At 35.9% G+C, this 57,671-nt stretch carries 54 protein-coding genes and 2 tRNA genes (2 of these 56 cut by a window edge); 28 read left to right on the top strand and 28 right to left on the bottom strand.

Features of this window, described 5'->3' with window-relative positions:
- Positions 1 to 432: the 5' portion of a thioredoxin family protein gene (locus ACP7AV_RS03355; protein ID WP_426090751.1), read on the bottom strand. Its footprint begins 168 nt before the window's first position; only the first 432 of its 600 coding nucleotides appear in the window; its start codon is at positions 430 to 432; its stop codon lies off the left edge, out of view.
- 105 nt (positions 433 to 537) lie between these two features.
- On the opposite strand from ACP7AV_RS03355, the gene ACP7AV_RS03350 reads away from it, so the two are divergent.
- From ACP7AV_RS03350 to frr, 3 genes are all read left to right on the top strand, one after another.
- On the top strand, positions 538 to 1,317 hold the full coding sequence (locus ACP7AV_RS03350; protein WP_426090750.1) for a patatin-like phospholipase family protein: 780 nt from the start codon (positions 538 to 540) through the stop codon (positions 1,315 to 1,317).
- Positions 1,318 to 1,385: 68 nt separating this feature from the next.
- Positions 1,386 to 2,093: a UMP kinase gene (gene pyrH, locus ACP7AV_RS03345; protein ID WP_426062834.1), complete on the top strand. Its 708-nt coding sequence runs from the start codon at positions 1,386 to 1,388 to the stop codon at positions 2,091 to 2,093.
- Between the two features lie 74 nt (positions 2,094 to 2,167).
- Positions 2,168 to 2,731 (top strand): ribosome recycling factor, encoded by a 564-nt coding sequence (gene frr / locus ACP7AV_RS03340; RefSeq protein ID WP_426090749.1) that lies wholly within the window; start codon positions 2,168 to 2,170, stop codon positions 2,729 to 2,731.
- A gap of 84 nt (positions 2,732 to 2,815) precedes the next feature.
- On the opposite strand, the gene ACP7AV_RS03335 is transcribed toward frr, so the two are convergent.
- Together ACP7AV_RS03335 and ACP7AV_RS03330 are read right to left on the bottom strand one after the other, a co-directional pair.
- The gene (locus ACP7AV_RS03335) at positions 2,816 to 3,145 is read right to left on the bottom strand and encodes a DMT family transporter (RefSeq protein ID WP_091207029.1); all 330 of its coding nucleotides are present in this window, start codon (positions 3,143 to 3,145) and stop codon (positions 2,816 to 2,818) included.
- 1 nt (position 3,146) lies between these two features.
- Positions 3,147 to 5,417, bottom strand: coding sequence for a cation:proton antiporter (locus ACP7AV_RS03330; protein ID WP_426062832.1), 2,271 nt, complete (start codon positions 5,415 to 5,417; stop codon positions 3,147 to 3,149).
- 197 nt (positions 5,418 to 5,614) lie between these two features.
- Between ACP7AV_RS03330 and ACP7AV_RS03325 the strand changes: the two genes are divergently transcribed.
- From ACP7AV_RS03325 to ACP7AV_RS03305, 5 genes are all read left to right on the top strand, one after another.
- The gene (locus tag ACP7AV_RS03325; RefSeq protein WP_426090748.1) at positions 5,615 to 8,032 is read left to right on the top strand and encodes an efflux RND transporter permease subunit; all 2,418 of its coding nucleotides are present in this window, start codon (positions 5,615 to 5,617) and stop codon (positions 8,030 to 8,032) included.
- A 463-nt stretch (positions 8,033 to 8,495) separates the two neighbouring features.
- Positions 8,496 to 9,932, top strand: coding sequence for an asparagine--tRNA ligase (asnS, locus tag ACP7AV_RS03320; protein ID WP_426062829.1), 1,437 nt, complete (start codon positions 8,496 to 8,498; stop codon positions 9,930 to 9,932).
- A gap of 373 nt (positions 9,933 to 10,305) precedes the next feature.
- Complete coding sequence (locus ACP7AV_RS03315) at positions 10,306 to 10,701, top strand: GxxExxY protein (RefSeq protein ID WP_426062828.1); 396 nt, start codon at positions 10,306 to 10,308, stop codon at positions 10,699 to 10,701.
- Positions 10,702 to 10,831: 130 nt separating this feature from the next.
- Complete coding sequence (gene rpoN / locus ACP7AV_RS03310; protein ID WP_426090747.1) at positions 10,832 to 12,298, top strand: RNA polymerase factor sigma-54; 1,467 nt, start codon at positions 10,832 to 10,834, stop codon at positions 12,296 to 12,298.
- A 396-nt stretch (positions 12,299 to 12,694) separates the two neighbouring features.
- Positions 12,695 to 13,282: a Uma2 family endonuclease gene (locus tag ACP7AV_RS03305; RefSeq protein ID WP_426062826.1), complete on the top strand. Its 588-nt coding sequence runs from the start codon at positions 12,695 to 12,697 to the stop codon at positions 13,280 to 13,282.
- Between the two features lie 114 nt (positions 13,283 to 13,396).
- On the opposite strand, the gene ACP7AV_RS03300 is transcribed toward ACP7AV_RS03305, so the two are convergent.
- The gene (locus ACP7AV_RS03300; RefSeq protein WP_426090746.1) at positions 13,397 to 13,987 is read right to left on the bottom strand and encodes a thymidine kinase; all 591 of its coding nucleotides are present in this window, start codon (positions 13,985 to 13,987) and stop codon (positions 13,397 to 13,399) included.
- A gap of 248 nt (positions 13,988 to 14,235) precedes the next feature.
- Here ACP7AV_RS03300 and ACP7AV_RS03295 point away from each other — a divergent pair, with 248 nt between their 5' ends.
- The 7 genes from ACP7AV_RS03295 to ACP7AV_RS03265 all read left to right on the top strand — a co-directional run bounded on the left by ACP7AV_RS03295 (position 14,236) and on the right by ACP7AV_RS03265 (position 21,105).
- Positions 14,236 to 15,315, top strand: a complete 1,080-nt coding sequence (locus tag ACP7AV_RS03295) for a hypothetical protein (protein ID WP_426090745.1) — start codon at positions 14,236 to 14,238, stop codon at positions 15,313 to 15,315.
- A 76-nt stretch (positions 15,316 to 15,391) separates the two neighbouring features.
- Positions 15,392 to 16,105 carry a 16S rRNA (cytidine(1402)-2'-O)-methyltransferase gene (gene rsmI / locus ACP7AV_RS03290; protein ID WP_426062823.1) on the top strand — a complete coding sequence of 238 codons (714 nt, stop codon included), beginning with the start codon at positions 15,392 to 15,394 and terminating at the stop codon, positions 16,103 to 16,105.
- A 2-nt stretch (positions 16,106 to 16,107) separates the two neighbouring features.
- The gene (locus ACP7AV_RS03285; RefSeq protein WP_426090744.1) at positions 16,108 to 17,160 is read left to right on the top strand and encodes a flavin monoamine oxidase family protein; all 1,053 of its coding nucleotides are present in this window, start codon (positions 16,108 to 16,110) and stop codon (positions 17,158 to 17,160) included.
- Positions 17,161 to 17,173: 13 nt separating this feature from the next.
- Positions 17,174 to 17,518, top strand: coding sequence for a HopJ type III effector protein (locus ACP7AV_RS03280; protein ID WP_426090743.1), 345 nt, complete (start codon positions 17,174 to 17,176; stop codon positions 17,516 to 17,518).
- A gap of 116 nt (positions 17,519 to 17,634) precedes the next feature.
- The gene (gene recJ, locus ACP7AV_RS03275) at positions 17,635 to 19,326 is read left to right on the top strand and encodes a single-stranded-DNA-specific exonuclease RecJ (protein WP_426090742.1); all 1,692 of its coding nucleotides are present in this window, start codon (positions 17,635 to 17,637) and stop codon (positions 19,324 to 19,326) included.
- Between the two features lie 9 nt (positions 19,327 to 19,335).
- Positions 19,336 to 20,604, top strand: a complete 1,269-nt coding sequence (locus ACP7AV_RS03270; protein WP_091207058.1) for an MFS transporter — start codon at positions 19,336 to 19,338, stop codon at positions 20,602 to 20,604.
- Positions 20,605 to 20,748: 144 nt separating this feature from the next.
- Entirely contained in the window at positions 20,749 to 21,105 is a 357-nt protein-coding gene (locus ACP7AV_RS03265) for a DUF6686 family protein (RefSeq protein ID WP_426090741.1), read from the top strand.
- Positions 21,106 to 21,161: 56 nt separating this feature from the next.
- On the opposite strand, the gene ACP7AV_RS03260 is transcribed toward ACP7AV_RS03265, so the two are convergent.
- The 5 genes from ACP7AV_RS03260 to ACP7AV_RS03240 all read right to left on the bottom strand — a co-directional run bounded on the left by ACP7AV_RS03260 (position 21,162) and on the right by ACP7AV_RS03240 (position 24,258).
- Entirely contained in the window at positions 21,162 to 21,893 is a 732-nt protein-coding gene (locus ACP7AV_RS03260; RefSeq protein WP_426062817.1) for a hypothetical protein, read from the bottom strand.
- Positions 21,894 to 22,055: 162 nt separating this feature from the next.
- Positions 22,056 to 22,808, bottom strand: a complete 753-nt coding sequence (locus ACP7AV_RS03255; RefSeq protein ID WP_426090740.1) for a UDP-2,3-diacylglucosamine diphosphatase — start codon at positions 22,806 to 22,808, stop codon at positions 22,056 to 22,058.
- Positions 22,809 to 22,812: 4 nt separating this feature from the next.
- Entirely contained in the window at positions 22,813 to 23,277 is a 465-nt protein-coding gene (locus ACP7AV_RS03250) for a 6-pyruvoyl trahydropterin synthase family protein (RefSeq protein WP_426090739.1), read from the bottom strand.
- A 33-nt stretch (positions 23,278 to 23,310) separates the two neighbouring features.
- Complete coding sequence (locus tag ACP7AV_RS03245; RefSeq protein ID WP_426062814.1) at positions 23,311 to 23,484, bottom strand: hypothetical protein; 174 nt, start codon at positions 23,482 to 23,484, stop codon at positions 23,311 to 23,313.
- 6 nt (positions 23,485 to 23,490) lie between these two features.
- Complete coding sequence (locus tag ACP7AV_RS03240; protein WP_426090738.1) at positions 23,491 to 24,258, bottom strand: enoyl-CoA hydratase/isomerase family protein; 768 nt, start codon at positions 24,256 to 24,258, stop codon at positions 23,491 to 23,493.
- Between the two features lie 125 nt (positions 24,259 to 24,383).
- On the opposite strand from ACP7AV_RS03240, the gene ACP7AV_RS03235 reads away from it, so the two are divergent.
- The 4 genes from ACP7AV_RS03235 to ACP7AV_RS03220 all read left to right on the top strand — a co-directional run bounded on the left by ACP7AV_RS03235 (position 24,384) and on the right by ACP7AV_RS03220 (position 25,482).
- Positions 24,384 to 24,460 (top strand) — tRNA-Ala (locus ACP7AV_RS03235).
- 49 nt (positions 24,461 to 24,509) lie between these two features.
- Complete coding sequence (locus ACP7AV_RS03230) at positions 24,510 to 24,764, top strand: GIY-YIG nuclease family protein (RefSeq protein ID WP_426062812.1); 255 nt, start codon at positions 24,510 to 24,512, stop codon at positions 24,762 to 24,764.
- 104 nt (positions 24,765 to 24,868) lie between these two features.
- The gene (locus ACP7AV_RS03225; protein WP_426090737.1) at positions 24,869 to 25,123 is read left to right on the top strand and encodes a GIY-YIG nuclease family protein; all 255 of its coding nucleotides are present in this window, start codon (positions 24,869 to 24,871) and stop codon (positions 25,121 to 25,123) included.
- A 104-nt stretch (positions 25,124 to 25,227) separates the two neighbouring features.
- Positions 25,228 to 25,482 (top strand): GIY-YIG nuclease family protein, encoded by a 255-nt coding sequence (locus ACP7AV_RS03220; RefSeq protein WP_426090736.1) that lies wholly within the window; start codon positions 25,228 to 25,230, stop codon positions 25,480 to 25,482.
- Between the two features lie 133 nt (positions 25,483 to 25,615).
- On the opposite strand, the gene mtgA is transcribed toward ACP7AV_RS03220, so the two are convergent.
- Both mtgA and ACP7AV_RS03210 read right to left on the bottom strand, forming a co-directional pair.
- Positions 25,616 to 26,362 (bottom strand): monofunctional biosynthetic peptidoglycan transglycosylase, encoded by a 747-nt coding sequence (gene mtgA / locus ACP7AV_RS03215; protein ID WP_426090735.1) that lies wholly within the window; start codon positions 26,360 to 26,362, stop codon positions 25,616 to 25,618.
- The gene (locus ACP7AV_RS03210) at positions 26,362 to 27,474 is read right to left on the bottom strand and encodes an NAD(P)/FAD-dependent oxidoreductase (protein WP_426090734.1); all 1,113 of its coding nucleotides are present in this window, start codon (positions 27,472 to 27,474) and stop codon (positions 26,362 to 26,364) included. Before ACP7AV_RS03210 ends, mtgA begins: the two co-directional genes overlap by 1 nt.
- Positions 27,475 to 27,709: 235 nt before the next feature.
- On the opposite strand from ACP7AV_RS03210, the gene ACP7AV_RS03205 reads away from it, so the two are divergent.
- A complete protein-coding gene (locus ACP7AV_RS03205) occupies positions 27,710 to 29,611 on the top strand; it encodes an alpha/beta fold hydrolase (RefSeq protein ID WP_426090733.1) in 1,902 nt (633 codons plus the stop codon).
- Positions 29,612 to 29,673: 62 nt separating this feature from the next.
- On the opposite strand, the gene accC is transcribed toward ACP7AV_RS03205, so the two are convergent.
- From accC to pdxA, 6 genes are all read right to left on the bottom strand, one after another.
- Positions 29,674 to 31,020, bottom strand: coding sequence for an acetyl-CoA carboxylase biotin carboxylase subunit (accC, locus tag ACP7AV_RS03200; RefSeq protein WP_426062805.1), 1,347 nt, complete (start codon positions 31,018 to 31,020; stop codon positions 29,674 to 29,676).
- An 84-nt stretch (positions 31,021 to 31,104) separates the two neighbouring features.
- Entirely contained in the window at positions 31,105 to 31,584 is a 480-nt protein-coding gene (accB, locus tag ACP7AV_RS03195; RefSeq protein ID WP_426090732.1) for an acetyl-CoA carboxylase biotin carboxyl carrier protein, read from the bottom strand.
- Between the two features lie 23 nt (positions 31,585 to 31,607).
- On the bottom strand, positions 31,608 to 32,606 hold the full coding sequence (locus ACP7AV_RS03190) for a beta-ketoacyl-ACP synthase III (protein ID WP_426090731.1): 999 nt from the start codon (positions 32,604 to 32,606) through the stop codon (positions 31,608 to 31,610).
- 170 nt (positions 32,607 to 32,776) lie between these two features.
- Positions 32,777 to 32,971, bottom strand: coding sequence for a 50S ribosomal protein L32 (gene rpmF / locus ACP7AV_RS03185; RefSeq protein WP_007137315.1), 195 nt, complete (start codon positions 32,969 to 32,971; stop codon positions 32,777 to 32,779).
- Positions 32,972 to 32,980: 9 nt separating this feature from the next.
- On the bottom strand, positions 32,981 to 33,523 hold the full coding sequence (locus ACP7AV_RS03180) for a YceD family protein (RefSeq protein WP_426090730.1): 543 nt from the start codon (positions 33,521 to 33,523) through the stop codon (positions 32,981 to 32,983).
- A gap of 85 nt (positions 33,524 to 33,608) precedes the next feature.
- Complete coding sequence (gene pdxA / locus ACP7AV_RS03175) at positions 33,609 to 34,658, bottom strand: 4-hydroxythreonine-4-phosphate dehydrogenase PdxA (RefSeq protein ID WP_426090729.1); 1,050 nt, start codon at positions 34,656 to 34,658, stop codon at positions 33,609 to 33,611.
- A gap of 58 nt (positions 34,659 to 34,716) precedes the next feature.
- Between pdxA and ACP7AV_RS03170 the strand changes: the two genes are divergently transcribed.
- Positions 34,717 to 35,304 (top strand): riboflavin synthase, encoded by a 588-nt coding sequence (locus tag ACP7AV_RS03170; protein WP_426090728.1) that lies wholly within the window; start codon positions 34,717 to 34,719, stop codon positions 35,302 to 35,304.
- A gap of 32 nt (positions 35,305 to 35,336) precedes the next feature.
- Here the strand turns inward: ACP7AV_RS03170 and ACP7AV_RS03165 are convergent, their stop codons facing one another.
- From ACP7AV_RS03165 to mce, 3 genes are all read right to left on the bottom strand, one after another.
- Entirely contained in the window at positions 35,337 to 35,564 is a 228-nt protein-coding gene (locus ACP7AV_RS03165) for a hypothetical protein (RefSeq protein WP_426062799.1), read from the bottom strand.
- A gap of 195 nt (positions 35,565 to 35,759) precedes the next feature.
- Positions 35,760 to 35,833: transfer RNA gene (locus tag ACP7AV_RS03160), tRNA-Ile, on the bottom strand.
- A 142-nt stretch (positions 35,834 to 35,975) separates the two neighbouring features.
- Positions 35,976 to 36,377 carry a methylmalonyl-CoA epimerase gene (mce, locus tag ACP7AV_RS03155; RefSeq protein ID WP_426063062.1) on the bottom strand — a complete coding sequence of 134 codons (402 nt, stop codon included), beginning with the start codon at positions 36,375 to 36,377 and terminating at the stop codon, positions 35,976 to 35,978.
- 210 nt (positions 36,378 to 36,587) lie between these two features.
- On the opposite strand from mce, the gene ACP7AV_RS03150 reads away from it, so the two are divergent.
- Entirely contained in the window at positions 36,588 to 38,240 is a 1,653-nt protein-coding gene (locus ACP7AV_RS03150; RefSeq protein WP_426090727.1) for an Ig-like domain-containing protein, read from the top strand.
- 3 nt (positions 38,241 to 38,243) lie between these two features.
- Here the strand turns inward: ACP7AV_RS03150 and ACP7AV_RS03145 are convergent, their stop codons facing one another.
- Positions 38,244 to 39,014 carry a nitrilase family protein gene (locus tag ACP7AV_RS03145; RefSeq protein WP_426090726.1) on the bottom strand — a complete coding sequence of 257 codons (771 nt, stop codon included), beginning with the start codon at positions 39,012 to 39,014 and terminating at the stop codon, positions 38,244 to 38,246.
- Between the two features lie 72 nt (positions 39,015 to 39,086).
- On the opposite strand from ACP7AV_RS03145, the gene ACP7AV_RS03140 reads away from it, so the two are divergent.
- Entirely contained in the window at positions 39,087 to 39,650 is a 564-nt protein-coding gene (locus ACP7AV_RS03140) for a hypothetical protein (protein WP_426090725.1), read from the top strand.
- Between the two features lie 117 nt (positions 39,651 to 39,767).
- Here the strand turns inward: ACP7AV_RS03140 and ACP7AV_RS03135 are convergent, their stop codons facing one another.
- The 4 genes from ACP7AV_RS03135 to ACP7AV_RS03120 form a co-directional block, all read right to left on the bottom strand.
- Positions 39,768 to 40,514 carry a succinate dehydrogenase/fumarate reductase iron-sulfur subunit gene (locus ACP7AV_RS03135; RefSeq protein ID WP_426062795.1) on the bottom strand — a complete coding sequence of 249 codons (747 nt, stop codon included), beginning with the start codon at positions 40,512 to 40,514 and terminating at the stop codon, positions 39,768 to 39,770.
- An 88-nt stretch (positions 40,515 to 40,602) separates the two neighbouring features.
- Positions 40,603 to 42,603, bottom strand: coding sequence for a fumarate reductase/succinate dehydrogenase flavoprotein subunit (locus tag ACP7AV_RS03130; RefSeq protein ID WP_426062794.1), 2,001 nt, complete (start codon positions 42,601 to 42,603; stop codon positions 40,603 to 40,605).
- 13 nt (positions 42,604 to 42,616) lie between these two features.
- Positions 42,617 to 43,282, bottom strand: coding sequence for a succinate dehydrogenase cytochrome b subunit (locus ACP7AV_RS03125; RefSeq protein WP_426090724.1), 666 nt, complete (start codon positions 43,280 to 43,282; stop codon positions 42,617 to 42,619).
- Positions 43,283 to 43,746: 464 nt separating this feature from the next.
- Positions 43,747 to 45,228: a helix-turn-helix domain-containing protein gene (locus tag ACP7AV_RS03120; protein ID WP_426090723.1), complete on the bottom strand. Its 1,482-nt coding sequence runs from the start codon at positions 45,226 to 45,228 to the stop codon at positions 43,747 to 43,749.
- A 161-nt stretch (positions 45,229 to 45,389) separates the two neighbouring features.
- Here ACP7AV_RS03120 and aceB point away from each other — a divergent pair, with 161 nt between their 5' ends.
- Positions 45,390 to 46,991, top strand: a complete 1,602-nt coding sequence (gene aceB, locus ACP7AV_RS03115; RefSeq protein ID WP_426090722.1) for a malate synthase A — start codon at positions 45,390 to 45,392, stop codon at positions 46,989 to 46,991.
- Between the two features lie 68 nt (positions 46,992 to 47,059).
- Entirely contained in the window at positions 47,060 to 48,340 is a 1,281-nt protein-coding gene (gene aceA, locus ACP7AV_RS03110) for an isocitrate lyase (RefSeq protein WP_426062790.1), read from the top strand.
- Positions 48,341 to 48,413: 73 nt separating this feature from the next.
- Here the strand turns inward: aceA and ACP7AV_RS03105 are convergent, their stop codons facing one another.
- Positions 48,414 to 51,251: a WD40/YVTN/BNR-like repeat-containing protein gene (locus tag ACP7AV_RS03105; protein WP_426090721.1), complete on the bottom strand. Its 2,838-nt coding sequence runs from the start codon at positions 51,249 to 51,251 to the stop codon at positions 48,414 to 48,416.
- A 215-nt stretch (positions 51,252 to 51,466) separates the two neighbouring features.
- Between ACP7AV_RS03105 and ACP7AV_RS03100 the strand changes: the two genes are divergently transcribed.
- From ACP7AV_RS03100 to ACP7AV_RS03090, 3 genes are all read left to right on the top strand, one after another.
- Positions 51,467 to 52,759: an aminopeptidase P family protein gene (locus ACP7AV_RS03100; RefSeq protein WP_426090720.1), complete on the top strand. Its 1,293-nt coding sequence runs from the start codon at positions 51,467 to 51,469 to the stop codon at positions 52,757 to 52,759.
- A gap of 396 nt (positions 52,760 to 53,155) precedes the next feature.
- Positions 53,156 to 53,956 (top strand): TIGR00266 family protein, encoded by an 801-nt coding sequence (locus ACP7AV_RS03095; protein WP_426090719.1) that lies wholly within the window; start codon positions 53,156 to 53,158, stop codon positions 53,954 to 53,956.
- 462 nt (positions 53,957 to 54,418) lie between these two features.
- Positions 54,419 to 55,201 carry an alpha/beta fold hydrolase gene (locus tag ACP7AV_RS03090; protein WP_426090718.1) on the top strand — a complete coding sequence of 261 codons (783 nt, stop codon included), beginning with the start codon at positions 54,419 to 54,421 and terminating at the stop codon, positions 55,199 to 55,201.
- Here ACP7AV_RS03090 and ACP7AV_RS03085 read toward each other — a convergent pair.
- Both ACP7AV_RS03085 and ACP7AV_RS03080 read right to left on the bottom strand, forming a co-directional pair.
- Complete coding sequence (locus ACP7AV_RS03085; protein ID WP_426090717.1) at positions 55,198 to 55,869, bottom strand: ATP-binding cassette domain-containing protein; 672 nt, start codon at positions 55,867 to 55,869, stop codon at positions 55,198 to 55,200. The two genes, ACP7AV_RS03090 and ACP7AV_RS03085, sit on opposite strands and share 4 nt — an antisense overlap.
- 302 nt (positions 55,870 to 56,171) lie before the next feature.
- A protein-coding gene (locus ACP7AV_RS03080) for a PD-(D/E)XK nuclease family protein (RefSeq protein ID WP_426090716.1) crosses the window boundary here: on the bottom strand, positions 56,172 to 57,671 show its 3' portion. Its footprint extends 1,266 nt past the window's final position; the window shows 1,500 of its 2,766 coding nt (coding positions 1,267–2,766); its start codon lies beyond the right edge, outside the window; it ends in the stop codon at positions 56,172 to 56,174.

Here is a 57,671-nt window from a genome sequence, read left to right as displayed (position 1 = left end):
AAGCACACTTCCAGTTTCTTTATCGACCAGAATCAAAATAGGAATCGCTTTCTTTTTATTGGTTAAAAACAACTTCATCAATTCTTCATTTTCATCACGCAATACAATTCTCAAGTCAATTTTACCCGATTCAATTGCCATTTTATTGATAATTGGCAACAATTGCGCGGCATCACCGCACCAACCTTCAGAAATTACTAACCAAATGTATTCACGCGGTAAAGACTTTAATTTCAGACTGATTTGTTCGGTAATTTTAATCGTTTTATCCAAACGATTCATGCGCGTTTCATTCAGTTCACTGTAATGCGTTAAATCTTCCGATTGTTTGTCCCCAGTTGATTTTTTTTCAAATAGTAAATCTGAAATAAGTTTTCTGTATTCTAAATATGAATGGCTATTAAACAATGCTTTGGCTATTGGAATTTTCATAATGAATTATTTGTTTTCACAAAGTTACCATAAAATTGGAGCATAAATATGATATCTGTCACTTTCAATTCCACAAAAAGAGTAATTTTATAACAAATAGTTATAATGGATTTAAAAACAAAATCTATAGGATTAGTACTTTCCGGTGGCGGATCTAAAGGTTTGGCGCATGCTGGTGTCATTAAATTTTTGGAAGAGGAAAACATCAAACCCTCTCAAATCGCAGGAACGAGTGCTGGATCGATTGTTGGCGCGTTATATGCTTGGGGAAAAACACCCGAAGAAATTTTGGAGTTTTTTAAATCCATTTACCTTTTTCACTGGAAACACCTCACGTTTAAGAAAGCGGGATTAATTGATTCAGAATCCTTCCGAAGTTATTTTAACAGTATCTTTAAAGACGCCGTATTAAGTGATTTGAATATTCCAGTTCAGATTACAGCCACCGACATGATTCGGGGAAAACTAAAAATATTTTCTCCCAATACAAAAATCGTTGATGCCATTTTAGCATCTTCAGCGTTTCCCGGGATTTTGTCTCCTTACCAAATAGATGGAAATATCTATAGTGATGGCGGGATATTGAATCATTTTCCAACCGATATCTTGCAAGGACAATGCGAAACTGTGATAGGTGTTTATGTAAGTCCGATTCAGAAAATTGAAGCCAAAGATTTGCGTTCCATTAAGGCAGTGACCACTCGGGCTTTTGATATTCTTTCAGCAAATTCAAATATGCATAAATTTAATATTTGCGATTGGGTTATAGAACCCAAGGATTTATGCTTATACAGTACCTTTGAAACCAGCAAAGTAAAGATGAATGCCGTTTTCAACATTGGCTATGAAGCCGCAAAAAAATCGTATGAAAAACTTAATTTATAAAATTTAAGCAACACTTTTTTTAAAAATCATAATATGTCTATATTTGCACCAATCAACTCAACACACACATGAAATACAAAAGAATTCTTCTGAAACTAAGTGGCGAAGCTTTAATGGGCGACTTGCAATATGGAATTGACCCAAAAAGACTCGCTGAGTATGCTGATGAAATCAAGCAAATTCATGATAAAGGAGTAGAAATAGCCATTGTAATAGGTGGTGGAAATATTTTTAGAGGAGTTGCAGGAGCAAGCGCAGGAATGGACAGAGTACAAGGTGACTATATGGGAATGCTGGCAACGGTGATTAACGGAATGGCATTACAAGGCGCATTGGAAGAAAAAGGTATGAAAACCCGTTTGCAAACGGCGTTAAAAATGGAATCCATAGCAGAACCATATATCAAAAGAAGAGCGGACCGTCACCTTGAAAAAGGAAGAATTGTAATTTTTGGAGCCGGAACTGGGAATCCATATTTTACAACCGATACCGCAGCGGTTTTACGTGGTATTGAAATCAATGCCAATGTGATTCTAAAAGGAACTCGTGTGGATGGGGTGTATGACTGTGATCCGGAAAAAAACGCATCTGCCATCAAATTCGATTTCATTTCCTTTGACGATGTCCTTAAAAAAGGATTGAATGTGATGGATACGACAGCATTTACGCTAAGTCAGGAAAATAAATTACCAATAGTAGTTTTCGATATGAATAAAGTAGGAAACTTATTGAAAATCTGCGAAGGAGAAAATATAGGAACTGTAGTAAACATATAGTATTCAGTCACAGTTTAGAGTCGCAGAGGCGGCTAGAACTGAAAACTGAGACGGAAAACTGAAAACTAAAATTTATGACTGAAGAAATTGAATTTATATTAGATAGTACCAAAGAATCCATGACGGGTTCTATTGCGCATTTAGAAAAAGAATTTTTGAATATTCGTGCAGGAAAAGCTTCTCCGGCCATGCTTGGAAGTGTTTTTGTAGATTATTACGGATCGGCAACGCCACTTTCGCAGGTATCAAAAATTAGTGTTCCTGATGCCAGAACCATTACGTTGCAACCTTTTGAAAAAAACATGTTGCACGTAATTGAAAAAGCAATTATGGTAGCTAATATTGGTTTTAATCCAATGAACAACGGTGATGTAATTATCATTAGTGTTCCTGCACTAACCGAAGAAAGAAGACGCGATCTTGCCAAACAAGCCAAAGTTGAAGCTGAAGACGCTAAAGTGGGTATTAGAAATGCTCGTAAAGATGCGAATACAGATATTAAAAAACTAGAAAAAGAAGGAACCTCCGAAGACATTTGCAAAACTGCCGAAGATGAAGTTCAAAACCTAACCAATACATTTATTCGTAAAATAGATGAACTTTTAGTGGTGAAAGAAGCAGAAATCATGAAGGTGTAATTCCCTTTTCAATTATATTAAAAATGCGTCGTGTTAGTTGAACACGACGCATTTTCTATTTAAAAAAATATTGAAAATTTTCTTTTAATGACTCGAAACGAATTTCAAACCAATAATAGAACTGATTAAAGTGGTGATGAAAAATATTCTCCAAAAATCAGCTGGTTCTTTAAAAACAAAAATTCCAACTAAAACCGTTCCCACTGCTCCAATTCCGGTCCAAACCGCGTATGCCGTTCCTATAGGCAGTGTTTGTGTTGCTTTATAAAGCAAGACCATACTTATTGTCAAACAAACCAAAAATCCGCCCAACCATAATGTTGCTGTCATTCCGGTATTTTCTTTGGCTTTGCCCAAACAAGTGGCAAAACCAACTTCAAATAAACCACCGATAATTAATAAAATCCAATTCATTTTATTGTTTTAAAATTAACACAGAAGGAACACCGCTCAACCAAATACTTCGGGAATCTACGAGTTCTTTCCAACTTTCGAGACTAATTAGCATTAAATCCTGCTGCGCCAAAAATTCCTCTTTAATTATTTTATCGGTTATCAAACCAATGTTGTTTGGATATTTTTGTTCCAAAGAATCAATAGCGCTGTTCATTACAAAATTAGTCGTAAGATGTCCATTTACATCCAAAATAACAATTTTTGAGTTGTTGTTGAACACTAATTTTTGAATATAATCAATCACAAAAGAATCTTCAGGACTGAAAATAGGGATAAAAACATGATTGACTTGCTGCAGATCTTTGTCTATCAAAATCCCGATTGGCATTTTGGTTTTAGAAATAATCTGTCTCGTTCTTTCATCAAAAGGCGAATTTTCGAACAACCCTTCTTTCCCTGTAAACTTATCAATCAAACGATCCGGATTGATGATACGTGTGGTAAAACCAATTACTTTCCCAAGAATTGTACCTTCAAATATTGATTTTCCCAAGCCTATTAACAACAAATCATAATCTCCCTGATTGGCTATATCAGCAATCTCGGTTTCTATGTCCATCGTTGCTTTAAAAATAGTGGTAATATCCTGTTTCAATAGTTGGGATTCTTCAACAATTGGATAAAAACTATTTTTTTCTTTGTCTTCCAAGTTAAAAGTATGCACCTCATCACTCAAAGACAAATGCATCACGGTAATACTGGAGCTGTTTTTCTGTTTTTTTATAAAACTATTCGCCAGTCGCAACAAGGATTTACCCTTTTCATTGTTGCCAAACGAAATTAAAATTCGGTATTTATTATGGTTTGTTTGTTCAATAACTTCAACACCATCTTTCGTTTTAAAGATATAATTGATTAAATCCAAAGCCGGCCCCGTCATAAAAGTAGTGACCAATGCCATGATGACCATCATGGTAAACACTTCGGGTGTCAAAACTTTAAGTTCCAACCCGATGTTCAAAACAATCAATTCCATTAAACCTCTGGTATTCATCAAGGCGCCAATCGTCAAACTGTCACGCCAACTCTGCCCAACAAATTTGGCTGCCAAAGCACTTCCTATAAACTTGCCCACTACGGCCACTAAAATAATAAAACCAGTAACTTTCCATAAATACGGATCATTAAGTAGACCAATTTCTGTTTTTAAACCCGTGAATACAAAAAACAAAGGGAGTAAAAGGATCAACGACACATCCTCCACTTTTTCTATGAATATTGTTCTTAATTTTGGGACATCCGGCATAATTGCACCTGCCATAAATGCACCAAACAACGCGTGAATACCAATAACCTCCGTTGCATAGGACGAAAGAATCAATACCAGAAAAAAGATTGCCACAACCGGTTTTACAATACTGTCTTTAGAACCATATAAATCTCCAATTCGTTTCAAAAATGGTTTTACAATATAAATCATCGCAACAACATAAAGTACTGCCAGCATAATAATGTACAACGAACTCACGAAAGTCCCTGCTTTTACAATCGCAATTACTACCGCCAAAATACACCAAGCAGTAATATCATCGGCAGCGGCACATGTAATCACTATAGAACCTAATTTAGTTTTATGAATACCTCTTTCCTGAACGATTCTGGCTAACACGGGGAAAGCCGTAATACTTAACGCAATTCCCATAAACAAACTAAAAGCTAAAAACGTAACTCCCTCAGGAGCAAACCGATTGTAAACAAAAAAAGCCAGACCAATCCCGAGTGCAAAAGGGATTACTATACTGGCGTGACTGATTACTACCGCTTCATTGGCTTTATTCTTCAGCACTTTCAAATCAAGTTCCATTCCTATAACAAACATAAAAAAAATTAATCCTATCTGACTCAAAAACTTTAAATTTCCTAAGGATTCAACAGGAAATAAAGCTACTGAAAATTCAGGAAAATACAATCCCAATAAGGATGGTCCAAGAACAATTCCCGCAATAATTTCCCCAATTACTGATGGCTGTCCTATCTTCTTAAAAATCCAGCCAAAAACTCGGGAAACAAGTATGATTGTTATGATTTGAGCCAAGAGAATAGCCAAAGGATCTTGAAAATTATGTTGCATAGCAGCTAAAAAATCATTCCAAGAACCATTGCCACTCTCTGGTGAAACTATTGTTTCTGTTGCTTCTAAGTTTTTCCCTTTTGTTATAATCCAGTACATTAATGCAATAAAACCGCCCGTAACACTCAAATAAAATATTGTATTTTTATAATTCTTCATAAACTTTTTTTTGTCATTACCAACATCCCCAAATAACGAAGATGAGAATTCAAATGTATCATTTATATCTTAAAAATTTATTTAATTACAAATAAAAAAAAGAACCTAAAATTAGACTTTAAACCTATAAAAAGTTTACGCTGAAACAAATGATTTATATCGGTTTTAACTACCTTTACAGCCGTTAAACAGGAAATATGGTGAAGTGGTTTAGTTTGGGATTTTGGGAATTGATAGCCCGAATTGTCCTTAGAAATAGGATTTTAATGTTGTCCATTATTGTTGCGATAACGGCGCTTTTAGCACTACAATGGAAGAATATTCACTTCGCTTTTACCGAAGCCAATTTATTACCGGATGACAATATTGTAAATATTGAGTACAATGCCTTTTTAAATAAATTTGGGGAAGAAGGAAATCTAGTCATCATCGGGGTAAAAGACAACGCCATATATACCCCAAAAGCCTTTGCTTCCTGGAGTAAAATGATGAATACGTTAAAAGGCGACAAAGCGGTTGATTTAGTTATTTCGTTAAATGACTTAAAGAAATTACAAAAAAATGATTCGCTGGCAACCTTTGAACTGGTTCCTTTTGTGGACCAAAGCAAAACTCTTGACCCGGCATATCTTCAAAAAATTAAAAAAGAGCTTTTCAATGATTTGCCTTTTTACGAAGGATTACTTTTTAACAAAAGATCGGGAAGCATTCGCTCCGCCGTTTACATGGATAAAAAAATTGTAAACACGTCGGCACGAAAAGATTTTATCTTAGAAAAGTTAGTTCCCGCAGTCGAAAAATTCGAAAAAGAAACCGGAATTGATATTCGTGTTTCAGGAATGCCTTACATCCGAACGCTGAATGCAAAAACCGTTACTGATGAGATCAGCATCTTTATTGGAGCCTCTTTAATAATCACCTCATTGCTTTTCTTTTTCTTTTTTAGAAGTTTTAGGGCAACGCTAATATCAATGATTATTGTTATTATTGGCGTGATGTGGTCTTTTGGATTTTTAGGATTATTAAACTACGAAATTACGGTTTTAACGGCTTTAGTTCCTTCATTAATCATTGTTATCGGAATTCCGAATTGTATTTTCCTGACCAATAAATACCATCAGGAATACAAAATTCACCACAATAAAGCCAAAGCATTACAGCGTGTTACGACCAAAGTAGGAATGGCAACCTTGATGACAAACCTTACCACAGCAATTGGTTTTGCTACGTTTGTCGCTTCAAATAATCAATTGTTACTGGAATTTGGGGTCGTGACTTCCATCAATATTATGGCACTTTTCTTTTTGTGTATCATTGTCATCCCTATTTTTCACAGTTATATTCCGGCTCCAAAAGAGCGCCACATCAAGCATTTAGACCGTAATTATGTGAAGGTTTTCATGGATTGGATTCTGAGAAACGTAAAATACAATCGCTTTTCAATTTATGTTGTTTCTATTATTCTATTAGTAATTAGTATTGTAGGAATTTATGAAATGCGCATTTCAGGCAGTTTGATTGAAGACATGCCTAAAAAAGAAGCCTTTTTTGAAGACATTATTTTCTTTGAGAAAGAATTTGACGGAGTGATGCCGCTTGAAATCATGATTGACACCAAACGAAAAAAAGGAGTCATGAAATTGTCTACGCTAAGGCGAATGGAAGAACTGGAGGAAACCATTGATGAAATACCGGAATTGTCAAAACCCATTTCGATTGTCAACCTGATTAAATATTCCAAACAAGCGTATTACAACGGAAATCCGGAATATTATGAATTGCCTACTTCGCAAGAACAGTCGTTTATTTTGTCGTATGCCAAAAATGCCACAAAAAACTCAAAAGACAATCTGATGAAAAGTTATGTTGATTCGACAGGACAATTTGCTCGAATCACGACTTTTATGCGCGACGAAAACGGCGATAATATTGCCAAAATTGAAGCTGAAATTCGTAAAGAAGCAGCTAAAATTTTCCCTGCTGATCAGTACAAAGTCACCATCACCGGAAAAGCACTGGTTTTCCAGAAAGGAACCGGTTACCTGCTGGATAATTTACTTTCGTCGCTGGCTTTCGCCTTTTTCCTGACCGCTCTTTTGATTGGTTTTATGTTCCGTTCGTTCAAAATGGTATTGGTTTCTATCATCCCAAATTTATTACCATTAATGCTAACAGCAGGAATTATGGGCTTTTTAGACATTCCGCTGAAACCGTCTACGATATTGGTTTTCGGAATTGCATTTGGTCTTTCGGTGGATGACACCGTGAGATTTCTGTCCCAATACCGCGAAGAATTAAAGAAAAACAACTGGAAAATCCGAAAATCTGTTTACGCCACATTTACGGATGCCGGCTTAAGCATGTTCTATACTTCTATCGTGTTGTTCTTCGGGTTTTCGGTGTTTATGTTGTCAAGTTTTGGAGGTACAATTGCACTTGGCGGATTGATTTCACTGACATTATTGTTTGGGATGCTGTCAAATTTAATGTTGCTGCCGGCTTTGGTTCTGACCTTGAATAAAACGCTTGCCAATGAACAGGATTTTATCGAACCCAAAATAGACATCATTGAACCAAGTGATGCCGAAATTGACGATTTAGAAAAGAATAAATAGTATTATTTGGAGCTATTTCCCGCTATTCGTTGCAATCTTCCTGTTTTTTAAAGAAAAAAACAGGAAGGATTTCCACTGCTATCAGGGCTACGGAATTGTGGAAACTAGAAATTGTTTTTGAAAACTTACCCGATAACTTTTCATTTCAAGGAAGCTGAAAAATTACACAAACGAGCTGATTGGAATGAAATTCCTCCTTCGTCGGAATGACAAAAAGGAATATAGTAACAAAAAGATGCAGGAAATTCATCCAAATAGTTCTGAAAAACTCGAAATATCTCCATTCGTTTAGCCCCGATAGCAGCGGCATCCTTTTACTTTTTCCTTTAAAAAGTAAAAGATATAGCGAATAGCGGGAAAAAGCTCCTGATTACCCTATTTCTCACAATGACAATTAAAAACAAATCATTTATATTTGCAGTTCAGTCACGGGACACTATTTAATATCAATTATATACATAAAATGAGACATACAAAAGTTAAAGACTTACTAAACAGCACAAAAACGCTTCACGAAGTAAATGCAAAAGGATGGGTGAGAACTTTTAGAAACAATCAATTTATTGCTTTAAACGATGGCTCAACCATTGACAATATACAATGTGTTGTCGATTTTGAGAATACGCCAGATGAAACGTTGAAGCGAATTACGACTGGAGCAGCCATATCAGTTACGGGAACTTTGGTGGAAAGTAAAGGTGCTGGACAAAAATTTGAAATTCAGGTGGTTAAACTGGAAATACTTGGAGACTCGGATGCCGAGAAATTCCCGATACAACCTAAAAATAAACCGAGCTTGGATTTCTTGCGTGAAAATGCACATTTAAGAGTGCGTACCAATATGTTTGGAGCCATAATGAGAGTGCGGTCGGTATTATCGTATGCGGTGCACAGTTATTTTCAAGAGAAAGGTTTTGTATATGTGAATACTCCAATCATTACGGGATCAGATGCTGAAGGTGCCGGTGAAATGTTTAAAGTTACCGCTTTGCCATTTGACGCAACACCAAGAACTGAAGACGGGAAAGTAGATTACAAGGAAGATTTCTTTGGAAAAGAAACGAACTTAACGGTTTCGGGACAGTTGGAAGGAGAAACTTTTGCCATGGCTTTGGGACAGATTTACACTTTTGGACCAACATTCAGAGCTGAAAACTCTAATACTTCGCGTCACCTTGCGGAATTTTGGATGATTGAGCCAGAAGTGGCGTTCAATGATTTGAATGACAACATGGATTTGGCCGAAGATTTTATTCAGCATGTAATCAAATACACTTTGGAAAAATGTCCTGAGGATTTGAAATTTTTAGAAGGAAGATTATTGGATGAAGAAAAATCGAAACCAGTTGCGGAGAGAAGCGAAATGCCGCTTTTGGAAAAATTAAACTTTGTTTTGGAAAACAATTTCAAACGTGTTTCATACACCGAAGCAATTGACATTTTAAGAGAATGTACGCCTAATAAAAAGAAGAAATTCAACTATATTATCAACGAATGGGGAGCGGATTTACAATCAGAGCACGAGCGCTATTTAGTGGAAAAACACTTTAAATGTCCGGTAATATTATTTGATTACCCGGCAAATATCAAAGCATTTTACATGCGTTTGAACGAAGATGGAAAAACGGTTCGCGCCATGGATATCCTTTTCCCCGGAATTGGAGAAATCGTGGGAGGTTCTCAAAGAGAAGAACGTTTTGATGTTTTGGTTGAAAAAATGAAAGCCTTAGGAATTGACGAGGAAGAATTGTGGTGGTACCTTGATACCCGAAGATTCGGTTCAGCAGTTCACTCTGGTTTTGGACTTGGATTTGAAAGATTGGTATTATTTGTAACGGGAATGACAAACATTCGTGACGTAATTCCTTTTCCAAGAACGCCAATGAATGCGGAATTTTAGATTTTACTACGAAGTTTTTTTGCCGCAAAGGCGCTAAGACACTAAGTTTTTTTTAGCAAAGTTGGAAAGAGGTTTTGCCGCAAAGACAGTAAGTTTTTTAATGTGATGAATGAAAATTAAAAAAGCATAAAACTAAAAAAAAGGTTTTGCCGCAAAGGCACTAAGACACCAAGTTTTTTAATGTTAAGAATGAAAATTAAAAACTTTTGTAAAACTGAAAATAGATTTTACGTGAAGACATTAAGATTTAAAGAAATTGCAAAAAAACTATTGTTTTATCTGTGTTTTTGTGATAAATTATTTTCGATAAAGGGCTTTGCGACTTAGTGCCCTCTCGGTAAGAAAAAAAAGTTAGTGGTAAAAAAAATAAAATATGATTACAGTAAGAACTGAAGCCATTGCTAAAATAGTTGTTAATTCGGCTTTTAAAGTTCATAAAGAACTTGGACCTGGTTTATTGGAAAGAATTTATGAAGTTTGTTTGGCACACGAAATCAGTAAAGCGGGTCTTGCTGTAAAAAGACAAATAGACATTCCCATTGTTTACGATGGCATTGAATTTAGTGAAGGTTTACGACTCGATTTATTAGTTGAAGATTCTATTATTGTAGAAGTGAAAGCGGTAGAACAAGTAAATCCTGTTTGGGAAGCTCAAATCATAAGCCATTTGAAATTGCTAAATAAAGATTTAGGATTTTTAATCAATTTCAATGTTCCATTAATAAAAAGTGGCATTAGAAGATTTATTAATACAAAAAAGTATTATTGATAAACTTAACTCCTTTATGGCTGCAAAAATTAAATAAAAAAATTTGTGCCTTGTTATTATAAAAATTATGTAAAAACTTTGTGCCTTTGCGTCTTAGTGCCAAAAAAGCAAATAAATTAGTGCCTTAAATATGCTAAAGCAATTTCTAAATTTAAAATTATCACAGAAATTATCTCCTCAACAAATTCAGTTGATGAAGTTAATTCAATTGCCTACGCAAGCTTTCGAACAGCGTTTATTGGAAGAAATGAACGAAAATCCAGCATTGGAAGCCGGAAAAGAAGAAGATGAGTTCGAGAAAGACGAGTTCGAAAATGAAGATTATGACGATTATGATGACTCGGAATCGGATAGAATTGAAGCCGAAGACATCAATATTGATGAATATTTGAGCAACGACGAAACTCCGGACTATAAAACACAGGCCAACAATTATAGTGATGACGATGAAGATCGCAAAACACCTTTTGCTGCGCCAGTGAGTTTTCATCAGGATTTAATCAATCAATTAAACACTTTTATCCTGAACGATGAAGAGCGTGAAATTGCAGAATTTCTCGTAGGAAGTATCGATGATATGGGTTATATCCGTCGCAGCGTTCCTGATATGGTGGACGATATGGCGTTTACGCAAGGCATTTACACCGATGAAAAAATGGTGGAAAAAATGTTGCAGGTAATTCATGAATTGGAACCGTCCGGTGTAGGAGCGCGTGATTTGCAGGAATGTTTGTTGTTACAATTGAAACACAAAACACCAACGGAATACATAGAATTAGCCACTGATATTATCGAAAATCAGTTTGATGCGTTTACCAAAAAACATTACGACAAATTATTACAAAAACACAATGTTTCGAACGAGCAACTGAAAAAAGCCATTCACGAAATAGAAAAACTAAATCCAAAACCAGGCGGATCCTTTACCGGTAACAATAAAGTAACGGAAAATGTGGTTCCTGATTTTGCGATCCGAATTGTGGACGGCGAACTGGAACTAACCTTAAATGGACGTAATGCACCTTCGCTGCACGTTTCAAAGGATTATCAGGAAATGATGCAAACATACAAGGATTCCCGAGATAAATCAGCACAGCAAAAAGATGCGGTGCAGTTCATCAAACAGAAATTGGATTCGGCTAAATGGTTTATCGATGCGATACGCCAACGTCAGGAAACGCTCTTTGTAACTATGAATGCAATTATGCATTATCAGCAGGAATATTTTCTGGATGGCGACGAAACCAAGTTAAAACCAATGATTTTGAAAGACATTGCAGACATGGTAGGTCTGGATATTTCAACCATTTCACGTGTGGCCAACAGCAAATACGTAGAAACGCCTTATGGCACGAAACTGATCAAGGAATTTTTCTCAGAGTCAATGAAAAATGACCAAGGTGAAGATGTTTCTACACTGGAAATTAAAAAAATTCTTCAGAATACGATTGAGGAAGAGGACAAGAAAAAACCACTTCCAGATGATCAATTAGCTGAAATTCTGAAAGATAAAGGCTATCCCATCGCAAGAAGAACAATTGCAAAATACAGAGAACAACTCGATATTCCGGTGGCGAGAATGAGGAAGAAGATTTAAATAATTACGAATTTGGAATTATTAATTTTTACCCAAATTATATGTTTTATTATGGAGCTTTTTTTAGAAGCAATTTAAAAAAAAACAATGTTTCTATAAAAAGACAAACCCTTTCAGAGTTTAGAACTCTGAAAGGGTTTTTTATTTTCAATACTTTTATATTTCAATCCATTCTCGGCTCCCTCTCCTTTGGAGAGGGTTGGGCAGAGGATTCACTTCTCCTGATCTTTGCGCATCGCGTGATAATATGCGGCACGGCTCAACGGTTCGTATTTTCGGATTCGCCTAACATGACGAGTTTATCATTTTCTGTTTTAGAAGAATTGTAATTCGACGGATTTTCAATACAAGACAAAATAGTATGTTTTTTTAGTAACTTTGTAAAAAAGAAGTTTTATGATAACGGATATCAATCAATTAGATTTAAATAAAACCTATTCCTATGCTGATTACCTAACTTGGCAATTCCAGGACAAACTAGAATTAATTAGAGGAAAGATATTTAAGATGAGTCCCGCACCAAGTACAGCGCATCAAAGAATTTCCGGAAAATTGCATGGTCGACTTTTTAATTTTTTTGAACCGCACGTCTGTAATCTTTTTGCGGCTCCATTTGACGTACGATTGATAGACAAAAAAAAGTCAACATTAGACCAAGAAATTTATACGGTGATACAGCCTGATTTGTGTGTCATCTGTAATGATTCGAAAATAGACGAACGAGGCGCTATTGGTGCCCCCGATTTGGTTATAGAAATTCTATCGCCCGGTAATTCGAATAAAGAAATGAAGTATAAATTTGATTTATATGAAGAAGCAGGAGTTCTCGAATATTGGATCGTAAACCCAGCAGATAAAACGGTTTTTATATATGTTTTAAAAGAAAATCAGTTCATAGGAATGCATCCACTAATTGAGGAAGACACCATTCAAAGCAAATTATTCCCCGAATTAGACTTTAAATTAGAATACATCTTCAACTAAAAAAGATAAACCCTTTCAGAATTCTAAACTCTGAAAGGGTTTTTTATTGTGAATACTTTTATATTTCAATCCATTCATGGCTCCCTCTCCTTTGTATAGGGTTGAGGAGAAGATTTACTTCTCCTGATCTTTACGCATCGCGTGATAATACGCGGCACGGCTCAACGGTTCGTATTCTTCTGTTTCGCCTAGCATAACGAGTTTGTCATTGTCAGTTTTACGGAAGCTGTAATTCGCGAGATTTCCGGTGCGGGTACATACGGCATGCACTTTGGTCACATATTCGGCAGTTGCCATTAAGGCGGGCATGGGACCAAAAGGATTTCCCTTGAAATCCATATCCAATCCAGCAACAATTACTCGGATTCCCTGATTAGCCAAGTCGTTACAAATTTTGACAATTTCGTCATCGAAAAATTGCGCTTCATCAATGCCTACCACATCACAACCTTGCGCCAAAATAGCAATATTTGCGGCGGCTGGAACAGGTGTGGAACGAATTTCATTGGCGTCATGCGAAACTACCATATCGTCATGATAGCGTGTATCAATTGCAGGTTTGAAAATTTCGACTTTTTGCTTGGCAAATTGCGCTCTTTTTAAACGACGGATTAATTCTTCAGTTTTACCCGAAAACATGGAGCCACAAATGACTTCAATCCAACCAAATTGTTCTTTATGATTTACTGTATTTTCGAGAAACATTTTGTATTTTTCTGACTTAAAAAATGAATAGTTTTTATTACTTTGTAATAAACAAATCGACTTAAAATTTTTATACTTTTACGTCGTTTCAAAAGTATAAAATTTATATCAAATCGGAGATTTGCAAGCACTTATTTAAAAAAATAAAAATCGCCCGAGCAAAGATTCCCTTTTCTGAATACGGTACAAAAAGTAATACAAAAAAGCATCAAAAAAGACCCGCCTAACACCCTGTAATTTTAACAATTATGAAAAAAAAATTGGAAGCCGATTTAATTAGCATTGCACACAGAATATTACAATTAAAAAATAAATCTGACATCAATCAATTATATCTGGAAACACGGAAGTTATACGAAAAACTTTCTGTCTTACGATTTGTAGACGAACATTTCAGTGAGGCGAAACCAACTATTGGTCTTACTGAAATCAGTAAAGAAATAGAATCTATTTTTGATGTAACCGAGTCAGTTCAACCAGCAGCAGAGCCTTTTACAGAAGAAATTGTTGTAGAAAAAACAGCCGAAACGACTTTGGAACAAACAGAAGAAACAACTCTTTCTGTTGAACAAGAACCAGTTACAATAGAGGAGGAAAGCCCTATCGAAGAGGAAGAAACGGTAACCGAAGAAGTAACTTTGGAAGAAACAGTTGTTGATGATACCATTGCTGAGAAAACTATCAAAACACCGCTGGAACCAAGCGAAGAAATACTTGATGAGAGAGACAGAGTAGAAGAAACATTTGCAGAAAAAGAAATAGTTACAGCTACGGAAGTCGAAATAGCGGATAAAACATCGGAATCGGAAGCACCATTTAAACCTACTTTTGAATTATCACAAGACAAAGAAGTAGAAATTAAGTCGGAAATGCCAAAGAAAGCTGAGGCGGTTCAAATCTCTTTTGAAGATTTATTAGGAGGCAATTACCATGACACGCTTTTTGTAAAAAAACAACAAATAGAAAATATTCCAACTGCAATAGTTATTGAAACTCCAAAAGAAGTAGTAGAACCTACAGAGCCACAATTAGAAAATGTTTCATCAGAATCTGCCGAAAAAACGGAACCAAAAACAGTTTCGTTGAACGAAAAATTAGCCAAGGGAATTAATATCGATTTGAACGACCGATTGGCGTTTATAAAACACCTTTTCGGCAACAGCAGCGAGGATTACAACCGCGTTTTAAGCCAACTTATCACGTTTGATACATTCTATGAAACCCGAGATTTTGTTCAGGAAATGGTCAAGCCCGATTACAACAACTGGGACGGAAAACAAGATTATGAAGATCGATTCATGGATATTATAGAGAAGAAATTCTTGTAAATTTCGTTGCACTTTTCTGAATATTCCTTTCAACAAATACAGATTTAACCTAAAATTTGTATTTAATTACTTATCTATGTCAAAATTATATATTGTTCCTACTCCAATCGGCAATCTCGAAGACATGACTTTTCGTGCGATTCGAATTCTTAAGGAAGTTGATTTGATTCTAGCCGAAGACACGCGTACGAGCGGAAAATTGTTAAAGCATTTTGAAATCGGCACGCACATGTACAGCCACCACATGCACAACGAGCACAAAACCATCGAAAATTTAATATCGAGATTGAAAGCCGGAGAAAATATCGCTTTAATATCCGATGCGGGAACGCCTGCGATTTCGGATCCTGGTTTTTTATTAACTCGCGCTTGTGTTGAAAATGGCGTTGAAGTAGAATGTTTGCCAGGCGCAACAGCCTTTGTTCCGGCATTAGTCAACAGCGGTCTACCCAATGACAAATTTATTTTTGAAGGTTTTTTACCCGACAAAAAAGGGAAACAAACCCGTTATTTAGCATTAGCAGAAGAAACCAGAACGATGATTTTATATGTTTCTCCACATAAATTACTAAAAACTTTAGCAGAATTCATCACTTATTTTGGAGAAGACCGTGCGATTTGTGTTTGTAGAGAATTATCAAAATTGCACGAAGAAAATGTTCGAGGAACAGTACGAGAAGTTTTGACTCATTTTGAAAAAATAGCTCCAAGGGGAGAAATTGTTGTGGTTGTAGGTGGAAAACCAATAACAAAAGAACCTAAAAAATCAAAATTCTCAGCTGAAGAATAATCATGGAAAAGGAAAAAGTTATTCTAATTGGTGCAGGACTTTGTGGACTTTACACCGCTTTTTTACTCCAAAAAAAAGGAATTGAAGTCTTGATATTAGAAGCCAATATCCTAATTGGAGGTCGCATAAAAACCATATCCGGCACAACAGGCGTCACGATGGAAATGGGTGCGACTTGGTTTGGAAACCAACACAGCCATCTTTTAGAAGTACTCCACACTTTAGATCTCCCCTATTTTAGACAATATACCCAGGGCATTTCTTTATTTGAAACGATGTCTTTTGTACCACCACAAAAATTTGAAATCTCAGATTCTGAAGAACCTTCTTTTCGGATTGAGGGCGGAACAGCAACGATAATAAAGAAATTAGTATCTGAAATTGGAATACAACATATTAAAACACAAACCAAAATAGTCTCAATAAAAGAGGAAAAAAATCAATTAATCTTAACGAATTCAAGCGGGAATAGTTATTTAGCTAATAAAGTGATTAGTACCATTCCACCGAATTTGTTAGTGAATTCGGTTGTTTTTGAACCTAGATTGCCAGAGAATTTTACACAACTAGCCAAGAAAACACATACTTGGATGGGCGAATCCATTAAATTCGCTGTGGAATATAAAACTCCTTTTTGGAAACAGAATCACTATTCAGGAACTTTATTCAGCCAAGCCAGCATAATTCAGGAAATGTACGACCACAGCACCGCTGATAATTCTGGTTTCGCATTGAAAGGATTCCTGAACGCTGGAACGGCAGTCCTATCTTTGAAAGAACGCAAAGAAAAAGTAATTGCGCAATTGACTACTTTTTTTGGGCCAGAAGCCAACGAATATGTCGCCTATTATGAGAACGTTTGGCGGGATGAAACCTTAACGTTTCAACCTTACGAGCAATTGGTATTGGCACACCAAAACAACGGACATTCTTTATTTAAAATCCCATTACTAAACGGAAAATTATATGTTTCCGGTGCAGAAACAGCTACTAAAAATCCAGGTTATATGGATGGAGCTATTTTTGCCGCGAAAACAATTGCTTCTCAATTCTAACAATTAAATCAATATGACTATAGCCGCTTTTTTAGAAAAATTAACAGAAACTCCTGAAGCCATCAACTTTTTAGAAACCATTGCGGTTATTGAAGCAAATTACGATTTTACGCCTACAGCATTTGAGAACGGACTGCAACACAATGCCGCAGGAGACAATTCAGGATCCTGTAAATTGTTTGCTTTCGCCGAAATTCAAAACCTATCTGAAGCAGCTACATTAGCTTGTTTTGGAGCATATTACTGCGAAGATGTTTTAAAAAATCCAAACGGGACAGATCATCAGAATATTCGTAATTTCATGAAAACCGGTTGGGACGGAATTGCATTTTACGGAAGTGCTTTAGTATTAAAATAAAATAGTTAAACCGCTAATTCATAAATTAAAAAGACAAAACTAATTAATGAATTAGCGGTTATTCTTTTTAAAAGTTTCTAAAATCCTAATTTCAAAATCTAAAATCCCAAATTAATATGCGTTGGACCCTCAAACAAAAACCTTCTGAAGATACTGTAAAACAGTTGGCGAAAGCTTTGAATGTCGAAGATTTTGTCGCCACTTTATTAGTGCAACGCGGTATTGAAACATTTGAGGATGCCAGACGATTTTTTCGTCCGAGTTTAGATGATTTGCATGATCCCTACTTGATGAAAGATATGGAAAAAGCAGTCGCTCGAATCGAAAAAGCAATTGAAAACGAGGAAAATATTCTTGTTTTTGGCGATTATGATGTCGATGGCACCACAGCAGTTTCACTCGTTTCTTCCTATTTAAAAACCTATTATCCTAACGTGGCGACCTACATTCCAGATCGTTATGATGAAGGGTACGGAATTTCTTTCAAGGGAATTGACTTTGCTGATGACAATGGATTTTCACTTATTATTGCTTTGGATTGCGGTATAAAATCTATCGATCATGTGGCTTATGCAAAAGCGCGAAATATCGATTTTATCATTTGTGACCACCACAGACCGGGAGAGTTTTTACCCGAAGCCATTGCCGTTCTCGACCCAAAAAGAGACGATTGTACTTATCCGTATGATGAATTGTGCGGTTGCGGAATAGGTTTCAAATTAATTCAGGCTTTGGGCCAAAACCGAAATGAAACTATCGATGATTTGATTCCGTATCTGGATTTAGTTTCGGCTGCGATTGCCGCTGATATCGTCCCGATGACTGGCGAAAATCGGGTCTTGGCTCATTTTGGATTGCAAGTTATTAACACTGATCCAAGACCCGGAATCAAAGCCATCATCCATCAAATAAAAAAACAAACTTTAGATATTACCGATGTTGTTTTTATCATCGCACCCCGAATAAATGCCGCCGGACGCATCAAACATGGCAATCATGCGGTAGAATTGTTAACCGAATTTGATTTTGAACAAGCGCAACAATTTGCTTCTGAAATTGAAGCGTATAACTCGGAACGGAAAGATTTAGACAAATTAATTACCAAAGAAGCGTTACAACAAATTGAGGAAAACAATGAAAAAGAACGTTTTACATCCGTAGTTTTTCAAGAAGATTGGCACAAAGGTGTAATAGGAATTGTCGCTTCCCGACTAATTGAAACCTATTATCGTCCGACACTTGTTTTCACCAAAAGTGGTGATAAATACGCGGCTTCGGCACGTTCCGTAAAAGGATTTGATGTCTATAATGCACTCGAAGCGTGTACCGAGCATTTGGAACAATTTGGCGGTCACATGTATGCAGCGGGAATGACTTTGGCGGCAGAAAAGTATCAAATCTTCAAAGATGCTTTCGAGAAAGAAGTTGAAAGAACCATTCATCCGGATATGTTGACGCCTAAAATTGCAGTTGATGCAGAGATTGATTTTGCTGATATTACTCCAAAATTAATCCGAATACTGAAACAATTTGAACCGCACGGACCACAAAATATGACTCCTATTTTCCTGACCAAGAATATCAAAGACACCGGTTATGGAAAACCGCTTGGTCAGGATGAAGAACATTTAAAACTTTTTGTCAAACAAAATAACTCTGAAGGTCTTGCTGCAATTGGTTTTAATTTGGGAAATAAAATTGAACTGACTACTCATCAAAAACCTTTTCAAGCCGTGTATTGCATAGATGAAAACGAATGGAAAGGCAAAATAAGTTTGCAATTGCGATTGCGAGATATTAAAGAATGATTCTTTGTTATGAAAAAAAAAGATCCTTATTCGGCGCTGCGTTACAAAGAATTCAATATTTTTTTGTTATTGCGTTTTGCCATGGTTTTTGGCTGGTCGATGCAGTTTATCGTCATTGAATGGGAAGTTTACAGTTTGACCAAAAATCCGTTATCATTAGGAATCATCGGATTAATGGAAGTCATTCCAGCCATTTCGATGGCTTTGTTTGCCGGACACATCGTCGATCAAAAAGAGAAAAAAGGATTGCTTTTCAAATGTATTTTAGGATTTTCAATTATTAGTTTGGGCTTGTTTTTATTTACGTGGCCACCCTTTATAAAAGACTTTTCTACCCAAACTATTTTATATTCCATTTACTTTTTTGTGTTTTTAGGCGGATTGGTTCGTGCTTTTCTTGGCCCGACGATATTTTCTCTTTTGGCATTGATTGTTCCTAAAAAAGAATATCCGAATGCTGCCACTTGGAGCAGTTCGGTTTGGCAAATAAGTTCGGTTTTAGGTCCTGCCGTGGCCGGTTTTTCGATCAATTGGATTGGTGTTCATTGGTCCATGTCAATTGTTTTAGGATGTTCACTACTTGCTTTAATGGCTTTGACCCAAATTGCAACAAAACCTATTTTGAATCCAAAAATTGGTGAACCCATTATGGAGAGTTTGAAAGAAGGCGTGAAATTTGTTTTTAATAATAAGACTATTTTAGGGGCTTTATCTCTCGATATGATTGCCGTACTTTTTGGTGGAGCCGTCGCTTTATTACCCATTTTTGCACAAGACATTTTAAAAGTGGGTCCACAAGGATTTGGAGTTTTAAGAGCCGCTCCAGCAGTTGGCGCTTTCTTGATGCTGATTATTTCTGCGTATATTCCTTTTACCAAAAATGCGGGAATGAAACTGCTATCAGCAATTTTTGCGTTTGGGATTTGTATTATCGTTTTTGGACTTTCATCTATTTTTTGGTTGTCCGTTGCAGCTTTATTTCTAAGCGGTGTTTTCGACGGGATTTCGGTGGTGATACGCCAAACTATTTTGCAATTAAAAACACCGGATCACATGAGAGGCCGAGTTGCGGCCGTGAACTCTATATTTGTGGGTTCCTCTAATGAATTGGGTGCTTTTGAAAGCGGATTAACCGCAAAGCTTATGGGAACTGTTAGCGCAGTGGTCTTTGGCGGAAGCATGACACTGATCACCGTATTAATTACCGGAGCTGTATCCCCTACTTTTAGAAAACTGGACTTGCAAAAAGATATTGAGGAACACGAAAAGAGCGAATAATAATTAAATTTTTAGAACTTACTACCTATAATCATTCGGTAAAATAATCTTAAGATTTTTTACCGACTTTTTTATATCTTTTATATGTTTTATTATTTAGAACAAATATAAATAATACGTATTTTTGTTTCAAAATGAAAACATATGCAAGAAATAAAACAAATATATCATAACAATTTAGGCACGTCTTTTTATTGGAGAAAGGATAATGGCCTTTTATTGGACAAAGTCCAACTGGTTTTTAAAGAAATGGGATTTTATTTTACCCAGCAGGAACTGCAATCATTTAAACGCTGTATTGAAGACAGCTACAATCAAAATAATTGCTGTAACGATTGTGAACTAAAAAACAAATGCCAAAAATTTTTACTGAAAACGCCATGTTCTCAAATTGATTTGGCCGTTTCCATGGAAGAATTAAATGCCGTAAAAGACTTAGTGGAAGGGACTTTGTTTAAAATAAATCTGGATGAATATTTGCATGGTGCGGGAATGAATTAGGGATTGGAGTTTTTTTTAGACATACACGAAGTGGATACTTACTAAAGATGGAAAAATTAACCTTGTCCATTTACTGAAAAAGCATAAACTTTTCCAGTAGACAGATTTATTTTTATGTTAAAATATGAATCTCCTCCATCATGCACTTTTATAATCTTGGTCTGCCACCTATCAAAACTATAATTACTGTTTTTTGCTACACAATTAACCCATACTTCTTTCTCGTTATTCTCATTCATAATTGAAATACATTGTTTGAAATATTCATTTTGGTCAGAATGCCGATAAAAATATTTAGATTTTTTAATTTGATTCTGAATTAATAAAATTATTTTTTCTAAATCCTCAATATTTAAATCAGCGCTATTGCCTTTTTTAAATATATTTTCAAAATTTTTATTATACGTAAAAAAAGAAAAATCTTTATAATTTTTTAATTCACTACCAGAGTTTTTTGAGGTTAGATTCCCTTTTAATTTAATTTTAAACTGGTCATCTAAAAATTCAATATAACCATTTTTTAAAATCGCCTTTTTTATTTGTTTATCACGTAGAAAATAAATGGTGTCTTTTTTAATAGAATATTTGTCAGCATAAATATGTGGTTCTGCTATGGTCGCATTAACAGGAATGAATGACAAAACATAACTGCTATCTCTTAACATAACTAGCTTTGTAATATAACCTAATGCATCATTCTCAATATTTTCTGCAATAATTATTTTATCTTCTGGATGATTACATCCTAAGCATAAGACAATTAAAAACATTGTTATTTTTCTATTCATATTGTTTAGATTGCCAATTACTCATTTAAACGTCTAACAAGAACATCTAAATCAAATATATACAAAAAGAAGACGCTAATGGATAACCACTAGCATATTTGTAAGTTTTTTATACACTCGAAACAAAAAAGGAAGGAATGGAAAAGAACCAATTAAAATTTATTAATACTTTTTAATCTCAAAATTTTCACCATCAAAAACACCATAGGTAAAATACGTAATCCAATCGCCTAGATTCACATATTCAGCATTTTCACCCACAGTAACTTTCATTGGCAAATGACGATGCCCAAAAATAAGGTAATTGTAGTGTTTGGTTTCCAGTTTTCTTTTGGAATAGAGAATGAGCCATTCATTATCTTCACCAAGAAAAGTCACATCTTCATCGCCAGAAATCAGTTTGTTTTTTACCGAAAGGTATTGCGCCAGTTTCACGCCAATATCCGGATGAAGCCATCTAAAAAGCCATTTAAAAAACGGATTTGTAAATATCTTTTTCATGCGTTTGTATCCTAAATCGCCGGGACCTTTTCCGTCACCGTGGCCAATTAGGAATGTTTTATCCCCAAAAGTATATTCTTGATTGACATGAAACACAGGAATATTAAGTTCTTTCTGGAAATAATCTTCCATCCATAAATCATGATTTCCCACAAAGAAATAAATAGGAATACCTGAGTCTCGGATTTCGGCGAGTTTGCCTAAAATACGAATAAACCCTTTTGGGACTACGGTTTTGTATTCGAACCAAAAATCAAATAAATCGCCCAGTAGAAAAATAGCTTCCGCGTCGTCTTTTACCTCGTCGAGCCACGCTACGAATTTTTGTTCTCTAGGAAGACTTAATTCCGTTGTTGGTGCACCAAAATGCTGATCGGAGGCGAAATATATTTTTTTGTTATTGGGTAATTGCATGGAGTTACAGAATGGATTGCATGTTATCACTGGCAAACCACTCCGCAAAAGAAGATTCGGTTTCTTGTAATTTTAACGAAAAAAGAGAAATTCCCGCGGGTAATCTGCTGATGATTCTCTGAGAAAAATCAACTACCATGTTCTCGCTTGTTGGTTGGTACTCTACCAAAATAACGTGGTGTCCTCGGCTAATTAATTCCTGTGCCAATTCGATATGAGGTGTTGTTCCGTTAAAAACTGTCGCATGGTCAAATTGATCGACAATTTCTTCTTTCACAATATTCTTTAAATCTGTGAAGTCAATCACCATTCCAAATTTCACATTAGAACGATCTGTTATTGGAGTTCCAATTACCGTTACTGACAATTTATAACTATGTCCGTGGACATTTTTACATTTCCCGTCATAGCCGTATAAGGCGTGTCCGGTTTCGAAACTAAATTGTTTTGTAATTCTGATATTGCTCATCGGAGTTTAATTTTGATGCAAATTTAATAATAATTATAGGTCTTTGTCTCTTTTTTTTGCACTGGTGTACATCCAGTAAGCCAAAGCAAGTAAAACAACAAAAGGAATAAAGGATCCAACAACAATCCCTATTTGATAATTGCTGTCTGTTGCATTTTTTAGTTTTTCTTCAATGTTTACTCGTTGAACAAGCATCAGAATTTTCATAACGAACTATTTTTTAAATTGTAATAATGCTTTTTTGGTAAAATCAGATAACACCAATCTTCCAGAAATAGCGGCTCTCTCTAACAAAAGTGTTTTCCATTCTTGGGTACCATCCCACAACACTTTTTTCATTTCGGCTAATGCTTCAGGATTATAACTGGATAATTTAGCGCTAAAATTAGCTATTGCGGCATCCAACGCTTCGATGGTTTCAAAAGTATTAGCATACAATCCTTTGGCTACGGCCCAATCAGCAGTTTTCCATTCGTGAGCTGCAAGCGTCATTTCGGCCATTGCAGTTTTTCCAATTTTCTTCGAAACGACAGGTTCTATTACAAAGGGACCAATTCCGATAGCCAATTCTGATAATTTTATTGATGCATTTTTTGTAGCCAATGCATAATCACAAGCGGAAGCAATTCCTACGCCGCCACCAACTGCTTTTCCGTGAATGCGCCCCACGATAAGCTTGGAACACAAACGCATTGCATTGATTAAATGGGCAAATCCAGAAAAGAACTCGGTTCCTTCTGATTCATTGGAAACAGCCAAAAGTTCATCAAATGAAGCACCTGCACAAAAAGCACTTGTGCCTTCACTTTGTATAATTATCACCGAAACAGTTGGATTGGCACTTAAATTATTGAATTCAGTAGTGAGTCGGTCTAACAATTCTCTCGGAAAAGAATTACTTGAAGGATGACCAAATGTAACAGTTGCAATTTTATTCTCGATAGTTGTAACGAGTGAGCCTGTTGGGTTTTCTGATGCCATAGCGGGGATTTTGATGTAAAGTTAAAAAAAGTAAAGCAGGATTTGACTTTTTTTAAAATAGAATGGATTTGTATTTTGAAATTTGCTTTTTGGAAAATTTATATGTTATATTTGCCGTATAATTTGGGGGATTAGCTCATTTGGCTAGAGTGCTTGCCTGGCAGGCAAGAGGTGATCGGTTCGAATCCGATATTCTCCACCAGCAATACCAAGCCTTACAGCAATGTGAGGCTTTTTTTATTTTAAAGCCAATGTTTTATACTTATATTATTTTCTCTAAAACTCTGGATAAATACTACACAGGTTCTTGTGAAAATATTGAAAACAGACTTAATGACCATTTAAATAGTAGAAGCACATATACAAAAGTGGCTAAAGATTGGATTCTAGTTTATTTTGAAAATTTTGATTCTCGGTCGTTAGCTGTACAAAGAGAAATGGAAATCAAAAAGAAGAAAAGCAGAAAATATATTGAATTTATAATATCAAAAAAATCATTTGAATAGAGTGTCCCGAAAGCTTTCGGGAAGGTGATCGGTTCGAATCCGATATTCTCCACCAGCAATACCAAGCCTTACAGCAATGTGAGGCTTTTTTTATTTTAAAGCCCATGTTTTATACTTATATTATTTTCTCTAAAACTTTGGATAAATACTACATAGGTTCTTGTGAAAATATTGAAAACAGACTTAATGACCATTTAAATACTAGAAGCACTTTTACAAAAGTGGCTAAAGATTGGATTCTAGTTTATTTTGAAAATTTTGATTCTCGGTCGTTAGCTGTACAAAGAGAAATGGAAATCAAAAAGAAGAAAAGCAGAAAATATATTGAATTTATAATATCAAAAAAATCATTTGAATAGAGTGTCCCGAAAGCTTTCGGGAAGGTGATCGGTTCGAATCCGATATTCTCCACCAGCAATACCAAGCCTTACAGCAATGTGAGGCTTTTTTGATTTTAAAGCCTATGTTTTATACTTATATTATTTTCTCTAAAACTCTGGATAAATACTACACAGGTTCTTGTGAAAATATTAAAAACAGACTTAATGACCATTTAAATAGTAGAAGCACTTACACAAAAGTGGCTAAAGATTGGATTCTAGTTTATTTTGAAAATTTTGATTCTCGGTCGTTAGCTGTACAAAGTGAAATGGAAATCAAAAAGAAGAAAAGCAGAAAATATATTGAATTTATAATATCAAAAAAATCATTTGAATAGAGTGTCCCGAAAGCTTTCGGGAAGGTGATCGGTTCGAATCCGATATTCTCCACAGAACAAAACCGTAATATCTTTTAAGTAAGAGTTTACGGTTTTTTATTTTTAGAGATTGTATTTTCATACTTAATTCAAATTATTTTGGATATTCAATTTTTCCTACTTGACGCATCACGCGTACAATTTTTGCTTTTCGCCTGTTAATGTATGTGGAAGAACTTGTAGCAGAATATTTTCTTGGATTAGGCAAAATCGCTGCTATTCCTGCGGCCTGCATTAGTGTTAAACTGGAAGCATCTTTTCGGTACCAATGTTCTGTGGCTGCTTGTGCTCCATAGACCCCATTTCCCATTTCGATACTGTTCAAATACACTTCCATGATGCGTTCTTTTCCCCAAATGATTTCAATCAGAACAGTGAAATACGCTTCAAGTCCTTTTCTCAAATAACTTCGGCCTTGCCAAAGAAATACATTTTTGGCTGTTTGTTGCGATATTGTGCTTCCACCTTTTATTCTGCGGCCACGTTCATTGCTTTTATACGCTTTTTGCATGGCCACAAAATCAAACCCATTGTGTTTTAGAAACGTTCCATCTTCACTGGCGATCACCGCTTTTTGAAGATTCATCGAGATATTTTCAATTGGTTCCCAGTCGTGGCTAAAGAAAACTTCTTTTCCGGCTACCTTATTTTCAATTCCACGGATCACCATTAATGGGGTAAACGGAACGGGTACAAATTTAAAAAACACCACAAAAAACAAAGAGATTCCGAGGAACCACAATACTATTTTGAGTAAAAAACGAGTTAGTTTGCTCATAAAAGAGGTTGGTTCTTTTTTAATGGGTTGTTTTGATTTCCTGGGCGTTATTTTTGTTGCCATTACACTAAATCTGCTAATTCTGTTCCAATTAAACTTCCTATTGCCACTCCCATTCCACCCAATCGCACACCGCAATAGACATTATCAGACAGTTGTGAAACGATAGGATTCTTACTATTGCCAATACCCATGATACCGCTCCAACGGTGTGCAATTTGGAAATCCTGATTCGGCAAAATTACTTCTTTTAATAATTGTTCCAATTTATTTTGGACAATTTCTGTTTGTCCAAATTCAGTTGTATTTTCCGTTTCAAAATCGAGGTTTCTTCCCCCGCCCAAAAGTATTCTATCGCCAATATTCCTGAAATAATAATACCCTTTATCCAAGTGAAAAGTCCCTTTTATATCTAAATTTTTAATCGGTTCTGTAATCAAAACTTGTGCTCTAGCAGGTTTAAGCGCGCCATTTGTTAATGTATCAGCAAAGCCATTTGTTGCAAATAGTATTTTTTGGGCACTAAAACTAAAATCACCAAGCGCCACTTCCACTTGATTTCCTTTGTCGAAATAGGAGGTAACAGTTTGTTGGTTTAGGATTAAGATATTTTTAGAAACCGCTTCTTTTAACAGCGCTTGCATCATATTTCCAGTATCTATTTGTGCTTCAAACGGATTGAAAACCAGATATTCCTGTATGCCACGAAACCCAAATCGATCAACTTCCTTGGCAAAAACATCGGCTTTGAATAGTGGTCTTAAAATTTCATTGATAAATGGTAATTTCCCAACACAATCACTAAAACAACTTTCATCGTCTTTTAAAAACAACTCATATCCGCCGTAGGGCTTAAAATCTATCGTGTCATCACCCAATCTTTTTCGCAACAACTGCAGGCCTTTCCATCGTTTTTGAACAAGATGAATGACTTCCTCTTCCGAGTGGGATTTTAAATCGTCTATGATTTCTGAAAGACTTCCAAAACACGCAAAACCGGCATTTTTAGTACTCGCGCCTTGCGGTAACATTCCTTTTTCCAATACTAAAATTTTGCTTTTAGGGAATCTTTCGCGCAAGCGTAATGCAGCATGCAAGCCCACAATCCCACTTCCTACAATGGTATAATCTACATCAGTAAACCAGTTTTTTAATTCCCAATAGCTCAAATCCATGTCCAAATTTTTTTATAAAATTAATAATTTTTTGGATTTATTCTGGATTTATTTCAGGAGCTAATCCCGCTATCCGTTACAATCTTTCTAGTCCTGAACTTGTTTCAGGATCCTGAAACAAGTTCAGGACTAGAAAGGATTTCCACTGCTATCGGGGCTAAAAAGCAAGTGTTAAAAACGAAAAAACATTAAATTAAATTGGCTAATTTTATCATTCGAAAAAACTATTTTTAAAATGAAAAAAGTACTGCTTATACCCTTATTAATGATGAGTTTAACTACTATGGCACAAAATGTAATGACTCCAGAACTGCTTTGGAAACTGGGAAGAGTAGCTCCTTTAGGTATTTCCAAAGATGGAAAAAATGTAGTTTATAAAGTGACAACTCCTTCTGTTCAAGAAAATAAATCGGATACAAAATTCTACACTTTGCCCGTAAATGGTGGAAATCCAACCGAAGTAAAAGATACTAAAGACCTATTAAAAGACAAAAACAGTTCTCCAGACGGGAAATATATCGTTTACAATGAAGAAGTAAAAATCGAAAAAGTTCATGGAAAAGATTTTTATCCGGAACTGGAAAAATCAGATGTTCAAATCTACGATGGGTTGAATTACCGTCATTGGGATACTTGGAACGAAGGCAAATTTAATCATGTTTTTTATAAAGAGAACAAAGATGGCGCCGTGGGAATTGACATTTTAAAAGGAGAAAATTTTGACAGTCCTCAAAAACCTTTTGGTGGCGATGAAGATTACATTTGGTCGCCAGACAGCAAAAGCATCCTTTATGTGAGCAAGAAAAAAGCAGGAACTGACTATGCTCTTTCTACCAATACCAATATCTTCGAATATAACTTAGAAACTGGAAAAACTATTAATAGAACTGAGGAAAACCTAGGATATGATACCGCTCCACAATTTTCTCCCACAGGAAATTTAACTTGGTTACAAATGAAACGAGACGGTTATGAAGCCGATAAAAACGATCTGATTGTTAGCTTTAAAGGAATAAAAATGAATCTTACAGCAAATTGGGACGGAACTGTAGACAATTTCATGTGGAGTATTGACGGGAAAAAAATATTTTTTGTCGCGCCTGTAGATGGAACAAAACAGTTGTTTGAAGTTAATTTTCCGGGGATGACCAAAATAGCAATTACCGTTCGCCAAATCACTACGGGAGAATTTGATGTCAATGATCTGGTTGGTTTTTCCGGCGGTACCATTATCGTGACGAGAACCGACATGAATCATGCTGCGGAAATATTTTCTTATAATCTAAAGAAAAACACATGGAAACAACTGTCCAATGTCAATACAATAACCTATGCTTCTTTGGCGCTAAGCAAAACCGAAAGAAGGTATGTAACGACAACTGATGGCAAAAAAATGTTAGTTTGGGTGATTCTTCCTCCTAATTTTGATGCTTCTAAAAAATACCCAACGCTTCTGTATTGTCAAGGCGGACCACAATCTCCGTTGACACAATTTTATTCGTACCGATGGAATTTACAGTTGATGGCCGCTAATGGTTATATTGTTGTGGCTCCAAACCGTCGCGGCATGCAAGGCCATGGCGTAACATGGAATGAGCAAATCAGCAAAGACTGGGGCGGACAGGTAATGGATGATTACCTATCAGCGATTGATGACGTGTCTAAGGAAAAATATGTTGACGCAACTCGTTTGGGATGCGTTGGTGCCAGTTACGGTGGGTATTCTGTTTTTTATCTGGCTGGAATTCACAACAACCGATTCAAAACTTTCATTGCCCACGATGGCGTTTATAACACCCAAAGCATGTTTGGAACTACCGAAGAAGTTTTCTTTAGCAATTGGGATTTTGGCGGTGCTTATTGGGAAAAAGATAATGCCATAGCCCAAAAAACCTACACGACATTCAACCCAATGACCAGTGTAGAAAAATGGAATAAACCTATTTTAATTATTCAGGGCGGAAAAGATTTTCGTGTACCAATAGGTCAAGGTCAAGAAGCTTTTCAAGCAGCACAAATGCGCGGAATAAAAAGCAGATTTCTGTATTTCCCAGAAGAAAACCATTGGGTGCTGAAACCGCAAAACGCTCAGGTTTGGCAAGGAGAATTTTTTAGATGGTTGAAAGAAACTTTGTAGATTAATTAAAAACAAAAAAAACCTTGCATTCCTGCAAGGTTTTTACTTAAATAAAGTGTTTTTTATTCTGGATCGTTCATTTTGAAAGTATCCATAAATGCAGTGGTATAATCTCCGGAAATATAACGAGGATCATCCATTAACTGTCTGTGGAAAGGAATAGTAGTTTTTATACCTTCGATAACAAACTCATCTAAAGCTCTTCTCATTTTACTGATTGCTTCCTCGCGAGATTGAGCTGTAGTAATAAGTTTTGCAATCATAGAATCATAATTTGGCGGAATAGTGTACCCTGAATATACATGAGTATCTAAACGAACTCCATGTCCACCTGGCATATGCAATGTTGTTATTTTTCCTGGAGACGGACGGAAATCATTATAAGGATCTTCCGCATTGATACGGCATTCAATAGCATGCAATTGAGGCAAATAATTTTTTCCTGAAATAGCAACTCCTGCGGCTACAAGAATTTGTTCACGAATTAAATCATAATCAATAACTTGTTCTGTAATAGGATGCTCTACTTGGATACGAGTATTCATTTCCATGAAGTAGAAATTGCGGTTTTTATCAACCAAAAATTCTACAGTTCCAGCACCTTCATATTTAATGTATTCAGCTGCTTTTACAGCTGCTTCACCCATTTTAGTACGCAATTCATCTGTCATAAATGGTGAAGGCGTTTCTTCTGTCAATTTTTGATGACGTCTTTGAACGGAGCAGTCTCTTTCAGAAAGATGACACGCTTTTCCATAAGAATCGCCTATAACTTGAATTTCAATATGACGAGGCTCTTCAATTAATTTCTCCAAATACATTCCGTCATTCCCAAAAGCAGCTGCAGATTCCTGACGTGCACCTTCCCATGCTTTTAACAATTCCTCTTCTTTCCAAACGGCACGCATGCCTTTTCCACCACCACCAGCAGTTGCTTTCAGCATTACTGGATAACCAAAATCTCTTGATAATTGTAAGGCTTGATCATACGACTCTAAAATACCTACTGAACCAGGAACGCAAGGAACTCCTGCTTCAATCATAGTTGATTTTGCAGAGGCTTTGTCTCCCATTCTATCAATCATCTCTGGAGATGCTCCAATAAATTTGATCCCATGTTCCTGACAAATTTTTGAAAATTTAGAATTTTCAGAAAGGAATCCGTATCCTGGATGTATTGCATCTGCGTTTGTAATTTCGGCAGCGGCAATAATATTTGACATTTTTAAATAGGATAAGTTGCTTGGAGGAGGCCCTATACAAACCGCTTCGTCAGCAAACTTTACATGAAGACTTTCGGCATCAGCAGTAGAATAAACAGCTACTGTTTTGATCCCCATTTCCTTACATGTTCTAATTACGCGTAACGCAATTTCCCCTCTATTTGCAATTAATATTTTTTTAAACATCTTATTTTAAATTTAAAATTTAAAATTCCGATAGTCAAAATTCAATTTGGAATTGGAATTTTGACTATCGGAATCTCAAAAATATTATGACGGATCTACTAAGAATAAAGGTTGGTCAAATTCAACTGGTGACATATCATCAACCAGTATTTTCACAATTTTACCAGAAACTTCAGATTCAATTTCATTAAATAATTTCATGGCTTCGATTACACAAAGAACGTCACCTTGAGCAATTGTTTTTCCTACTTCAACAAACATTGGTTTATCCGGAGACGGTTTTCTATAAAAGGTTCCAATGATTGGTGATTTTATAGTAATGTAGTGAGAATTTTCTATTACTGGAACTTCGGGTGCAGCTGCCACCGGCGCAATTTGCTGTGGCGCTACCGCTTGTTGAAGTGTTGCTTGAGCAGGCATTTGTTGAACATACGTGGTTTCTGTTACATTACCTTCTAAAGTTGTTCTGATAGTAATTTTCACATCATCCATCTCCAACTTAACTTCTGCAACTCCTGAATTTGCTACAAACTTGATTAGATTTTGAATTTCTTTTAAATCCATAATTATTTGTTTTTAGTTTAAATTTATTTTTTATCGTATGCCCATTTTAGATAAATAGATCCCCATGTGAATCCACCTCCAAAAGCGGCCAAAATTATCGTGTCTCCTTTTTTCAATAAATGTTCGAAATCGCTGAGTACTAATGGTAAAGTTGCAGATGTGGTATTTCCGTATTTTTCGATGTTCATTAAAACCTTAGAATCTTCTAAATTCATTCTATTGGCAGTAGCATCAATAATACGTTTGTTGGCCTGATGAGGAACCAACCAATCTACATCTTCATTCGTCAAATTATTTCTTTTCAAAATTAATTCGCTTGAATCTGCCATATTGGTCACCGCATATTTAAACACTGTTTTACCGTCTTGGATAATATTGTGTTTGTTGTCTTTTACTGTTTCAAAAGAAGTTGGGTGAAGCGATCCACCGGCGTCGATTTTCAAAAAGTCTCTGCCAATTCCGTCACTGCGTAAGTACTCGTCTTGCAATCCTAAACCCTCATAATTGGGCTCAAATAAAACTGCACCCGCGCCATCACCAAAAATTATACAGGTTGACCTGTCAGTGTAATCAACAATAGAAGACATTTTATCAGCTCCAATCAATAATACTTTTTTATATCTTCCTGATTCTATATAAGCAGCGGCAGTTGACATTCCAAATAGGAAACTGGAACATGCAGCCTGTAAATCATAAGAAAAAGCATTTGTTGCTCCAATTTGAGTGGCAACGTATACTCCTGTTGAAGCTACCGGCATATCCGGTGTTGCGGTTGCCATTATCAATAAATCTATTTCCAAGGGATCTATATTCGCTTTAGCTAATAAATCTTGCGCGGCTTTTATAGCCAAAAAAGAAGTTCCCTTGTCTACATCTTTAAGGATTCTTCTTTCTTTTATTCCTGTACGAGAGGTGATCCACTCGTCATTGGTATCAACCATAGCTTCGAGCGCTTTGTTCGTTAGTACAAAGTCTGGAACGTAGGCTCCAACAGCGGTTATTGCGGCTGTGATTGTATTCATCGTATGCGTTTATTTCTTGTCAAATGTTCCCATTTGAAATTTTTTAAAAGACCTGAAAATTACAAAAAAAATTCCATTCTCTTTGATTTGGAACTTCTTATTTAATTAAATTATAGACAACAAAAAAACTCTCACGATGTGAGAGTTCGAATATCATTTACAAAAATGTATTAAGCAACAGCTACAGACTTATCTATAACAACTTGCCCTCTGTAATACATTTTACCTTCATGCCAATACGCTCTGTGGTATAAATGTGCTTCTCCAGTGATAGGACAAGTAGCGATTTGTGCTACGGTAGCTTTGTAATGTGTTCTTCTTTTATCTCTTCTTGTTTTGGAGATTTTTCTCTTAGGATGCGCCATTTTACTATATTATTTATCCGTTAATAGTTGCTTTAATTTGTCCCATCGCGGGTCAATATTTTCTTCTTCTTTATTTTCTACTTTTTCTTCCTTGATTGTAAGTTCATTGAGCTTAGTCAAAGCTTCTGTTTTTAAGCTTCCGTCTTTTATACCGGGATGAACCCGTCTTAGAGGGACTGATAACACAATCATTTCATAGATATATTGTGCAATATCTATCTCAAACTCCCCATGAGGTAAAATCAATAATTCCTCATTGTCATTATTATATTCTTCACCAAAACGAACTACTAATTTCATCTTACCTTTTATTGTCAGATCGAAATCTTCACTGGTAAGATCACAAGGTACATTTACGGTACCTTTATGCTTAAAATTCAACTCTAACAGCGTACTTTTTTTCTCTAAAATTACATTTACTTTGATATTTGAATCTTGATATTCGTTATAATCAAAGATTTCAAAGAACGCATTACTGATTTGATACTCAAAATGATGTTTCCCTAGCTTTAATCCTATAAAAGGAATTAAATATTCTTTTGTGTTCTTCATTTCAACAACAATTTGCCCCTAAACTTCGGGAGTGCAAAGATATAAAATTATTGCAAATCTAATAATGTTATTCACTTTTTTTTGTTCACAACTGCTTTTCTTTTGTTTTCAATGGTTTTGCACTGATTTCGGCATATTGATTTCTTGAATGGTAAATATCTATCGCCAGATATACCGCCTCTTTGAACGAGTTGAAATCCGCTATCCCTTTGCCCGCTATATCGTAAGCGGTACCATGGTCAGGTGAGGTTCTAATTTTATTTAAACCCGCAGTGTAATTTACTCCTTTACCAAAAGATAATGTTTTAAAAGGAATCAATCCCTGATCGTGATAGATAGCGATAACCGCATCATAATTATCGTATTGGTTATTACCAAAAAAGCCATCTGCTGGAAAAGGCCCAAAAACCATAGTTCCTTTATCAAATATCTTTTTTAAAGCCGGTTTTAGTATCAAATCATCCTCTGTACCAATAACACCACCGTCGCCACAATGCGGATTTAACCCCAGCACCGCAATTTTAGGCTTATTAATACTGAAATCCTGAATCAAAGACTGTTTGACTGTTTCAATTTTTTTCTTAATCAATTCTTCCGTAAGATGAGAAGCCACTTCGCTTAAAGGAATATGATCCGTCATTAACCCTACTCTCAAATTATCCTGAACCATCAACATAAGTGCATTTCCCTCTAATTCTTGGTCTAAATAATCCGTATGTCCTGGAAACTTAAATTCCTCAGATTGAATATTGTATTTATTTATTGGCGCAGTTACTAGCAAATCGACAAGTCCGTCCTTTAAAGCTTTGGTTGCAGCAACAAAGGATTTTATTGCATATTCTCCCGCTTTTGGATCACTTACACCCGGACTCAAATCAACTCCTTCCCGCCAAACATTCAAGACATTAATTTTTCCAGGAACAATTTGATCCAGTTTATCAATACCGTGCAGCAAGGAAGTTGATTGAAAACTTTTTTTTACAAAGGACAACAACTTCACATTCGCAAAGATAACAGGAGTACACAATTCTAACATTCGAGCATCCTCGAATGTTTTTAAAACAACCTCGCTTCCAATACCGTTTAAATCTCCAATAGAAATTCCTACGATTATATTTTCTGCTTTTTTCATCATGACATACCGTTATTTATTGCTAATTTTGAAGTGCAAATTTAGTAAAATAAAACAAGAAATGTTTACAGGAATTATAGAAACCCTTGGCACCATCCAAGAAATAAAAAAAGAGAACACTAACGTGCATATCACAATGAATTCATCAATTACCAGCGAACTTCAAATAGATCAAAGTGTCGCTCATAACGGGATATGTCTCACTGTTGTTGCTATAGAAGACAGCTCCTACACCGTAACTGCCATAGCAGAAACGATAAAAAAAACAAATTTATCGGATTGGAAAGTTGGCGACAGTGTTAATCTGGAAAGAGCAATGAAATTAGGTGACAGACTTGATGGCCATATCGTTCAAGGTCATGTGGATCAAACAGGAATTTGCATCATTGCTGAAGCAACTGACGGAAGCTGGCTGTACACATTTGAATACGATGAAAGCCTAAACAACATTACTATCGAAAAAGGGTCAATTACAGTTAATGGAGTAAGCTTGACAGTGGTAAACTCAGCGAAAAATCAATTTAGCGTAGCGATTATCCCTTACACGCATGAACACACTAATTTCAAAAATTTTGAAGTTGGCACAAAAATCAACCTTGAATTTGATGTGATTGGAAAATACGTTTCCCGATTGTATGCCAACAAATAACAATTCTATTCTTTAAAACAAAAAACTCCAATTTAAATTGGAGTTTTTTGTTTTAAACTAAAGCTATAAATGACGTAAATTCCAAGCAACAAAGCAATCAACATCAGTATTAAAATATTTTCATCAATAGGTAATCCAGGAGGCGGAGGCGGCCTTCTTCTTCCAACTGGAGAAGGCGGCGCTTGATTGGCTGCAAAAGCATTAGAAATGCCTATTACAAAAATCATTAAGGAAAAAAAAACGATTTTAAAAAACTTCATAAATTTTGCAAAATAAAAGAGAAATCATTCTTACTGATTAATTTTCAGTAAGATAGAATTTTCTGTAAAATAAACACATAGTTTTAACAAAAACAACAACACTCTTAATAAAAGCATGTTTTTTGATAAAAAAAGCGCTTAAGCCTACTATAAATAAAAAAATCTTTCAAAAATTTGAAAGATTTTTCTTTAATGTGGTCCCACCTGGGCTCGAACCAGGGACCACCTGATTATGAGTCAGGTGCTCTAACCAGCTGAGCTATAGGACCGGTTTAGAGTGTGCAATATTACCACTATTTTTCATTTGCTCCAAATATTTTGGACTTAGATTTTAAGATAGTTCAATTATTAACTTATTTTCCACAGAAACCAACTGACTACTAACATACTACCTTGATGTCTATATTTAAATTATTTTATTTCCTGACACAATTCAATTAAGACACCATTGGTGCTTTTAGGATGCAAAAATGCAATTAACTTATTATCAGCACCTTTTTTTGGAGTCTCATTCAAAACTATAAATCCTTCTTTTTTCAAACGTGCTATTTCTGAGACAATATCCTCAACATCAAAAGCAATATGATGAATTCCTTCCCCTTTTTTTTCTAAAAACTTAGCAATAGGACTTTCTGGGTTAGTTGCCGCCAAAAGCTCAATTTTATTTGGTCCATTCATAAAAAAAGAGGTAGTGACTCCTTCCGTTTCTACATCTTCAAATTTGTAAGCCGGAGCGCCAAAGAGTTTTTCAAAAACTACATTAGAAACTTCTAAATCCTTAACCGCAATCCCAATATGTTCTATTTTTCTCATCATTTACACTATTAATTCAACCTTGGTTTCAAATTCATAAAGCACACTAACTGCAATAAAATTTGTTTGACGTAAAATTAAACATTAAAAAGAAAAAACAACTGCCCTGATAAAAGATAAGTTGCATCAAATCCCTCATAATAATTCGATAAAAAATACCAATCGCACGAATTATAATTGTTATTTTGTAAATTCTAATTTAGAATTGATATGTTAAAAAACAATTTAAAATACTCCCTATTCGTATTTCTTTTTATTGCTGCAGGTTGCGCCAAAAGAGGTTCTATCACTGGCGGATTGAAGGATACCATAGCCCCTGTTTTGAAAATGAGTTTCCCAAAAAACTTCAGCACTAACTTCGAAGGAAATGAAATCAAGTTGGTATTTGATGAAAATATTAAACTGAAAAACCTAAATAAACAGTTGATTATTTCACCACCTATGAAAAATGAGCCGCTGATTTTACCAACAACGGCGAGTAAAACGATTTCGATCACGATAAAAGACACGCTTCAACCTAATACAACGTACAGCTTTAATTTTGGACAAAGTATTGCTGACAACAATGAAGGAAATCCTTTGAATCAATTCCAATATGTATTTTCAACTGGTGACTATATTGACTCTTTGAGCCTTGGCGGATCAGTAAAAAGCGCTTATGATAAAGAGGTCGAACCGTTCGTTTCCGTAATGCTTTACGAGGTGAATGATAGCTTCAAAGACTCTATTATTTATACCCAAAATCCAAGATACGTTACCAACACTTTGGACAGTTTGACAACATTTCGTTTAAACAACTTAAAATCTGGAAAATACCTTCTCGTAGCTATGAAAGACTACAACAGCAACAATAAATACAATCCAAAAACAGACAAAATTGGGTTTAACAAAGGCTTTATTACTATTCCAAATGATACGCTTTACGAATTAGAGTTGTTTAGAGAAACCCTTCCTTTTAAAACTTTCAAACCAAGTCAAGCATCCGGAAACCGATTGCTCATGGGATTTGAAGGCAAAATAAATTCTGCCGCTGCAAGACCAAAAATAATTTTAAAAAACAACAACGATATTCTGTCTACTGTCATTACTAAATTTCCAAAAAAGGATTCCCTTCAAATCTGGTATAAACCTATAAAAGCTGATTCGCTAAATTTGGCTGTCGCCAAAGATCAGTACGCAACCAATTTCACTTTTAAAATAAAAGACCAAAAAAAGGACACGCTGAGTATTTCAGCCATACAAACAAACGATTTGAAATTTCGAGACCGGTTTACTTTAGAAAGCAAAACTCCGTTAATCAATTTCCAAAATTCAAAAATAAATCTGACCAATAATGCAAAAACAGAAGTGCCTTTTACTACTGAATACGATGAATTTAATCAAAAATTGTATTTTGATTTTAAAAAAGAACCATCAGAAAGTTACACTTTTAAAATTTTACCTGGGGCGTTAACTGACTTTTTTGAACAAACAAACGACACTTTAACGTATAAATTGAACACTAAAAGTACTGCTGATTATGGGAATCTTACCGTGCTGTTGCAAAATGTAAAACAATTCCCCGTCATTGTTGAGCTCACGAATGCAAAAGGGGATGTTTTAGCTACTGAATACACCCAAGAAAACACCACAATAAACTTTAACTTGATTGACCCCGAGCTGTACACCCTGCGAATTATTTATGACACCAATAGAAATAACGAATGGGATTCCGGTAATTACCTTGAAAAACGCCAAGCCGAAGAGGTGCTCTATTTTTCCAAAGAAATTCCTGTTCGGGCAAATTGGGATGTAAACCAGGCATTTGATTTAAGCCTTCCGTACATCCCGGAACCTAAAAAGAAAACCGACAAGAAGAATTAAAAATTATCTGTTTTCTATTTCAAAAAAATCTCTGTCGTTTAAAAAACCTAATTTTAGTCGGGTTTCCAACATTTTTTGCTTATCTAATTCTACCGGAAACAAACCTTCCGTCTCTAATGGAATTTGAATATAGTTTCCAAGAAAATCGATTGCTTGTGAATGGCCAATGTATTCATAGCCATTTGCGTCAGTACCGATTCTATTGACCCCAATCGCATAACTCATGTTTTCTATCGCTCGTGCTTTCAATAAAGCATCCCAAGCATTAGTTCTTATTTTTGGCCAACTCGCCACATAAATCAACACGTCATAGTCCTCTGAATTTCTGGAAAAAGCAGGGAATCGTAAATCATAACAAATCAACGGACAAATTTTCCATCCTAAGTAGTCCACAACTATCTTTTGGTCGCCACTTGTATAGACTTTGTCTTCGCCAGCCAAAGTAAACAAATGCCTTTTATCATAAAACTGAATTTCTCCGGAAGGAAACACAAATACTAATCTATTGTAAAAATTCCCATTTTCTTCTATAACTAAACTTCCAGTAATAGCAGAGTTTCTGGCTTTCGCCAAAACTGTCAGCCACGTTATCGTTTCGCCTTGCATAGATTCAGCGACATGTTCAGGATTCATCGTAAAACCGCTGCTAAACATTTCCGGCAATACAATTAAATCAACTGCTAAAGTGATTTCATTGATTTTTGCCTCGAAATAATTTCGGTTGGCTTTTGGGTTTTCCCAAATTAAAGGAGCTTGAATCAGGATGACTTTCATTTTTTTATTTTTTATAAAAATAAGAAATATCACAACACCATAAGTTCATTATATTAGCAAAAAAAGAACTTTATGAAAAAGATACTTCTTGTATATGCACTGTTGTGCTCTTTTTTGATTTACGGCCAGGAAAAATCAGGCGCGAAACAATTTTGGGAAAACCTGCAAAAACAATGCGGCAAATCATTTATAGGAGAAGTCAAAGAAGGCGCTTCTGATGATACTTTTCGAGAAAAAAAACTGGTAATGCATGTTCGTAACTGCGACAAAAACACGATTCGGATTCCGTTTTTTGTCGGAGACGACAAATCAAGAACTTGGGTATTGACGTACAAAAACGACCGTATTCAATTGAAACATGACCATCGTCACGAAGATGGCTCCGAAGATAAGGTGACACAATACGGTGGGACAACCACAAATTCCGGATCACCTATGCTTCAGTTTTTTCCGGCAGATCAAGAAACCGGTAATCTTATTCCAAACGCTGCTGCAAATGTCTGGTGGATTACTTTAGACGAAACTTCTTTTACGTACAATCTAAGGCGCATAGGATCAGACCGATTGTTTACTGTGAAATTTGATTTGACAAAAACGATAGCATCACCGCCGGCTCCTTGGGGATGGAAAGACTAAAAACTTTAAAACAGACCATTTTTAAATAAAAAAAACGCACTCAATTTTAACATTGAATGCGTTTTAAATTATTATCTAATCTTTCGACCGTAAACTTTGGATATTAAGACCATGTGATTACCCTTTCAAACTTGCAGATAAATATTCTCTATTCATTCTAGCAATATTTTCGAGAGAAATTCCTTTTGGACATTCTACTTCACAAGCTCCAGTATTGGTACAATTACCAAATCCTTCTGCATCCATTTGGCTTACCATGTTCAACACACGGTCAGTAGCTTCCACTTTTCCTTGCGGTAATAAGGCAAACTGAGACACTTTCGCAGCAACAAATAACATAGCTGAGGAGTTTTTACAACTCGCCACACAAGCTCCACAACCAATACATGTTGCTGCATCAAAAGCTCTGTCCGCATCATGCTTAGGAATAGGAATTGTATTGGCGTCAATAGTGTTTCCAGATGTGTTCACAGAAATAAAACCACCAGATTGCTGGATTCTATCAAATGCGCCTCTGTCAACCACTAAATCTTTTATTACAGGGAATGCTTTTGCTCTAAAAGGTTCGATAAAAATAGTATCGCCATCTTTAAATTTGCGCATGTGCAATTGACATGTTGTAACCAGACGATCAGGTCCATGCGCTTCACCATTGATGTATAATGAACACATTCCGCAAATTCCTTCGCGACAATCATGGTCAAAAGCAACAGTATCCTCTCCTTTTACGATTAATTCATCATTCAAAATGTCAAGCATTTCAAGAAAAGACATATCTGGTTCAATTCCATCGATTGGATATTCAACTATTTTTCCTTCTGAGGCGGCATTTTTCTGACGCCATATTTTTAATGTGAGTTTCATATTTTAAGTTTGAAAGTCATAAAGCCGAAAGTCGAAAGTCGATTGACATGGAGCCGTTTGACTTTAAGACGTTAGACATTAGACTAAATTATTTATAACTTCTTTGAACTAGTTTAACATTTTCGAACTTCAACTCTTCTTTATGCAATACTGCATCGCTAGGATTACCTTTGTATTCCCATGCTGCAACATATGCAAAGTTTTCGTCGTCACGTTGTGCTTCTCCTTCCGGTGTTTGATATTCTTCACGGAAGTGACCTCCACAAGATTCATTTCTATGTAGGGCATCTTTGGCAAACAACTCACCTAATTCAAGGAAATCAGCAATACGAAGTGCTTTAGCCAACTCCGGGTTAAAACTGTCTGCTGTTCCAGGAATTTTTACCTCTTTATAAAATTCTTCTCTAATTGCTGCAATTTCACTTTGTGCTTCAGTTAAACCTTCAGCATTACGCGCCATTCCAACTTTATCCCACATGATTTTTCCTAATTTCTTATGGAAATAATCCGCTGGTTTAGAACCTCCGTTATTCATTAAAGCCTCAATCTGGTGCTTAACATTATTCTCCGCTTGTTCAAATTCTGGAGAATCAGTAGAGATTGTACCCATTTTAATATCCGGTGCTAAATAATCTCCAATAGTGTAAGGAAGAACGAAATATCCATCTGCCAAACCTTGCATCAGTGCAGAAGCTCCCAATCTGTTCGCTCCGTGGTCTGAAAAGTTAGATTCTCCAATAGAGAAACAACCAGGGATTGTAGTTTGTAAGTTATAATCAACCCAAGTTCCTCCCATCGTGTAATGCACGGCTGGATAAATCATCATAGGAGTTGAATATGGATTCTCATCCACAATTTTCTCATACATCTGGAACAAGTTACCGTATTTATTAGCCACAACTTCTGTTCCTAATTTAATAACCAATGCGTTATCATTTTCGTCTAAATGCTTTAATCTTGCTTGATCCACTCCGTATCTTTCAATTGCAGCAGCAAAATCAAGATAAACAGCTTCTCCTGTTTTGTTAACACCATAACCAGCATCACATCTTTCTTTAGCCGCACGAGAAGCAATATCTCTAGGTACTAAATTTCCAAAAGCAGGATATCTTCTTTCTAAATAATAATCTCTATCGGCTTCTGCAATTTGGGTTGGTTTCAATTTTCCATCTCTAATCGCTTTTGCATCTTCTAATTTCGCAGGAACCCAAATACGGCCATCATTACGCAAGGATTCTGACATTAGCGTCAATTTTGCCTGATGATCTCCAGAAACCGGAATACAAGTTGGGTGAATTTGCGTGTAACAAGGATTGGCAAAATATGCTCCTCTTTTGTGAATTTTCCAAGCTGCAGTTACGTTACTTCCCATCGCATTAGTTGAAAGAAAAAATACGTTCCCGTAACCTCCGGAAGCAATAACTACGGCGTGAGCAGAGTGTCTTTCGATTTCTCCTGTAACCAAGTTGCGCGCTATAATTCCTCTTGCTTTACCGTTTACGATTACTAAATCCAGCATTTCGTGACGGTTGTGCATTTTTATTTTTCCACGACCTATTTGGCGATTCATTGCTGAATACGCCCCTAATAATAATTGTTGTCCTGTTTGTCCTTTGGCATAAAAAGTTCTAGAAACTAATGTACCTCCAAAAGAACGGTTGTCAAGTAATCCGCCATATTCACGGGCAAAAGGTACACCTTGAGCAACACACTGGTCAATAATATTGGTAGATACCTCAGCAAGACGGTGAACGTTTGCTTCACGAGCGCGATAATCGCCTCCTTTTACAGTATCATAAAACAAACGGAACGTTGAATCTCCATCTCCTTGATAATTTTTTGCAGCGTTAATTCCCCCTTGTGCAGCAATCGAGTGCGCACGACGCGGTGAATCTTGAAAACAAAATGCTTTTACGTTATATCCTAACTCTGCCAACGTTGCAGCAGCCGAACCTCCAGCTAAACCTGTACCAACAACAATAATGTCTAAATTACGTTTGTTAGCAGGGTTTACTAAATTAATATGATCTTTATAATTTGTCCATTTGTCCGAAATTGAACCTTCTGGAATTTTTGAATCTAATGCCATTTATAATTGAATATTAATGATTGAAATAATGAAATAATGCAATGAAAATAAATCCAAAAGGAACTACAATTGCAAAAGCGTAACCTAATGTATGCAACGATTTTGAATATTTATTATTAAAACCTACAGATTGGAACGAAGAATTAAAACCGTGCCACAAGTGTAGCGATAACAAAAGAAACGAAACGCAATAAATTGCCGTTCGAACACCACTTTCAAATTTATGCGTCAACTCAGCATAATATCTGGTTTCGTCAAGCGGATTAACCTCTACATATTTATATACCATTTCAGGAACCCAGAAATCGTAAAAATGTAGTCCCAAGAAAGCTAAAACAACTGCCCCCGAAATAATCATATTTCTGGAAGCCCAAGAAGAGTTAGCCGCCCCGTTATTCTTTGCATAAGAAATTGGTCTTGCACTGTTATTTTTAATTTCCAAAACGATACCCATTATAAAGTGGAAAACTACACCAAGAATAAGAATTGGTTGAAACACAAACTGAACCAATGGATTATTTCCCATAAAATGAGAAATAGAGTTAAAAGTATTAGGACTAAAAACCGAGGTACTGTTTATAAAAAAATGTTGTGCTAAAAATAAAATTAAGAAAAGTCCAGAAAGCGCCATAGCGACTTTTTTTGCTATCGATGACTTTAATAATGCAGATTTTGCCATAGGAATTTGAGTGAATTAATTTAAAAATCATACAAAAATAGAGCAATTAGTGATGAACTACAACCTTTTCGCTATAATTTATAATGATTTTAAAGTGTTAATCCCTACAACTCTACAATTCGCTAACAATCAATACTTAAGACGCTAAAAACCTGTGGTTTAGTTAAACAAAAGTATATAATTATGAAATTAAACCAATCCGCGGAATAACAATAATACTTAGAAAATCCTGCTAAATTTATAATATCGATAATTTTGGTCATAATTAAATTTCAAATTCCTAAAAGTTTAATAAAAACTATTTTTACAGTCTTAAATAAATTGTCATCAAACTCCTAAATTTTACTTTTTTAAGCAAAAATTTTATGATTAAAATAGGAATTTACACTATTTTTTTTATCCGTTAAACGAATAAAATTTACAGTTGAACTTTCGCTGCTTTTCTCTTAAAAGATATTATTTACTTAACTGAATTTTGTCATGTATTGCTGCACGATTGAATCCGTGTTTTCATGGCGCATTTTTTGCTCCAATTGAATTGGCGGCGAAGCTCTTTCCAAACAATTCTTAACCGCACAGGTTTCACAGGTAACCCCAACAATCTGTTTCTTAAGAGAATCATTTTCGATAAACTTAAATTTTTTCTTCATTCCCGGCGTAATCAATATACCTACCGAAATACTGCGGATACAATCTACCTTAAACGGATCCGGTGTTGCGGACGAAAAAACAAGATATTCATTTTTACTGTTTTCATAACTGGAGATTTGTGCATCAAAAAAGTGGTTTTTATTTTGCTTCAAAGACTCCTCAATTGTGCGTATAGAAACCCATCTTCGGCAGTAATGCTCATTCATTTCATTCGCATGCGGCTCTTGCTGATTGGTGATGTGTAATTCTTTCTTTATCTGATAGGTGTCCGTTCCTATTTGATGAGACAGTCGTAGAAAAAAGAGGTTTTTCAGCTGAAAATCTTTTGGTAAAATGTTAGTCAACCTTTGATAAAACGATTCCGGAGAAACATTAAACCCGCTCATCAAAGCAATCATTTCATGTGGTTTCGGATTTGTTTTTGACAGAAATAAATTCAGTTCGTCTATCAGTTTTTGTCTCGGAATAAGCAATGCTCCCGCAAAGTATGAAGCGTAAAAATTATTCAAAACTTGGTCAAAATTATCAAATTTAATCCAACTGAACGTATACAACCTATCGGTAATCTCAAGATAATTATAGGCTATTTCTTTGGCTAAAATAAATGCTTTTTGAGGTTCGTCAATATCTAATGAAAGTAACAATGTCTTGCTTTTTGGCACAAAAATCGATCTCAAATCCCCCAATTGTTCCTGTTCCGAAAAAACGAGTTCTTTTATCGTGTAGCCATATTCTTCAATTAATATCGCAGTGAGTTCTTCGATCGAAATTTTGGTGTCAATATTTACATGAAACGCTTTGGAAAACTGCAATACCTTTTGCTCTAAATCTTCAAAATAATTCGTGTGCGCTTCTTGATACGAACGCAACGAAGCCAAAAAGAAACTCTCTCTGGTCAAATTATAGTGTTGCGCAATCTCAATAATTGTACTTATAAACGCATTGACTTTTGCAGGAGCGTTAGCAATAATATCAATAAGGTCATTTTCCTGAATCCCAAAAATCTCGAGCGGAATCTCTTTTAAGATGCCCGATTTTAGGATTTCTCCAATGGGCGCCAAATTATTATCCAGTTTTAATGAAACCATATTGTCATAAGAAACATCCAGCTTTTCAGACAGTAGAATGATTTTATCCGTTTTGGGATACTTTTTACCTTTTTCAATTTCGTTCAAATACGATTTTGAAAGCTCCGTTATTTTTGCCAATCCAAATAAAGACAGATTCTTATTCGTACGTGCCTGCTTAAGTTTTAATCCAAAAATCAACTTGATATAATCCTTTTCTATGTTCATATCTCAAAGATATGCTAAAAAATATTTAAGCCAAAAAAAATATTTTTACTTTTTAGCGTACGTTCGCTTGTTTAGTAAAAAACTTTTTGTATCATTGCACTGTTAAACAATCACAAATTATCAACAAACATTCATTATTGTTAAATTAAATACGTTTTAAAATGGATTTTAAAGAAGTATATTCGAAAAATTTGTTAAATTTTTCAGAAGAAACCACCGAGCATTACCCGGAAATCTTAACTGACGAAGCCATGACTTTTTTGTCTCTACTTCATGAAAATTTTAATGAAAAAAGACACCTGCTTTTAGAGGAACGAAAAAAGCAACAAGTTTTATTTGATCAAGGTGCATTGCCCACTTTTCCTTCTGAAACAAATAGCATTCGAGAAAGTACTTGGGAAGCAGCACAAACACCAGAGGATTTATTAGACCGAAGAGTCGAAATAACCGGACCAGTAGACCGAAAAATGGTGATCAACGCATTGAATTCGGGAGCAAAAACCTTCATGGCTGATTTTGAAGACAGCACTTCACCAACTTGGAGCAATTTAATGACGGGTCAACAAAACCTGAAAGACGCCGTAAATAAAACTATTTCTCTTGAAGATAGTATAAAACATAAAAAATACAGCCTAAACGATAAAACTGCTGTACTGCTTGTTCGTCCAAGAGGATTGCATCTACCTGAGAAAAATATTTTGATTGACGGAGAACAAGCTTCTGGTTCATTAGTTGACTTTGGTTTGTATGCTTTTCATAATCACAAGCAACTTATTGAAGATGGAACGGCACCGTATTTTTATATTCCAAAATTAGAACATTATTTGGAAGCGAGGTGGTGGAATGAAGTTTTCGAATTCGCGCAGGAATATTTGGGCGTAAAAAACGGAACATTCAAAGCAACAGTTTTAATCGAGACGATAACTGCCAGTTTTCAATTGGACGAAATCATTTTTGAACTAAAAGATCATATCGTAGGTCTTAATTGCGGGCGATGGGATTATATTTTTTCGTACATCAAAAAACTAAGAAAAAACCCGGCTTTCATCGTTCCAAACCGAGATCAAGTGACCATGACTGCACCATTCATGAGTGCGTATTCCCAATTAGTTATTCAAAGATGCCACAAACGAAACATTCATGCAATAGGTGGAATGGCAGCGCAAATTCCGATAAAAAATAATGAAGAAGCCAACAAAACAGCTTTCGACAAAGTAATTGCCGACAAGGAACGTGAGGTTAAAAATGGACATGATGGAACTTGGGTCGCGCACCCCGATTTGGTTTCGCTGGCCTTGACCGTATTCGATAAATACATGCCGACCAAAAATCAGATTCATGTAAAAAGAGAAGACGTACCCGTTGCCGAAAGCGATTTACTCGAAACTCCAAAAGGAACTATTACCGAAGAAGGCGTTCGAAAAAATATCAGTATTTCGGTTTTATATATCGCTTCATGGCTTAACGGTCAGGGCGCCGCGGCGTTGCACAATTTAATGGAAGATGCCGCTACTGCTGAGATTTCGAGATCACAATTGTGGCAATGGCTTCAAAACGGAGTAGTTTTAGACAATCAAAAAGTGTTAAATGAAAAATATTATCACCGATTAGCCATGGAAGAATTTGAAAAAATCAGAAAGCTAGTTGGAGATGAAAATCATGAAAAACAAAAATACAGACTAGCCGAACAATTATTAGACATTCTGGTCGTGAACGACAATTTTATCGAATTTTTGACGATTCCTGGATATAAATACATTTAAAAAATCAATTGCAATAAAATCAATATCAGTAAAAAATTATTAAAGACCATTAAACCTTTATAAACACTATGAAAACTACAGAAACAAGAATTCAAGAATTAGTTACCGACTGGATTACGAACCCAAGATGGAATGGTATTGAGCGACCGTACACCGCTGAAGAAGTGGTGAAATTGCAAGGTTCTTATCAAATAGAACATAGCGTTGCCAGAATTGGAGCTAATAATTTATGGAACAAACTAAACGCTCAGGATTTTGTAGCCGGACTTGGCGCGCTTACCGGAAACCAAGCCATTCAAGAAGTAGAAGCAGGATTGGATGCTATTTATTTGAGCGGATGGCAGGTTGCTGCTGATGCAAATGTAGCTGGTGAAATGTATCCTGACCAATCTTTATATCCTGCTAACAGTGTTCCATTGGTAGTAAAACGTATCAATAATGCACTTTTGAGAGCAGACCAAATACAAGTAGTAAACGGAACTGCTGACAAAAAAGAATATCTGGTTCCTATTGTAGCAGATGCAGAGGCTGGTTTCGGAGGAAACCTGAATGCTTTCGAATTAATGAAAGCGATGATTGAAGCGGGAGCAGCCGGAGTTCACTTTGAGGATCAATTGAGCTCTGCAAAAAAATGCGGACATTTAGGCGGAAAAGTATTGGTTCCTACTCAAGAAGCCATCAATAAATTGATTGCAGCACGTTTGGCAGCTGACGTTATGGGAACACCAACAATTGTGGTTGCCCGCACAGATGCGGATGCAGCTAACTTATTGACTAGCGATATTGACCCACGAGATGCAAAATTCATCACGGGTGAAAAAACTGGAGAAGGTTTTTTCTATGTAAATTGTGGTGTGGAGCAAGGAATTGACAGAGGATTGAGTTATGCACCTTACGCTGATTTAATTTGGATGGAAACCAGCAACCCGGATCTTGATTACGCAAGAAAATTTGCTGAAGGAATTCACGCAAAATTTCCAGGAAAAATGTTAGCGTATAACTGTTCGCCATCTTTCAACTGGGCTGCAAAATTATCCGTGGCTGAAATGGAAACGTTCCGAGAAGATCTTGCGGCAATGGGATACAAATTCCAATTCATCACTTTAGCTGGATTCCATGCATTAAATACCAGCATGTTCGAATTGTCTAAAGCATATAAAGAAAGAGGAATGGCCGGCTATTCTGAATTGCAGGAGAGAGAATTTGCTTTGCAAAAACACGGTTTCAAAGCGGTAAAACACCAAGGTTTTGTAGGGACATCTTATTTTGACGCGGTACAAAATACTGTGACAATTGGAAAATCTTCTACAACTGCAATGAAAGACTCTACTGAAGCTGCTCAGTTTTAAACAAAGTAACAACCATAAAAAAACACGATTTCAAATGAAATCGTGTTTTTTGTTTTTAAAATAAAATGACTGTTTATTTCGATTCAATAATTTCAAGATCAGTAACCACCTTCTCTTTTCCTTTTTGAATACTTATTTTATTCACTGAAACTGGAAGGTAATAGTTGCCATTTTTAGCTGGTTCCAATTTTAGTTTTTTGTCTTTATTTTTCCAATTATCAGCGGTTGCTTTCGTTATGGAAAGATCATAAACATGTTTGTTCAATCCTTTTACGGCTTTTACTTTCTGAGAATAAACCACTTCTTTCAAGCTGTTTTCAATTTGCAGCAGCACCTCTGCATCTCCATTCGAATAAAACCAAATCTCCGCTTTTGGCTCCGCAGCTTTAGCCCAAGAACTCCAGCTATTTCCCCATTCTTTTGCTTTTTTTATCTTTTTAAGTTCAAAAATATAAAGATTTTCCGCTACAACTTTCTCATTCAATTGTTGCACTTGATCCAAATTGACTTTATACACCGAACGACCGTGAGTTCCTACCACTAAATCTTTTGCTTTCTTTTGAATTACTAGATCGTGAACCGCCACGTTTGGAATTCCGTTAGAAAAATCATCCCAAGATGTTCCTTTGTTTAATGAAACATACAAGCCGTTATCCGTTCCCACATATAAAACATTCTCGTTGACATTGTCCTCCACGATTACATTCACTGGACTTGCAGGCAAATTATTGGCTATATTTTTCCACGTTTGACCAAAATCATCTGACATGTAAACATAACTGGCAAAATCATCATTCCGATATCCGTTTAAAGTCGCATACACTCTTTCTTTCTTATGTGCCGAAGCCACTACTCTCGAAACCCAGCGGTTTTGGGGCATATTTCCCGAAATCTTGTTCCAAGTCGCCCCGCCGTCTTTCGAAACATGAATCAATCCATCGTCACTTCCTGTATAGAGTAACCCAAACTGCAAAGTACTTTCACTAATAGCAGCGATTGTTCCAAAAGCAACATTTCCTTCTTTTGCTCCTTGTGTTAAATCAGCCGAAATAGCCGTCCAGGTTTCCCCTTGATTCATTGAACGATGCAGGAAATTAGATCCCATGTATAAAATATCCTGATTGTGTGAAGATAATAAAATAGGCGTTTGCCAATTGAATCGAAATGGTTTTTCGTCTTTTTTTGGCTTTGGCGAAATATACTCTCGCTTGTTGCTTGCACGATCAATTCTGTAATAATTTCCAAATTGAAACCCTGTAAAAACAATATTTGGATTTCTTTTGTCGATTTGAGTCTGCATTCCGTCTCCTCCCATCAAATTTTCGTAAGGATATTTTCCGGTTTGGTACCATTCTGAGGAATATTTGTAAGTGCTTGGTCCAACCCAAACCCCGTTATCCTGCATCCCGCCATAAATATTATACGGTTCTTGCTCATCTACATTTACTGAATAAAACTGACTTACTGAGTGCGAATTACTTTTTATCCAGTGCGCTCCATCATCATACGAAATATTCAAACCACCATCATTTCCATTGATTAAATGCCCTGATTTATTTGGGTTCACCCAAACTACGTGATGATCTGAGTGAACATTATTTTCGCTAATGGATGTAAATGTTTTTCCGCCATCATTTGATTTTATAATGGGCACACCCGATAAATAAATTTTATTGACATCATTGGGATCAACAGAAATAACACTGAAATAATACCCGTACGAATAAAAGAAATCATCGATAAAATCCTGATGGGTCTTCGTCCAGCTTTCCCCTCCGTTACTTGATTTGTATACTTCGGCTCCAATAACTTCTGTTTCTGCTAAACTATTTATCGCTTCCAGAACCACTTTTGCTGCTTCGCTAGGTTGCAAATACCCGTTTTGAACCCAATGTTTGATGTTTTCTGCTCTGTATTTTTCGGTTAATCCGTAATTCTTTAAAATAGAATTCAAACTTTTATTTGGCAATTTCAGGAATTCATCTCCCGGCATAGAAAATGCAACTGGTAACGAATTACTTTTTTTGGATTGTAACGGTCTTTTGAATTGATTGTCCAAAATGGCGTACACGTTTTCATCATCATACACCGCTAAACCAATACGACCAACGCCTTCACCGACAGGAAATCCGCTTTCAGCATTCGTGAAAAGCTTCCATGTCAATCCCGCATCTTCACTTTTATAAATTCCCGAAGTAGCGCCACTTCCTTTAAAATCCCATGCCTTTCTGTCTTTACTCCAAGAAGCCGCATATTGAACCTTGAAATTTTTTGGCGAAACAGCCACATCAATAATTCCCGTTTCATCATCGATATAAAGAGTTTTACTCCATGTTTTTCCGCCATTTGTGGTTTTATAAATCCCTCTTTCTTCATTTTTTGAATACAAATGACCCACTGCACCCACAACAACTTCATCTGGATTTGATGGATTGATCAGGATTCGACTGATATGGTGGCTGTCGTGCAATCCCATATTTTGCCAAGTCTTTCCTTTGTCATCCGATTTCAAAATTCCAATTCCGGCATAAGACGATCGAGACGAATTAACTTCGCCAGTTCCTACCCAAATCGTTCCTCGTTTCCAGTCTATCGCAATATCACCCACATTTTGCGTAGGCGCCGCATCCATAACTGGCGAAAAACTCATTCCGTTATTATTAGTGTACCAAAGTCCGCCTGAAGCATAGCCCACATAAAACTCGGTTGGATTTTCCGGATTTACATCCACATCCACCACTCTACCGCTCATCACCGTTGGACCCACATTTTCGAAAGCAACATTTTGAAAAAGCGATTGTTTTTCCATTATTTTTTTGGCTTCCAATGCTTGCTGAATCGCTTCGGCAGAAACTTGTCCCCAAGAGACACTTTGTACAATAAGAGCCGAAAAGAGTACTATTTTTTTCATGTAAATTGATTTGAGTTGGAAAATTAATCATAAAAATAGTTATCTGAAAATTTTATAGTGTAATTAACATCCGTTTCTCTCAAAGTTAGTATTTTTGATTATTCAAGATATTAAACGATGTGTAATGAAATGAGTAGACCCAGAAATGGTATCAGAACCAATACTAGCGCTCTGCTAATTACGCTTATCCCATAAAAAACAATAAAAATCAACAAATGAAATACCATCAAATTGACCGAGATTTATTTATAAAAAACAGAGCAAAATTCATGGCTCAGATGAAGCCAAAAAGCGTCGCCGTTTTCAATTCTAATGATATATATCCCGTTTCGGCAGATAGTACGTTACCATTTGCACAACACCGCGACATCTTTTACCTGAGCGGAGTAGATCAGGAAGAAAGCATTTTATTGCTTTTCCCGGATGCGCCTTACGAGCATCAAAGAGAAATGGTTTTCTTGAAAGAAACCAGTGAGCATATTGCGATTTGGGAAGGCGAAAAACTGACTAAAGAGCGTGCTTTTGAAGTAACAGGAATCAGAACTGTGTATTGGTTGCAGGAATTTGAAAAAGTCTTATTTGAGATGATGACGCATGCTGACACGATTTACATTAACACCAACGAGCATTACCGCGCTACAGTAGAAACTGAAACTCGCGAAGCCCGTTTTGTAAAATGGTGGAAAGAGAAATATCCGGCACATGCTGTTGCAAAAAGTAACCCAATATTGCAACGCCTACGTTCTGTAAAAGAGACCGAAGAATTGGATTTAATCCAAAAAGCATGTAATATTACGGAACTCGGTTTTAGAAGACTATTGCCTTTCGTGAAACCAAATGTTACCGAATACGAAATCGAAGCCGAGCTAATTCACGAATTCATTCGCAACCGTTCCAGAGGTTTTGCCTACACGCCAATTATCGCTTCCGGTAATAATGCCAACGTGTTGCACTACATCGAAAACAACCAACAATGTAAAGCCGGCGATTTAATTTTACTGGATGTGGCGGCTGAATATGCCAATTATTCCAGTGACATGTCGCGCACCATACCGGTTTCAGGGAAGTACACCCATCGACAAAAAGAAGTATATAACGCTGTTTTACGTGTAAAAAATGAAGCGACCAAAATGCTGACAACAGGCACACTTTGGAAACAATATCATATCGAAGTGGGGAAATTAATGACTTCAGAATTGCTAGGTTTGGGTCTTATTGACAAAGCCGACGTGCAAAACGAAAAGCCGGAATGGCCCGCTTACAAAAAATATTTCATGCACGGAACATCGCACCACATGGGATTGGACACGCACGATTACGGAATCCTCACCGAACCCATGCAAGCCAATATGGTGTTCACCGTAGAGCCTGGAATTTACATTCCTGCCGAAGGCTTCGGAATCCGTCTGGAGGACAATATCATCGTTCAGGAAAGCGGCGAACCATTCAACATGATGCGTAACATCCCAATTGAAGTGGACGAAATCGAAGAATTAATGAACAGTTAATTCCTCAAAAACTTGGAAGGAAATCGGTTTACAGCAATGTGAACCGATTTTTTTTTGGGCGCAACCCAGCCTCCGTAAACTTCGGCTGCGTCGGGCTATTCGCTATAAGTCCTCGTCTCGTCAAAAAAGACGAGACTGTGGGCTTTCCGCTGCTATCCCTTGCGCGCTACAACGATGAAATTTGTAATTCCAAAACAGCAATTCCAAAATCCATCTTATAGCTGTAACTTTATAATCACCCTTCCGACTTATTTAAAACAGCAACTATTTTTTAAAACATATTCAATATGTAATTTGAACCATTAAGAAGTTAAGAAAAATTAAGCTCTGATTCTTAATGAAACTTAATTCCTTAATGGTAAAAAATTTTAAATATAAACTTAAAACACAGAAATCATGCAAGCACACGAAATAGACTACCACATTTACGGCGAGGAAATGCAATATGTAGAAATAGAATTGGATCCACAGGAAATCGTAATTGCCGAAGCCGGAAGTTTTATGATGATGGATAATAATATCCAAATGGAAACTATTTTTGGAGACGGTTCCGGGCAGGAAAACGGATTGTTCGGTAAACTGTTAAGCGCCGGAAAAAGAGTGTTAACCGGCGAAAGTCTCTTTATGACCGCGTTCATCAATCAAAATAGTACCAAAAGCAAAGTTTCCTTTGCCTCACCGTATCCCGGAAAAATTATCCCAATTGACTTAACTCAATTCGGAGGTAAATTCATTTGCCAGAAAGATGCCTTTCTCTGCGCTGCCAAAGGCGTTTCTGTTGGAATTGAATTTTCTAAAAAACTCGGTCGTGGATTGTTTGGTGGCGAAGGTTTCATCATGCAAAAAATAGAAGGCGACGGTCTAGCGTTTGTACATACCGGCGGAACATTGGCCAAAAAAGAATTAGCCGCAGGCGAAATCCTAAAAGTCGACACCGGTTGCATCGTAGGTTTTACTAAAGATGTTGATTACGATATTGAGTTTATTGGAGGCATCAAGAACTCTATTTTTGGTGGCGAAGGTTTGTTTTACGCCACATTACGCGGTCCGGGAACCGTTTATGTACAATCCTTGCCTTTCAGCCGACTTGCGGACAGAATCATCGCATCCGCACCAAGAGCTGGCGGAAACAGCCGCGACGAAGGCAGTTTATTAGGCGGATTAGGAAGTTTACTTGATGGAGATAGAAGATTTTAAATTTCACCATTACGTTGATAAACTGCGACTTTAATTAATACCTACAAGGTTCAAAAAACCTTGCAGGAAATACAACAACGGCTTTCAGAAATGGGAGCCTTTTTTTTAACCATATAAGTCATTTAAGCCCGAAAGATGTATTGTCGCAATTATTAAAAGAGTTTTTATCACCGATTTTAAAGTTACTGATAAAATAATCTGTGCTGATCTGTGAAATCTGTGGCAAAGAAATTTAGAGTTTTAATATAATTCAGCATTAAATCTTAGCGAAAACTTATTAGTAAGACTCAAATAACTTAGAAGGTTGAAAAACCCTTTTTCTTTAATTATTCTTTTCAAAGATTTTTTCAATTTTACTTTTGTACTTTTTAATATAATTGACTACAACAATTCTAAAACTTATATGCCTTACATGGTTTAAAAAAATTAAAGTCCTAATTTTGCAGTCTCTAAAAACTAAAAGTGAAACAAATTCTCTTTAAAAATACCAACATCTCCTATTCCGATACCGGGAAAGGAACCGCTATTGTCTTACTTCATGGTTTCTTGGAAAACAAAGGCATGTGGGGTTTTTATATTCCGGAGTTTGCTAAAAAAAACCGCGTTATTACTATAGATTTATTGGGACATGGCGCAACGGAATGTTTGAGTTACGTGCAAACGATGGAAGATAATGCGGATGCGATTCATGCTGTTTTATCGGATTTGCGTATCCGAAAGGCCGTTTTTGTCGGACATTCTATGGGCGGATATGTCGCTTTGGCTTTCGCCGAATTATATCCTGACACCATAAAAGGATTGGTTTTACTAAACTCGACCGCAAGAGCCGACAGCACCGAACGAAAAACAAATAGAGATCGCGCTATTAAAGCGGTAAAACAATCTTTTATGAATTTTGTTTCACTTTCCATTGCAAATTTATTTAGTGAATCTAACAGAGAACGACTTTCATCAGAAATAGAAAGCGTAAAAAAAGAAGCTTTAAAAACACCGTTACAAGGAATCGTTGCCTCACTCGAAGGAATGAAAATAAGACAAGATCGGGAGGTGTTGTTGCATCTTACACCCTATCCAAAATTATTGATTCTGGGCAAAAAAGATCCTGTTTTAAATTACGAAGAAACCAAAGAGCAAATCGAAAGTACGATTGTCAAATTGGTGACTTTTCCCGACGGACACATGAGCCACATTGAGAACCAAGATCAATTATTGACCGTATTATTGGCTTTTTTCAAAAGCATTTAAATCATTCCTGATTTTAAATACCCTTTTTTAACCAATTCACTTTTGTCTTTTAAATGGTGTATTTTCCCTTCTTTCATCAACGCTAGTTTTGTGGAGACTTTAATCACATCTTCATAATTATGATCCGTGATAATAATTCCTTTTACACTAGACATTGCAGTGATTAATTCATTTATCTTTTCAATCATTATGGGCGACAAACCATTGTAAGGCTCATTTAATAAAACAAATTTTGACGCGTTATTCAGGATTAATTTAATCTCTAAATACCGTAATTCTCCACCTGACAAATGCTTTATTTTTTTGTCTAACATTGATTGGATCATTTCGTCGACATAAAAATCTTGTAATTTATCTTTGGAAATAGACAATTGAATCGTCTTTTTTATCGAAAATGAACTTGGAATAAAATTATCCTGAGGCAAATAACTGATTTCATTTAACAAATCACTAGTTTTTGATTTCACAACGCCATCTACCCGAACAAATTTAAAATCGGCTGCAACAATTCCGAAAATGATTTTTAACAAGGTCGATTTTCCGGAGCCATTTCGCCCTAAAACACCAATAATATCTGCAGTTTCGCATTTTAAATACACATCAGAAATTATGATTTTTCCATCATATTGTTTTTGAACGCTGTCCACTTCTAAAACACTCTTTATCATACGAATTTGAGTATTACATTAATGACTAAAATTAACACCGTTGAAAAAACAAAATTCATTAGAAAACCATAAATGAATAGATGTAATTTAGATATGCCGTTGTTGTAATAAAACAGGTATTCATTTTTAGCATTCACTTCTTTTATCAAAATACTGATACAGAAACCATAAATAATAAGCACGTATTTGAAGGTTTCAAATCCTCCAAAAAACCATGCCAATGCACTTATTGACACGTTGATCGTCAAAGTACTTTTGTAAAACTCAAAGATGTTGGCTAATTTTCTGATTGGGAACTTTGTTTAAATTATTTTCTCTTCGAAAGGAATATTCACATCTAAAATTTCGCTTAATAAAAGAACCATTTGCTCCAGATAATTACTCAAAATTGCTTCATTTATAATTGAATTTGTCTCTTTGTCTTCTTTAAAATTGAACGGCAGAAAACCAGCTTTTAAATTCTTGAAAGAGATAATTCCGGCTTCAATTGGCTTTCCTTTTGCGTCGTGCTCATACATGAAAGCATACGCGAGCACCTGAATGATTTTATCGCTTTTAATATCTTCGGTTAATCCTTTCCAGGATTTCAACGTGACGCTTGCTTTTTCTACTTTTCCGGTTTTGTAATCGATAATTCGAATAATTCCGTTGCGCTCTTCTATTCGATCTACATTTCCTCTTATCAATACCGGAAAAGGCAAATTAGGATGATTTAAAGTTCTTCCAAAAGTTTGTTCCAAAGCAATTATTTTTATTGCGTCACCCTTTTTAATGCTTTCTAATTCTACTTTTAAGAAATTCGAAACATTTCTTTTGGCTACTTCAAACGCCAACAAATTTCTACCTTTTTTGATTTCGCCTTCTTTGTAAACCAATTTGAATTGTTTCAAAACCTCAGCGTCTATTTGTTTGAAACAATTTAAAATATCACTTTCCGAAATGAATTTACCAATGAAAGGCTCGTATAAAACCTTCAACGTTTCGTGGATAATGGTTCCTAGCGTATTCAGGGCAATATTTTCCTCGACTTCTTCGACTTCGCTGATGCGCAAAATCTTCTGGAAATAAAACTGAATCGGATTCCGAATATAACTCGTCAATGCAGATGGAGAAAACCCTTTTTCAGCAATTTCTTTCAATCGCAGCATTACACTTTCCGACTTTGGAATAACCATCGGTTGATAGGCTGTTTCGGGTAAAACTGCATTGTAAATTTCGTGTGATAAAGTATGATTTTTTTGCTTTTCGACTTCCAGTTGCGTAATGAATCGGCTTTTTTCACCAGCATCCAAACCTTCACTTTCGGTGTTATACAGTAAATAAATGTTCTTTGCTCTTTGTAGTAAATGATAAAAGTGATACGTGTAAATCGCATCTTTTTCTTTGAATGTGGGCAATCCTAATTCGCGTTTCACATCATACGGAATAAACGAATTTTGCGATTTCCCCGCCGGAAATTTGCCTTCATTCATCGAGGTGACGATAACGGTGTCAAAATCCAAAACACGACTTTCTAACACTCCCATGATCTGCAAACCATTTAACGGTTCGCCTTCAAAAGAAACTTCGGCTAAATCGATCACTTGTTTATATATTGCATAAAGCGTTTCTATTTTATCAATATGCAGGTGCTTCGAATAATAATTAATTAGTTTATTGATGACTTTGAAGATAGCGAAAACAAAAGCTTTCGTAATTTTTTCTTCCTCGTTATCGTTACTTAAATTTTCTTTTATCGTTTGCAATAATTTAGAAATCGTCTGTAATACCGGAATCGAACCATTTTCCCATTTTTGGAACAA

It is taken from the genome of Flavobacterium sp. DSR3-2 (assembly GCF_049896525.1).
In the GTDB taxonomy this organism is placed as follows: Bacteria; Bacteroidota; Bacteroidia; order Flavobacteriales; family Flavobacteriaceae; genus Flavobacterium.
This window is presented reverse-complemented; position numbering and strand designations above follow the sequence as displayed.

Coding starts and splice junctions, on each gene's coding strand:
- mce (WP_426063062.1), bottom strand. CDS start 36,377: ATGAGAAAAATAGAACATATTGGGATTGCGGTTAAGGATTTAGAAGTT.
- rpoN (WP_426090747.1), top strand. CDS start 10,832: ATGCTAAAGCAATTTCTAAATTTAAAATTATCACAGAAATTATCTCCT.
- ACP7AV_RS03180 (WP_426090730.1), bottom strand. CDS start 33,523: ATGAAGAACACAAAAGAATATTTAATTCCTTTTATAGGATTAAAGCTA.
- aceA (WP_426062790.1), top strand. CDS start 47,060: ATGAAAACTACAGAAACAAGAATTCAAGAATTAGTTACCGACTGGATT.
- ACP7AV_RS03105 (WP_426090721.1), bottom strand. CDS start 51,251: ATGAAAAAAATAGTACTCTTTTCGGCTCTTATTGTACAAAGTGTCTCT.
- ACP7AV_RS03170 (WP_426090728.1), top strand. CDS start 34,717: ATGTTTACAGGAATTATAGAAACCCTTGGCACCATCCAAGAAATAAAA.
- ACP7AV_RS03285 (WP_426090744.1), top strand. CDS start 16,108: ATGGAAAAGGAAAAAGTTATTCTAATTGGTGCAGGACTTTGTGGACTT.
- ACP7AV_RS03120 (WP_426090723.1), bottom strand. CDS start 45,228: ATGAACATAGAAAAGGATTATATCAAGTTGATTTTTGGATTAAAACTT.
- ACP7AV_RS03125 (WP_426090724.1), bottom strand. CDS start 43,282: ATGGCAAAATCTGCATTATTAAAGTCATCGATAGCAAAAAAAGTCGCT.
- recJ (WP_426090742.1), top strand. CDS start 17,635: ATGCGTTGGACCCTCAAACAAAAACCTTCTGAAGATACTGTAAAACAG.
- ACP7AV_RS03190 (WP_426090731.1), bottom strand. CDS start 32,606: ATGAATACAATCACAGCCGCAATAACCGCTGTTGGAGCCTACGTTCCA.
- frr (WP_426090749.1), top strand. CDS start 2,168: ATGACTGAAGAAATTGAATTTATATTAGATAGTACCAAAGAATCCATG.
- ACP7AV_RS03295 (WP_426090745.1), top strand. CDS start 14,236: ATGAAAAAAAAATTGGAAGCCGATTTAATTAGCATTGCACACAGAATA.
- ACP7AV_RS03225 (WP_426090737.1), top strand. CDS start 24,869: ATGTTTTATACTTATATTATTTTCTCTAAAACTTTGGATAAATACTAC.
- ACP7AV_RS03130 (WP_426062794.1), bottom strand. CDS start 42,603: ATGGCATTAGATTCAAAAATTCCAGAAGGTTCAATTTCGGACAAATGG.
- pyrH (WP_426062834.1), top strand. CDS start 1,386: ATGAAATACAAAAGAATTCTTCTGAAACTAAGTGGCGAAGCTTTAATG.
- ACP7AV_RS03140 (WP_426090725.1), top strand. CDS start 39,087: ATGAAAAAGATACTTCTTGTATATGCACTGTTGTGCTCTTTTTTGATT.
- ACP7AV_RS03145 (WP_426090726.1), bottom strand. CDS start 39,014: ATGAAAGTCATCCTGATTCAAGCTCCTTTAATTTGGGAAAACCCAAAA.
- ACP7AV_RS03350 (WP_426090750.1), top strand. CDS start 538: ATGGATTTAAAAACAAAATCTATAGGATTAGTACTTTCCGGTGGCGGA.
- ACP7AV_RS03230 (WP_426062812.1), top strand. CDS start 24,510: ATGTTTTATACTTATATTATTTTCTCTAAAACTCTGGATAAATACTAC.
- ACP7AV_RS03250 (WP_426090739.1), bottom strand. CDS start 23,277: ATGAGCAATATCAGAATTACAAAACAATTTAGTTTCGAAACCGGACAC.
- ACP7AV_RS03265 (WP_426090741.1), top strand. CDS start 20,749: ATGCAAGAAATAAAACAAATATATCATAACAATTTAGGCACGTCTTTT.
- aceB (WP_426090722.1), top strand. CDS start 45,390: ATGGATTTTAAAGAAGTATATTCGAAAAATTTGTTAAATTTTTCAGAA.
- ACP7AV_RS03300 (WP_426090746.1), bottom strand. CDS start 13,987: ATGTTTCTCGAAAATACAGTAAATCATAAAGAACAATTTGGTTGGATT.
- ACP7AV_RS03280 (WP_426090743.1), top strand. CDS start 17,174: ATGACTATAGCCGCTTTTTTAGAAAAATTAACAGAAACTCCTGAAGCC.
- ACP7AV_RS03100 (WP_426090720.1), top strand. CDS start 51,467: ATGAAATACCATCAAATTGACCGAGATTTATTTATAAAAAACAGAGCA.
- ACP7AV_RS03205 (WP_426090733.1), top strand. CDS start 27,710: ATGAAAAAAGTACTGCTTATACCCTTATTAATGATGAGTTTAACTACT.
- ACP7AV_RS03325 (WP_426090748.1), top strand. CDS start 5,615: ATGGTGAAGTGGTTTAGTTTGGGATTTTGGGAATTGATAGCCCGAATT.
- ACP7AV_RS03335 (WP_091207029.1), bottom strand. CDS start 3,145: ATGAATTGGATTTTATTAATTATCGGTGGTTTATTTGAAGTTGGTTTT.
- rpmF (WP_007137315.1), bottom strand. CDS start 32,971: ATGGCGCATCCTAAGAGAAAAATCTCCAAAACAAGAAGAGATAAAAGA.
- ACP7AV_RS03085 (WP_426090717.1), bottom strand. CDS start 55,869: ATGATAAAGAGTGTTTTAGAAGTGGACAGCGTTCAAAAACAATATGAT.
- ACP7AV_RS03150 (WP_426090727.1), top strand. CDS start 36,588: ATGTTAAAAAACAATTTAAAATACTCCCTATTCGTATTTCTTTTTATT.
- mtgA (WP_426090735.1), bottom strand. CDS start 26,362: ATGGCAACAAAAATAACGCCCAGGAAATCAAAACAACCCATTAAAAAA.
- ACP7AV_RS03270 (WP_091207058.1), top strand. CDS start 19,336: ATGAAAAAAAAAGATCCTTATTCGGCGCTGCGTTACAAAGAATTCAAT.
- ACP7AV_RS03135 (WP_426062795.1), bottom strand. CDS start 40,514: ATGAAACTCACATTAAAAATATGGCGTCAGAAAAATGCCGCCTCAGAA.
- ACP7AV_RS03330 (WP_426062832.1), bottom strand. CDS start 5,417: ATGAAGAATTATAAAAATACAATATTTTATTTGAGTGTTACGGGCGGT.
- ACP7AV_RS03210 (WP_426090734.1), bottom strand. CDS start 27,474: ATGGATTTGAGCTATTGGGAATTAAAAAACTGGTTTACTGATGTAGAT.
- ACP7AV_RS03220 (WP_426090736.1), top strand. CDS start 25,228: ATGTTTTATACTTATATTATTTTCTCTAAAACTCTGGATAAATACTAC.
- pdxA (WP_426090729.1), bottom strand. CDS start 34,658: ATGATGAAAAAAGCAGAAAATATAATCGTAGGAATTTCTATTGGAGAT.
- asnS (WP_426062829.1), top strand. CDS start 8,496: ATGAGACATACAAAAGTTAAAGACTTACTAAACAGCACAAAAACGCTT.
- rsmI (WP_426062823.1), top strand. CDS start 15,392: ATGTCAAAATTATATATTGTTCCTACTCCAATCGGCAATCTCGAAGAC.
- ACP7AV_RS03255 (WP_426090740.1), bottom strand. CDS start 22,808: ATGCAATTACCCAATAACAAAAAAATATATTTCGCCTCCGATCAGCAT.
- ACP7AV_RS03240 (WP_426090738.1), bottom strand. CDS start 24,258: ATGGCATCAGAAAACCCAACAGGCTCACTCGTTACAACTATCGAGAAT.
- ACP7AV_RS03260 (WP_426062817.1), bottom strand. CDS start 21,893: ATGAATAGAAAAATAACAATGTTTTTAATTGTCTTATGCTTAGGATGT.
- accB (WP_426090732.1), bottom strand. CDS start 31,584: ATGGATTTAAAAGAAATTCAAAATCTAATCAAGTTTGTAGCAAATTCA.
- ACP7AV_RS03165 (WP_426062799.1), bottom strand. CDS start 35,564: ATGAAGTTTTTTAAAATCGTTTTTTTTTCCTTAATGATTTTTGTAATA.
- ACP7AV_RS03095 (WP_426090719.1), top strand. CDS start 53,156: ATGCAAGCACACGAAATAGACTACCACATTTACGGCGAGGAAATGCAA.
- ACP7AV_RS03245 (WP_426062814.1), bottom strand. CDS start 23,484: ATGAAAATTCTGATGCTTGTTCAACGAGTAAACATTGAAGAAAAACTA.
- accC (WP_426062805.1), bottom strand. CDS start 31,020: ATGTTTAAAAAAATATTAATTGCAAATAGAGGGGAAATTGCGTTACGC.
- ACP7AV_RS03315 (WP_426062828.1), top strand. CDS start 10,306: ATGATTACAGTAAGAACTGAAGCCATTGCTAAAATAGTTGTTAATTCG.
- ACP7AV_RS03305 (WP_426062826.1), top strand. CDS start 12,695: ATGATAACGGATATCAATCAATTAGATTTAAATAAAACCTATTCCTAT.